Source organism: Polaribacter sp., assembly GCF_024639685.1.
Taxonomy (GTDB): Bacteria; Bacteroidota; Bacteroidia; order Flavobacteriales; family Flavobacteriaceae; genus Polaribacter.
Window position 1 is genome coordinate 1 of record NZ_JAHEHX010000001.1, and the last position, 57,671, is coordinate 57,671.

A 57,671-nucleotide genomic window follows, 5' to 3' on the forward strand; every position below is an offset into this window, starting at 1 on the left:
TGGTTTAGTTTTTTCAAGAGTTAGAGAAGAAGATAAAGTTGTAATTGGAATTAATTTATCAAAAGGCAAAAAAGAAATGAATGTTTCATCTATCTTTAAAAATGGAGAGGATTTAAAAGATTTTTATTCTGGTCAATTTGTAAAAGTAAATCAAGGGAAAGTAATTTTTAATTCTAAATTTGATATTGTGTTGATAGAAAAAATATAATAATCAAAATATATTATATTTCTTTGAAGAATTTACCTATTTCTTAATGATTAAATGTATCTGTAATTATGATTGTTGTTTAAGTATATAAAAGAAAGAAATTAGATACACAAAAATTGTGTATCTAATTCGTAATTATTTTCCCATTTCTAAAAAAGAAATAATTTCGCTCATCATGTTCTCCCAAGCAAACCACGATAACCAATTAAAATAATTCAAAATATTGAAAATCAATACACTATTAGTCAAATCGACAACAAAAGAAGACTAATTGGTTCGATATTCCCTGAAAATTTCAATTTGAAAATAAAAAAGTTCGAACCGCGGATGTTAATCCCATTTTGAGTAAAATAGCCCAGTTTAACAAGGTAAATCAAGGGTATAAAAAAAGGGACAAATCTAAAAAAAATGATTTGTCCCGGTTAGTTGGCCTACAAGGACTCGAACCTTGAATGTCGGTACCAAAAACCGGTGTGTTACCAATTACACCATAGGCCAATACTTTAATGAGGGTGCAAATTTAAAGTAAAGTTTTAAATTCACAAACATTTTTTTGAAAATTTTGCTTTTAACAAACTTTTGTGAGGAGTTAACCGTTTAGAAAACGACTCAAAACCTTCTTTTTTTCATATTTATTAGTACATTCGCTAATAGAATATTAGGTTAAAATGAACGAAAAAAATTATACAAAATGGAACATCATTTTAGGATGGGTTTCCTTTGCAATTGCCTTAATAACTTATAGTTTAACTTTAGAGCCAACTGTAAGTGCTTGGGATGTTGGAGAATATATAGCTACCTCTGTAAAATTAGAAGTAGGGCACCCTCCAGGTGCTCCTCTTTTTCAAATGTTAGGTGCATTCTTTGCAATGTTTACTACTGACGTTACTCAGATTGCAAAAATGGTAAACTTTATGTCTGCTTTAGCTAGTGCGTTTACTATTCTTTTTATGTTTTGGACCATTAGTAATTTGGCTTTAAAATTGTCTGGAAAAACAGGTAGCATTTCTAAAGGCAAAAGAATTGCCGTTTTAGGAAGTAGTTTAGTTGGTTCTCTTACTTACACATTTTCTGATAGTTTTTGGTTTAGTGCTGTAGAAGGAGAAGTATACGCAATGTCATCATTTTTAATGGCGCTTTTATTTTGGTTAGGTTTAAAATGGGAAAGTGAAATTCATACACCAAGAGGAAACAAATGGCTTGTACTAATTAGCTTTGTAGTTGGTTTATCTTTTGGTGTTCATATACTTTCTTTGTTGGTAATACCCGCAATTGTAGTGTTATATTTCTTTAAAACCTATAAAAACATCAACTTAAAAACTTCTGCAATAGCTACAATATTTTCAGTTTTAGTATTAGTTTTAGTCTTTAAGTTTATATTCCCTTTTACATTAAAATTCTTTAGTGCAGCAGAATTATTTTTTGTTAATTCTATTGGTTTACCCTTTAATTCTGGTAGTATTATTGCTGCAATTATTCTAGTAGCACTTTTCTTTTTTGGTTTAAAATTTACTAGAAAAAAAAATAAACTTACTGCAAATACACTCATCTTATCGTTATTATTTATTGTCATTGGTTTTTCTTCTTGGATGATGCTTCCTATTAGAGCAAATGCAAACACTACAATTAACGAAAATAATCCTTCTAGCGCTCGTGAGTTATTAGCTTACTATGAGCGAGAACAGTATGGAGATGCTAATGTTTTTTATGACACTTATTATTCTAATAAATACAGTGATGAAAGAGACAGAGATAACCCAACTAGAGATGATAAGCCTAAATATGAAAAAAAGGTTGTAAAAGGAAAAGACAAGTATGTTATTGTAAATGTTTACAAAGATGTTTTGCCTAATTACTCTGACAAACATAAAGGTTTTATTCCTAGAATGGTTAACCCTTCTTCTGAAGAAATGTACAAAGCTATTGCTGGTATTCCAAAAAATAGCAAAAGAAGACCAACATTTGCAGAGAATATAAAATTTATGATTAGCTATCAATTCGGCTATATGTATGGGCGCTATTTTATGTGGAACTTTGTAGGTCGTCAAAATGATACTCAAGGTAGATTAGACATTTTTAATGGTAATTGGTTAAGTGGAATTGATTTTATTGATGAAGCAAGGCTTGGTTCTCAAGAAATGTTACCTTGGCAAGCACTACTAAATAAAGGACGAAACACTTATTATTTTCTTCCACTTTTATTAGGCTTAGTAGGTTTGTTCTTTCAGATTAAATGGGATAAGAAAAACTTCTTTGCTTTATTTTTATTTTTTGCTTTTACAGGTTTTGCTATTATTTTCTATACAAACCCTAGACCTTTTGAACCAAGAGAGAGAGATTATGCAGTTGTAGGTAGTTTTTACATTTTTGCAATTTGGATAGGTTTTGGTGTACTAGCATTGTATGAATATTTAAAAAACTTTGCAACTCGTAAAAAAGTGGCTATTGCAGTTACTATTGCCTCTTTATTGGCAGCACCTGTATTAATGGCTTATCAAAATTGGGATGATCATGATAGATCTAACAGATACACCACCCATTTAAATGCACAAGCCTATTTAGAAAGTACAGATCCTAATGCCATCATGTTCACTATTGGTGATAATGACACCTTCCCTCTTTGGTACATGCAAGAAGTAGAAGGCGTTAGAACCGATGTTAAACTAGTAAACACTAGTCTTTTTCAAACAGATTGGTATATCGACCAAATGAAAAAGAAAAGTTACGATGCAGATCCAATTCCATCAGAATTAACACATGATGAGTATAAGTATGGAACACTAGATGTTGCCTATTACTTTCAAGAATTATTTCCTCAATTAAAAGATTCAGTTCTAGAACTAAAAGATTTTATGAAATGGATTAGAAGTGATAGTAAACGGACTTTTTATGATTTAGATGAAGATGGTAATCCAGAAAAAATATTACCAACCAATAAAATTCGTATTCCTGTTAATAAAGAAAACGTATTAAAATATGGTATTGTAGCTCAAAAAGACGCTGATAAAATTGTGCCTTATATAGATATAACTATAGATAGAGCTATTGCTAAAAACACCATCTTAATGCTGGATATTCTTAATAACTTTAATTGGGAAAGACCAATTTATTTTACTGGTGGTTCTAATACTAACAGTGAATATGTTTGGCTTAAAGATTACTTACAATTAGATGGAGTTGCATTTAAACTAGTACCTATTAAAACACCAACAAAAGTGTTCAATGAAAATGGACAAATGGTTCGTGAACTTACTTTATTTGATATTGGTAGAATAGATACCGAAAAAATGTATAACAATATCCAAAAATGGGATTGGAGAAACATTAACGATGGTAAAATCTATTTAGACGAACAAACAAAAAGAAATGTTATTTCTTTAAGAAACAGTCTAATGCGTTTATCTGCAGCATTTGCTGAAGAAGGAGACACCATTAGAGCTATTGAAGTTTTAGATTTATCATTAGATAAAATGCCTATAGAAGATTTTGATCATTATAGTTTATCTATGGAGTATCCAGAAATGTATTATAAACTAGGTGAAGTAAAAAAAGCTAGAAAAAATGCAGAAGATCTAATTAGTTTATTTAAAGAGAAGTTAATTTGGTTTAGTACATTTTCTTCAGAAGACTTTGACATTATTTTTGAAGAATTCGATGTTACCTTTAGATACCTTTATAGAGGAATTATCGATCAAGTGTCACAATATGATACAGATCAAGAATTTATAAAAGAGTTGCAAGATGAATTTAATAAGACACTAAATCTCTTTCAGCATATAATGCCAGAGAATGCAGAGTAAAAAAACCGCAAACTTTAAGTTTGCGGTTTTTTTGTTTACTATTTAACTTGTTAAAGATATTTCTGAACTAGACCAATTAAGGTATTTGCATCTTGCATACCAGTTTGACGCCATTTCATTTCTCCGCTTTTATAAATCATAAAAGTAGGATTCCCTTTAACTCTCAAGGCGTCTGCTAAGGTTTCATTTTGTTTAATATCAATCTTAATTACTTTGGCTCTATCACCTAAGGCTGCAGCTACATCTCTAAGAGTGTCTACTGTACTTTGAACATCGTCCCAATCTTGATAAAAGTCAATTAAAACTGGCTTTTCAACGCTAATTAATTCTCCAAATTTTGTCATAAAATAATTTTTAAGAGGGAAAAAATTGTAAAATTTTGCTTTTAAATCTGTTACAAAGATAACAATTCTATTTAAATTGACTGATTGTCAGGCTTTTTTCAATTCTATAACAGTAATTTCTGGCCAAATACCAACTCTTCCCGGAAATGCATGATAACCAAAACCTCTATTCACATTTATAAATCTACCAAACTCCTCATATAAACCTGCCCATTGTTTGTAGACGTATTGTGAGGGGCTCCATTTTAAAAATCCAGGAATTTCAATACCCATTTGTAAGCCATGGGTGTGCCCACTTAAAGTAAGGTGGTAATTAAAATCGTCTTTCTTAACTTTTTCCTGCCAGTGACTCGGATCGTGACTCATTAATATTTTAAAATCTTCTTTCTGAATTCCTGAAGACGCTTTTCCTAAATCTCCAGCTTGATTAAATCCTTTTCCCCAGTTTTCAACTCCTAAAAGCGCAATTCTCTCTCCATTTTTTTCAATACACCTGTGTTCGTCCAACAATAAATCGAATCCAATTTTTTTATGTATGTTTTTTACTTTCTCAAAATTATCAATTTTATCTTGAGGGGTTTTCCAATCCATATAATCTCCATAGTCATGATTCCCTAAAATTGCATACTTACCTTCTTTTGCAACTAGTTTATCAAAAACATCAATCCAATCATCCATTTCATCAGCTTTATTGTTTACAATATCGCCTGTAAATAATAACAAATCTGATTGTTGTTCATTAATTAAATCTACCCCATATTGAATTTTTTCTCGGTTTGTAAAACTCCCTGAATGAATATCTGAAATCTGAGTAATGGTATAGCCATCAAAAGCAGCTGGTAAATCATCAAAAGATAATTGATATTTTATTACTTTATAATTGTATTTTCCTTGAATAATACCATAGATAAAAGACACAAAAGGTATTGTTGCAATACCTAAAGCCAATTGAGAAATAAACTTTCTTCTGCTTGGAATCGATTTTGTTTCTCCACTGGAAACAGCAGAGATTAACTTTACAATCCACCTATAAACATCTTCACCAAAAAGAAAAACAATAACTACTAGCTTTGGTATAGCCAAAGTTAACATTAGACCCATTGCCATTTGAAAACGTGGTGTTTGTCCATTTCCTCTATCATAAGTTAACATTGTTATCAAAAAATTGACATAAACTGCAGCACTAACTGCTATAAATGAAAAGCGAACCCACTTATTTTTAGAGATTGTTTTAAAAGCTTGAAAAGTATAAATCTCTACTGCAACTATTACAATTACTAAAATTATTAAAGGTATTAACCAACGAGGCATAGAAGTTATTTTTAAAACAAAGATAACTGTTAAAAAACGATTGATTTTTAACAACTTGTTAAAGTTTTTCTTAGTTTTATAACATAAATATTCAAGTAAATGGATGCAATTGTTGCTTTTTTCGAAAACCTAACCAGTGTACAAAAATTAATATGGATTGTAGGTTGCCTATCTGTATTTTGGATTTTAGAAGGTGTTTATCCTCTAAAAAAACATAAATATAATAAATGGAAACATGCCAAAACAAACTTTGTATTGTTAGGTTCTACTATTTTAATAAATGTAATTTTTGGCTTGATTACTGTTGGTATTTTTCTATGGTTAAACACCAATAATTTTGGCTTATTAAATTTGGTTGATTTTCCTGTTTGGGTAGAAATTATTCTAGCCATTATGATTTTAGATTTTATGTCTCAATATGTAGTGCATTTTATGTTGCACAAAATACCTGTAATGTGGCGTTTTCACACTGTACATCACAGTGATAGGCATGTAGATGTTACCTCTGGCACAAGACACCATCCAATAGATTTTATTTTTAGAGAAACTTTTGCCCTATTAGGAATTATAATAGCTGGCTTACCTTTGGCTTATTATTTAATTTATAGAATACTAACTGTACTTTTCACCTATTTTTCACATGCAGACATTCAACTTCCTCTTTGGCTAGATAAAGCTATTAGTTATGTGTTTATTTCACCAAATACACATAAATTTCATCATCATCATGTAATGCCTTGGACAGACACTAACTTTGGAAATATCTTTTCTTTTTGGGATCGTATTTTTGGAACATTCATTTACGAAGACACCAATGATATTATTTATGGAGTAGATATTTTAGATTCAGAAAAATCAGATGATGTACTTTATCAACTAAAAGCTCCATTTCAAAAAGGACTAAAATCGGCAGAATATAAAGCTTAATTTATTTTTGTTTTTTGTAGTTTTATCTTTTAAGATATAAAAATAAAATGGCAGACCAAAAAAGACTATTTCTAGTTGATGCTTACGCATTAATATTTAGAGGATATTACGCATTTATTAAAAACCCTAGAATAAATTCTAAAGGCTTAGACACCTCTGCTATTATGGGTTTTATGAACTCACTTTTAGATGTCATCAAACGTGAAAGACCAGATCATTTAGCGGTTTGTTTTGATAAAGGTGGTAGTGCAGATAGAGTAGAAATGTTTCAGGAATACAAAGCCAATAGAGATGCTACTCCAGAACCTATAACTCAAGCCATACCTTATATCTTTAGTATCTTAGAAGCCATGCACATACCAATTATGGTTAAAGAAGGTTTTGAAGCAGATGATGTTATTGGTACACTTTCTAAACAGGCAGAAAAAGAGGGTTACAAAACCTTTATGGTTACACCAGATAAAGATTTCGCACAGTTAGTATCAGAAAATATTTTTATGTATAAACCACGTTTTGGAGGTGGTTATGATATTTGGGGAGTGCCTGAAGTTTTAGAGAAATTCCAAGTTACAGAACCTTTACAAGTCATAGATTTTTTAGGAATGATGGGTGATTCTGCAGATAACATTCCTGGTTTACCTGGAGTTGGAGAAAAAACTGCAAAGAAATTTTTAGCTCAATTTGGTTCTATGGAAGGCTTATTAGCCAACACTGATCAGCTAAAAGGTAAAATGAAAGAAAAGATTGAAGCAAATGGCGAGCTTGGTTTACTTTCTAAAAAGTTAGCTACAATTATGTTAGATGTGCCTGTTACTTTTAATGCTAAAGATTTTACTTTAGATCAGCCAGACTTAGAAAAAGTAGAAGAAATTTTTAATGAATTAGAATTTAGACAACTATTAACAAATTTCTTAAAAACATTTGTTATAGAAACTACAACTAATGCTTCTGACAATTCACCAAAAAATACAGATACTCCTAAAAAAGCAGCAACAAATTCAGAAGGTCAATTCGATTTATTTGCAGCTCCTGGTTCTGGAAGTATAACTCAAGAAGAAAGTTTATCTGGCTTTAAAACGATTACAAATACAAATCATTTTTATCAACATATAGATAGTCCTCTATCTCGTAAATTATTAATTAAAAAGCTAATGCAACAAACTTCTGTTTGTTTTGATACTGAAACAACAGGTTTAAAAGCATTAGAGGTAGAGTTAATAGGAATTGCATTTTCATATGAAAACGGTAAAGGATATTATGTTTCATTTCCAGAAAATCAGGAAGAAACTAAAACTATCTTAGAAGAATTCAGTCCATTTTTTGAAGCTGAAACAATAGAGAAAGTTGGTCATAATTTAAAATACGACATCAAGGTTTTATCAAACTACAACATGCCTGTTAAAGGTAAATTATTTGATACCATGATTGCTCACTATCTAATTAACCCAGATATGAGGCACAATATGGATGTTTTGGCTGAGACGTATTTAAACTATCTACCTGTTTCAATAACAGAATTGATTGGTAAAAAAGGTAAAAATCAGCTTTCTATGAGAGTTGTACCTATTAAAGATCAAACAGAATATGCTGTTGAAGATGCAGACATCACTTATCAACTAAAACAACATTTTACAAAAGAGTTAGAAAGTGGTAATGTTACTGAACTTTTTAATAATGTAGAATTGCCTTTAGTTTCTGTTTTAACTGCTATGGAAATTGAAGGAATTAATATTGATACAGACTTTTTAAAACAACTTTCTACAGCTTTAACTGATGATCTCAACAGATTAGAAAAAGACATTTACGAACAAGCAGGAGAAGAATTTAATATTGCATCTCCTAAACAATTAGGTATTGTTTTGTTCGAAAACATGAAGTTGGTAGATAAGCCTAAAAAGACAAAAACGGGTCAGTATAAAACTGGTGAAGACATCTTATCTTTCCTAGCAAAAGACCATAAAATAATTAGAGACATTCAAGAATACAGGCAATACAAAAAACTGAAAAGCACATATGTAGATGCCTTACCTAATGAAATCAACCCAAAAACAGGGAGAATTCATACACAATACATGCAAGCTGTGGCTGCAACTGGTCGATTGAGTTCTAACAACCCAAATTTACAAAACATACCTATTAGAACAGAAAGAGGACGTGAAGTTCGTAAAGCTTTTGTGCCTAAAGACGACAATTATGTATTACTAGCTGCAGATTATAGCCAAATAGAATTACGAATTATTGCTGCTTTAAGTGAGGAAGAAACCATGATTAATGCTTTTAAAAATGGCGAAGACATTCATGCTTCTACAGCTGCTAAAGTTTTTGGTGTTGATATTAAGGATGTTACTCGTGAACAAAGAAGTAATGCAAAAACTGTAAACTTTGGTATTGTTTATGGGGTTTCTGCATTTGGCTTAAGTAACCAAACAGACTTAAGCAGAGGTGAAGCAAAAGAATTAATTGACACCTATTACGAAACCTATCCTAAACTAAAAGCATACATGTCTGCCCAAGTAGATTTTGCAAGAGAACATGGTTATGTAGAAACTGTTTTAAATAGACGTAGGTATTTAAAAGATATTAATTCTAGAAATGCTATGGTTAGAAGTGGTGCTGAAAGAAATGCTGTAAATGCACCAATACAAGGTTCTGCTGCAGACATTATAAAACTAGCAATGATAAACATTCATAAACGATTTTTAAAAGAAGGTTTTAAATCTAAAATACTGTTACAAGTGCATGATGAATTGGTTTTTGATGCACACAAAGATGAACTCGAAACTATTAAACCTATTATAAAAGCCGAAATGGAAAATGCTTTTAAAATGACTGTTCCTCTAGATGTAGAAATGGGAATTGGGCAAAATTGGCTTCAAGCTCACTAACAAAAAAACTTAATAATACCCAAAAAAACAACTATTTTTTTTCATGAAACCAAAATATTTTCAGGAATTTAAAACTCCAATTTCTTCAATTAAACTTCCTAGAAAATTTACGTTTCCATTTTATTATGAACCTCATACGTTAGCAAAAATTGCAGCAAGTGAATTACAAGTATACTTATTAACTCAAAAAGATTTTAACCATAATTTTGGACTGAAGAAGGATAATTTAGAAAACGCCATTGGTAAAATGTTTGGTGTTTTAATAGTACAAAATGCAAAAAATAAAATTGGGTATTTAGCAGCATTTTCAGGAAAATTACAAGATAAAAGTTTACCAGAAAAATTTGTCCCCCCTGTTTTTAATATGAGAACTGAAGGTAGTTTTTACATAAAAGGGGAATTAGAAATTGATGCGATTAATGCACGATTAACCAATATTCATAAAAACACGGATTACAAAGAGTACTTAAAAAAACTAGAAAATTTAGAAAATGCTATTGCTGTAGATTTAGCTTACCAACGTAAAAAAATAAATGAAGCACGATCTTTAAGAAAACAAAAAAAGAAAGAAGCTAAAACATCTTTGAATAATGTTGATTATCAAAATCTAGAAAATACTCTAAAACAAGAAAGTTACAATCAGCAGTTTTTTTATAAAGAATTAGTAGGTTATTATGATGATAAACTACTCCATTTAAAAGAAAAAGTAAATTATTATACCAAACAAATAGCGGCTTTAAAGATTGAGCGAAAAAAAAAATCAAATTTCTTACAGCAAACGTTATTTAGTAAATATGCATTTTTAAATAAGGATAAAAACTTAAAAAGCTTATTAGATATTTTTAATGATCCAGATATACAACCTCCTGCAGGTTCTGGCGAATGTGCTGCTCCTAAATTACTACAATATGCATTTGCGAATAATTTAAAACCTATTTGCATGGCCGAATTTTGGTGGGGAATTTCACCAAATTCTGCTGTTAGGAAACATAAAAATTACTACCCTGCCTGTCAAAGTAGGTGTAAACCTATTTTAGAGCACATGCTTACGGGTATAAGTATTGATTCTAACTTATTGTTAGAAAATTTATCAGTAGAAAAACAATTAGAAATTATTTTTGAAGACGATGATTTAATAATTGTAAACAAGCCATCAGAATTTTTATCTGTGCCAGGTAAAACGATTACAGATTCTGTTTACACAAGAATTAAAAAACAATACCCTAATGCAACTGGTCCTTTAATTGTGCACAGGCTAGATATGTCTACATCTGGTATTTTAGTGCTTACCAAAACCAAAGCAGCCAATAAAAAAGTACAAAGTCAGTTTATTAATAGAACAGTTAAAAAAAGATATGTTGCTCTTTTAGATGGAAATCTATCTAAAGAAAGTGGCAAAATTAAATTGCCTTTAAGAGTAGATTTAGATGACAGGCCAAAACAATTGGTAGATTTTACTCATGGTAAAAATGCAGAAACAAAATGGACTGTAATTAAAAAAGAAGACAATAAAACTCGTATCCATTTTTACCCAATAACAGGAAGAACTCACCAACTTAGATTACATGCAGCTCACAAAAAAGGTTTAAATACACCAATTATTGGTGACGATTTGTATGGCAAAAAATCGAATAGATTGCATTTACATGCAGAATACATATCATTTTTGCACCCAACAACGAATGAAAAAATGACATTTAAAGTTGATGCTAATTTTTAGAGCAATAAAAGTATTTTATATGTAATTTTGTGACACATGAGTATTATTTCTAAAGATATACAAAAAGCAATTTCTATATTAGAAAATGAAGAATTAGTTGCAATCCCTACAGAAACTGTGTATGGATTAGGGGGTAATATTTTTAGCGAAAAAGCGATTCAATCTATTTTTGAAACAAAACAAAGGCCTCTTTTTAATCCTTTAATTGTGCATATTTCTAGTTTAGATCAATTAGACAAAATTGTTGATGAAATTCCTGAAAAAGCAAAACTGCTTGCAGAGAAATTTTGGCCTGGCTCTATGACATTAGTCTTAAAAAAAAATAAAAATATCCCAAATTTAATTACAGCTGGTAAAGATACAGTAGCTGTTAGAATTCCAAATCATAGCACTACTTTAGAATTATTAAGTAGATTATCATTTCCTTTAGCTGCTCCAAGTGCAAATCCATTTAATAATATCAGTCCAACTAAACCAGAACACGTAGAACGTTACTTTAAAGATAAACTTAAAATGGTTTTAGATGGTGGACCTTGTAAAAATGGAATTGAGTCCACTATAATTGGGTTTGAAGCTGGTGAACCTATTATTTATAGATTAGGAGCATTGGCTATAGAAGAAATAGAAGGTACTGTAGGTGCTGTCTCTGTAATGAATGAAAAAGAGAAAAATCCAGATGCTCCTGGAATGCTGAAAAAGCATTATGCCCCAAAAACGAAAACCATTTTAACTACAGCTATAGATAGTGAAATTAAAAGCCATACTTCATCTAGAATAGGTTTGTTATCATTTTCTAAATCTCACAAAACAAAATTGGTTGCTGAAGAGATTATGCTATCTACTTCTTTAAACCTTCAAGAAGCTGCTTCAAATTTATATGATGCTATGCATCAATTAGATCATTTAAATTTAGATGTAATTATTGTAGAAAAACTACCAGATTATGGTTTAGGAAAATCCATGAATGATCGTTTAAAACGCGCAGCATATTAAAAGTTAAAATTTGCTCTTTAAAATTTTTAAGAACTCAGATCTTTCAATTTCTTTTGCCCCTAAAGTTGCTAAATGTGGATTATAAACCTGACAGTCAATAAGATGATATTTATTAGATTGAGCCAAATGAATAAAAGCAAACTTTGATGCATTAGACACTTTTGAAAACATACTTTCTCCACAAAAGATACCATTAACCTCTAAACCGTACAAACCACCAACAAGTTCTTTCTTCTGATTTTTAACTGAAAAACGCCAAACTTCGATAGATTTTGCTGCTCCTTTTTCATGGAGGTTAATATATGCTCGCTCCATATCATTTGTTATCCAAGTGCCTAAACCATCATTTCTGTCAATGGTTTTACAATTGTAGATTACCTCTTCAAAACTCTTGTTTTCAGTAATTGTAAATGCATTCTTTTTTAATAGATTTTGCATAGATTTAGATATTTTTAAATCATTTGGGTATAAAACCATTCTTTCTAAGGGGCAATACCAAACTATTGGTTCTCCCTCTGAATACCAGGGGAAAATTCCATTCTCATAAGCGTAAAGTAATCTTTCTACAGACAAATCTCCACCCAAAGCAAGAATTCCACTTTCTGTTGAATAGGAGTAATCTGGAAATTCTATTTTATCGGTTAGCCAAATCATTATAAATTATCTAAAGGTTACAAATTTAGTGATTACCAAGAAATACTTTAATTTCTATTTAACAGAATATTTAGAGATTAATGCATTATTTTTGCAAGCTATTTTGAGATGAGGAAAAAAGGGCATGATTAAAAGAAGAAAAAGACCAAAATCAAATCGAAAAAAATTCGAATTAGTTCATAAATACTATGAGAGAACTGGTTTCTATTCTTTTGTGGGTAAAAATCTAAAAAATGCGATACTTCCAATTTTAGGAGTAATCTTACTAGTTTTTATTTTTAATAAATATGTTTACAATATAAATGATGGCTTACGTCATTTCACAGAAACATTTTCTAAAAATAGCGTTTTAATTGTATTCTTTATTTCAGAATCTATTCTAGGGTTAATTCCGCCAGAAATATTTATTGCTTGGGCAAAAAAAACGTCAGACCCTGTATTAAACTTATTCATTCTTGCTTTGCTATCTTATGCTGGTGGTCTAGTTTCTTATTCTTTAGGAAAATTTATTTCTAAATTAGAAAAGGTAAGACTATATCTTGAAGTTAAAATGGCGAAAAGCTTAAAAAATACTCAAAAATGGGGTGGTGTTTTAATTTTAGTAGGTGCACTATTACCTTTACCATTTGCAATAGCTTGCTTAACAGCAGGTATGATTAAATACCCTTTTAAAAACGTAGTGTTTTTTGGTTTATTTAGATTAGCTAGATATGCTATTTATGGATGGGCAATTTTTAAAGTGGTACATTAAAAGCATACTTTTGTTGCATGGGATTAACAAATAACGATATTTTTAAAAAACTAAGAGTAGCACATAAGTTAAGAGATACAGATATAATAGATATTTGTGCTCTAGTAGATTTTAAAGTTACTAAAGGAGAATTAGGTGCAATTTTTAGAAAAGAAGATCATCCTAAATATGTAGAATGTGGAGATCAATTTTTACGCAATTTTTTAAACGGATTAATTATTCATTTAAGAGGTCCAATGCCAAAGAAAAAAGAAAACTAAACTTTCACTAAAATATACTGCATAAAAAAAGAGAGAATTCATTAAATGAATTCTCTCTTTTTTTGCTTTATAGTTTATGAAACCTAGAATGGCAAATCATCTGGTTCATCATTAGAAACGTTGCTTGCTGGCTCAAATTGATCTACTGGAGGTAAATTATCTGATTGTGGTGCAGACGATAAGTTTTCGATTCTCCAACCTTGAATAGAGTTAAAGTACTTTGCTTCTCCTTGAGGGTTAATCCACTCTCTACCTCTTAAGTTAATAGAAACTTTTACATCTTGACCAACATTATAATTGTTTAGCAAATCTGTTTTGTCCTGTACAAATTCTACCATAATCATTTGAGGATATTGCTCATCAGTTGTAACAACTAATTCTCTTTTTCTAAATCCATTAGACCCAAATGTTTGTACGTCTCCAATTAATTTTATTTTTCCAATAACTTCCATAATACTTATTTTAATAAAAGTACTTTCCAAGCACTTTTTACATCATTTTTACTTAAAAACTCTTTAGCAAATGTATGTTTTTTTACAGTTTCTAACCCAATAAATTCTGGATGTTCTTTGCTAAAGTTATCAACAGTTACTGCATCTGGTAATTGTTCTACATTACCTAACATTCCTAAATTATTACCAGTTAATATGGTACTATTTCGTATTTCTGATGGTATAGCATCTACTCCAATACCTAGAATTGCAATTGGTTTCGGAATTTCGAAAAAGCCATCTCTAGCTCTAGAATAATAGCTGCCTCCTGCTCTAGCAACTAAATCTATTTTGTGTTGATCTATTGAGCCATCTTCTGCTAAAATATCTTCAGAAACATGTAATTTTACAACTTCACATATTATTAAATTACCTGCACCACCTTCTGTACCTGTATAAATAATATCTTTTACTTTACATTCAAATTGAACTGGAGATTCTGCAACTCTAAAAGGTTTTACAATGTCTGATTTTAACATAGTAAAGCCAGCTTTATCAAACTCATTAACTCCTTTTGCATACTCTGTACTACTTAAAGACATCTGTTGTACAATATCATAATTCACGACATTAATTACAACTTCTTTAGTTTCTTGTGCATTTTCTAAAGTGTGTTTTATAGTATTATCTCTAACTCTTCTTGCAGGTGAAAATATTATAGTTGGTGGATTAGAACTAAACACATTAAAAAAACTATAAGGAGATAAGTTAGGATTACCTTTTGCATCTAAAGTACTTGCAAAAGCAATAGGTCTTGGTGCAATTGCACCCAATAAATAACCATGTAATTTACAAGTAGTAATTTCTTTTGGATCAATAGAAAGCATATTATAAATTTTAGTGATGTAAAGATACTATCTAAACTTGAAAGGAGTTATATTGTAGAAACCTTATCTTTGTTTTTAATGAAATTATTCTCTAATACCCTTTTATTTAAACGAATTACAGTATTTGTATCGTTGGTAATTGTAACCTTAATTCTTTGGAATACCTATCGCTTTTTTCAAAAATTTAAGTTGGCTGAAAGAGCTAAAATGGAAATTCATGGTGAAGCTATTAAAGAGCTTAACACAGAAAGTTTAGCAGATTTAGATCAGAATATTTCTAACTTACCTTTAAGTATCATTAGCAAAACGAAAGATATACCTTTTATTTTGGTTGGTGATGATGGTGAAATTAAAGGATCTAATAACCTTAATCCTAAAAAAGAAAACGACCCTGAATATCTAAAGAAACAACTAGAAATAATGAAGAGCCAAAATCAACCTATTAAAGTTGATTATTTAGGCAAAACAGATTATATCTATTATAGAGATTCAGATTTATTAAACAAACTTACCTACTACCCTTTAGCGCTTTTATTAATTTTAGTTTTATTTCTTGCAATCATCTACCTGTTTTACAAAACTAATAAAGCTTCTGAAACCAATAAATTATGGACAGGAATGGCTAAAGAAACTGCACATCAAATAGGAACACCTTTATCGTCATTATTGGGTTGGATTTCGATTTTAAAAATGGAAAATGTTAATGAAGATTATATTAAAGAAATTGAAAAAGATGTACATCGTTTAAGTACAATTGCAAACCGATTTTCTAAAATTGGTTCTAAACCAGAGTTGAAAAAAGATAACATTATAACTATAACAAAACAAGCTTTTGATTATTTAGAATCTAGAAGCTCCAAGCAAATCTCGTTCACATTTTCTAGTAATGATGATGAAATTTATGCCGACTTAAATACAGAATTGTTTGGTTGGGTAATAGAGAATCTATTAAAGAATGCCATTGATGCAATGCTTGGTAAAGGTCAATTGAACTTAAAAATTGAATGCAAACAGAAGCGAATAAAAATTACGATTACTGATACAGGTAAAGGCATACCTAAAAAACTATTCAAACAGGTTTTTAAGCCTGGTTTTACGACCAAAAAACGTGGCTGGGGCTTGGGTTTATCTTTATCTAAAAGAATCATTGAGGATTATCATAATGGAAAAATCTTAGTTAAAAAATCTGAAATTGATAAAGGAACTACTTTTCAAATAATACTAAATAAAATTTAGCGAAATTTTTTAAATTAATAAATAATTTAAGCTAACTTTTTAAAGATTATTACTTTACTCAAAATTTCGAGAAATACTTTGTGCTAAAGCAACGAACTCCTCTTTCGTTAATTTTTCCTTTTTTGTAAATTGCATATCAGACATTACATTAGTTGGAACCAAATGCACATGTACATGGGGCACTTCTAAACCAATAACACTCATACCAACTCGTTTACAATCCACTGCTTTTTCTAAAGCTTTTGCAACTCTATAAGAGAAATTCATTAGCGAAGAATACTCCTCCTTAGATAAATCAAAAATCTTATTTTCTTCTTTTTTAGGAACAACCAGTGTATGACCTTTTGCATTGGGATTGATATCTAAAAAAGCGATAAAATTATCATCTTCAGCAACTTTATAACTTGGTATTTCTCCATTAATTATTTTCGTAAAAATGCTCATCAAATAAGATTTTAAATTAAGTTATGATTGAGAGTAAATATAAAAAAGAATTCGGGTTTTGACTGTGTCAAAACCCGAATTTATAATGTTTCTAAAATGCAGAATTACCTTGTAATTTCTACAATTTCAAATTTCATAACACCACTTGGCACTTGTATTTCTGCAACATCACCAACTTGTTTACCTAAAAGTCCTTTACCAATAGGTGAATTTACAGAAAGTTTTCCATTTCTTACATCAGTTTCAGAGTCTGCAACCAATCTATAAGAAAACTCCATCCCATTTGCAATATTTTTAATTTTCACATTAGAATGGATTAAAATCTTAGAAGTATCTAACTGACTTTCATCTAAAATACGTGCATTTGCAACTACATTTTTAAGCTTCGCAATTTTAGTTTCTAAGTGAGATTGCTCCTCTTTTGCTGCATGGTATTCTGCATTTTCACTCAAATCACCCTTATCTCTTGCATCTGCAATTTCTTGGGTAACTCTTGGTCTTTCTACTTGCTCTAATTGATGTAATTCTTCCTTTAACTTTTTTAATCCTTCAGGAGAATAATATGAAATATCACTCATTGTAATTTATATTTAATATATCGTTTTCTATATCAGACATCTTCAAGTTAAAACGATAGTTGATTATTAAAAAAACCTCTTTAGGTAAATTTAAAAATCTCATTGCCTTTTCAGGAATGAGATTAGACCACAAATGTACAAAATATTTGTAAATTGTCATCGTTTTTAAAGAAACAGCAAATAAATATGTTTAGAAAAATAGCTTGTTTACTTCTTTTTTGCACAATTATAAGTTGCTCAGATACAACCAATTTAGCTAATTGCATCCGTTCTTTTAACGTTAGTGTTGTCACAGATTTAAACAATCCAAGTTTAATTAATGTGCAAACTCCAGGTGGTTTTGCAGAACTTGCAGGTGGTAATAAAGGCATACTTCTTTTTAATAAAAATGGTACTGACTTTGTTGCTTTTGATCGTTTTTGTCCAAGTAACGATTGTACCTCTCCAATGACATTCAAAAATAGATTACTAAAATGCACTTGTGACGAAGGAACTTACAGTGTAGATTTTGGAGGTGCTCCTCAAAAAGATGGTTTTGATTGCCCAGCAATTGAGTATAGAGTTACAAAAAATGGTTCTACAATTCGAATCAGTAATTTTTAATAGTTTCTTATATTTTAGATGCGTATTTTTGCGTGAACACAACATAAAGTATCGTGAAAAATTATTTTTCTTCAGATTTTAAATTAGGAATTTTAGGTGGAGGGCAATTAGGTAGAATGCTACTTACTGAAACACAAAAATTCGATATTCATACTTCTATTTTAGATGGTAATAAAAATGCACCATGTGCAGAAATTTGCAACACTTTTGTAGTTGGAGATTTATTAGATTTTGATGCAGTTTATAACTTTGGTAAAACAGTAGACTTACTAACTATAGAAATAGAAAAGGTAAATTTAGATGCATTAGATAAATTAGAGGAAGAAGGTGTTGCTATTTATCCTAAGCCTAAAGATTTAAGAATTATTCAAAGTAAAGCACGTCAGAAAAACTTCTATATAGATCATCAAATACCAACTGCAGAATTTTCTCATTATGCCTATTTGCAAGAGTTAATTCATTCTTACGAAAATGATATCATCGATTTTCCTTTTGTATGGAAAGCTGCACGTTTTGGTTATGATGGAAATGGAGTTAAAATTGTAAGAAATATTGAGGATTTAGAAAACTTACCAAAAGTAGAATGTATTACAGAAAAGTTAATTCCGTTTAAAAACGAATTAGCAGTAATTGTGGCAAGAAATGTAGCAGGTGAAGTAACAACATATCCTGTAGTTGAGATGGAATTTCATCCAGAAGCAAACCAAGTTGAATATGTTATTTGCCCTGCAAGAATAGATTTTAAAGTTGCAGAAAAAGCAAGAGAGGTAGCATTAGATGTAGTTAGTAAGTTAGATTTTGTTGGTTTATTAGCTGTAGAAATGTTTCAAACTGTAGATGATCAAATCTTAGTGAATGAGGTTGCTCCAAGACCACATAATTCTGGCCATTATTCAATTGAAGCCAGTTATACAAGTCAATTTGAGCAACATTTACGTTCTATTTTAAATCTCCCTTTAGGAAATACTGCAAGTAAAGTAGCAGGAATTATGTTAAATCTAGTTGGTGCAGAAGGTTTTTCTGGTGATGTAGTTTATGAGAATTTAAATGATATTTTAAAAATTGATGGAGTAACACCTCACATTTATGGTAAAAAAGAAACGCGTCCTTTCAGAAAAATGGGGCATGTAACTATCGTAAATGCTGATGTTGATAAAGCAAGAGAAATCGCACAAAAAGTTAAAGAAACAATAAGAGTAATTAGCAAATAATAATGGTAGGAATTATAATGGGAAGCGATTCAGATCTTCCAATAATGCAAGAAGCAATAGACATTTTAGAAAGTTTTGATATTCAAATAGAAGTAGATATTGTATCTGCTCACAGAACACCAGAAAAGCTTTTTGATTATTCTAAAAATGCACACTCTAGAGGTATTAAAGTTATAATTGCTGGTGCAGGAGGTGCTGCTCATTTACCAGGAATGGTTGCAAGTATGAGTCCTTTACCTGTAATTGGAGTTCCTGTAAAAAGTAGAAATTCTATAGATGGTTGGGATTCTGTTTTATCAATCTTACAAATGCCTGGAGGTGTACCTGTTGCTACAGTTGCTTTAGATGGTGCAAAAAATGCGGGTATTTTAGCTGCTCAAATTATTGGAGCTTCAGACAAATGTGTTTTAGATAAAATTATTGCATACAAAGAAGGTTTAAAACTTAAAGTTGAAAAGGCTTCTGAAAGCATAAAAAAATAAAAAATACAAAATGTAAGAAGCCCTTCAAGTATTCGTATTTGAAGGGCTTATAAATTATAAAAATATGAACCCACTTTTACAAGATTTTAATACAGCTCCGTTTACAAAAATTTCTTCTGAAGATTACAAACCAGCTATTAAAAAAGGGATAGAAATAGCAAAAGCAGAAATTGATGCAATTGTAAATAATACAGCTGTACCCACTTTTGAAAACACAACAGTAGCTTTAGATTTTACAGGAGAAAAACTGAATAGAATAACTTCTATTTTCTTCAATTTAAATTCGGCAGAAACCAATGATGCTATTCAAAAAATTGCTCAAGAAGTTTCACCTTGGTTAAGTGAATTTAGAAATGACATCACTTTAAATGAGGGATTATTTGACAGAGTAAAAGCTGTTTTTGATGATAAAGAAAATTTAGATTTAAAACCTGAGCAACAAATGTTGTTAGAAAAGCAATACAAAGGTTTTGCCAGAAATGGTGCTAATTTAGATGATGAAAAGAAATCTAAACTAAGAGAAATAGATGCCAAGCTATCTAAATTGTCTTTACAATTTGGTGAAAATGTTTTAGCAGAAACCAATGCTTTCGAAATGCTTTTAACCGAAGAAGAAGAGGTTTCTGGCTTACCAGATTCTGTGAAAGAAGCTGCTAACCAATTAGCAAAAGAACAAGATAAAGATGGGTATATTTTTACTTTACAACACCCAAGTTATATTCCGTTTTTAACATATGCAGACAATAGAGAGTTGCGTAAAAAAATGGCAATTGCAGCTGGTAAAAAAGCATTTCAAGACAATGAATTCAATAACGAAAAAATTGTTTTAGAGATTGTAAACTTACGTCAGCAAAGAGCAAACTTATTAGGTTACAAAACACATGCTCATTTTGTGTTAGAAGAAAGAATGGCAGAAACTCCAGAAAAAGTAATTGAGTTTTCGAACAACTTATTAGCAAAAGCAAAACCTGCTGCTCAAAAAGAGTTTAAAAATTTAGAGAATTATGCTAAAAAGTTAGATGGCATAGATCACCTTCAAAAATGGGATGGAGCTTATTATTCAGAAAAATTAAAGAAAGAATTATTTGATTTAGATCAAGAGATTTTAAAACCTTATTTTAAATTAGAAAATGTAATTGATGGTGTTTTCGAAATTGCACATCGTTTGTATGATTTAAATTTTGAAGAAGTTTCTACCATCGAAAAATATCATCCAGATGTAAAAACATATAACGTTACTGATACTAAAGGCAACTTTATTTCTGTTTTTTATGCTGATTATCATCCAAGAAAAGGAAAAAGAAATGGTGCTTGGATGACAAGTTACAAATCGCAACAAATTAAAAACGGAGTTAACGAAAGACCTCACGTTTCTATTGTGTGTAACTTTACAAAACCAACAGCAACAAAACCATCTTTATTGACGTTTAACGAGGTTACCACTTTATTTCACGAATTTGGTCATGCACTACATGGAATGTTAGCAAACACAACCTACAACAGTTTATCAGGCACTTCTGTTTCTTGGGATTTTGTAGAATTGCCAAGTCAGGTTTTAGAAAATTGGTGTTATGAAAAAGAGGCTTTAGAGTTGTTTGCAAAGCATTATGAAACAGGTGAAGTTATCCCAATGAAATATATTGAAAAAATTAAAGAATCTGCTAGTTTTCATGAAGGCATGCAAACTTTACGTCAGTTAAGTTTCGGACTTTTAGATATGAAATGGCACTCTGGAAATCCGTCAGAAATTACCTCTGTAAAAGATTTTGAAATTGATGCTTTTTCTGAAACTAGATTGTATCCTGATGTTGCAGAAAACTGTATGAGCACAGCTTTTTCTCATATATTTCAAGGAGGATATTCTGCTGGATACTACTCTTACAAATGGGCAGAAGTTTTAGACGCTGATGCTTTTGAATATTTCTTAGAAGAAGGAATTTTTAATAAAGGAATAGCTAAAAAATTTAAAGAAAATGTGCTTTCTAAAGGTGGTACTGTAAAACCAATGGAATTATACAAACGCTTTAGAGGGCAAGAACCAAAACCAGACGCTTTACTAAAAAGAGCTGGTTTACTGTAAAGGATTACATATTAACATTTCGTTTTATCAAATCGGTTTTTTCTTTTTTACATACTTTTATTCCCTAGTTTTATAACTGCACAAATAACTATAAAAGGTAGCGTATTTGATTCTAATCTTCCTTTAGAAAATGTAGCTGTTTATCTAAACAATACAATGTTAGGAACTACCACAAATAATGCTGGCGAATTTACATTAACTGTTACTGAAGGCGAATATGAACTTATAGTATCTTATTTAGGATTTAAAAAAATCAACTATAATTTAAATACTTCAAACTATCAAAAACCTCATCGTTTTAATTTTGTTGAAGATGAGAATGTATTGAATGAGATTGTCATCAAAAAAACAGTTTATGATGAAACTTGGAAACACAATTTAGCTTCTTTTAAACAAGAGTTTATTGGACTCACAAATTTGGCTCAAGAATGTGAAATACTGAATCCAGAAGTTTTGCATTTTGAGTTTGATTATCAACAAAATAAATTTACTGCTTTTGCCAGAAAACTATTAAAAATGAAAAATAAAGGATTAGGTTATTTAATTACTTATGAGCTAGAAGATTTTACAAAAATTAATAATTATGTTTCCTATTTAGGATACTCTAGATATGAGAATTTAAAAGGTGGAAAACGTAAGAAAAAGCGTTGGAAAGCAAATAGAGAAATTGCTTACAAGGGTTCTGTTGTTCATTTCTTAAAATCTTTGATAAATGATACCTTTAAAGAGGAAGGTTATATTGTTAATCAATTTAAAAGAGTATTAAACACCAAAAGACCTTCTGATGAAGCCATAGAAAAAGCAAGAGCAATTATTCGTTTCAATAGGATTAATAATAAGAATATTAAAAGAAATTTAGAGAATCCAAAAAATGCAATTGACTCTGCTTATGTTACAGTAAGAAAAAATAGATTACCAAAATATGAAGATTATTTATACAAGTCTCAGTTAAAAAAAGAGGACATTATTAGCATTAAGAACAATCAATATTACTTAATTTTTGAGAATAATTTAAGCATAGTATATTCTAAAGAGAAAGAAGAACTTCGCTTTTTAAGAAGAACACTTTTTAGCAAACGAACCGAACCTTTAGCACAAACATCGAGTTTTATTTCAGTAAAAAGAATGTTATTATAGATAAAAGAGGAATCTTAAAAGAACCTTTATCTGCTTATTATGAAGGATATTGGTCTTATGAAAAATTTGCAAACTCTTTACCTTTAGATTATATACCTGATTATGGAAAAGAATAATTAAGCTTATTTATTTTTAGCTTCAATCCATTTACTCATAAATTTTGTAGCCTGTAGTGTTTGATGTTGCAACAAACTTCCTAAAAAATTTTGAGTTCGATGTTCGTCTAAACTCTGTTTAATTTCTTTCATTTTACTAATAAAAGGAGACTCTAATTTCTCTTTATCATAAATTTGATTGATGATTGTAATACCCTTCCTTTGAGATGATATCCATAAGCTTTTATTAGAATACAACTCAATTGCTGCTTTCGAGAATTGATCAAAATCATCATTTATAAAACCATTCCAAAATAGATTCTTATGCATACCTTCTGAACCTATAGCTGTTGTAACACTTGGAGTTCCACAAAGCATGGCTTCAGTTAATTTGCCTTTTATACCTGCTCCAAAACGTAAAGGAGCTAAAACTACTTTTCCGCTTTCAACAACTTCTTTTGAGTTTTCTGCAAAACCTTTAATAATAAAACCTTCTTTTTTATTGTGTAATTGCTGTATTTGCTGATTTACATAAGCTCCATAAATATGTATTTCAGCTTCAGGAATTGCTTTTCTAATCGTTGGCCAAATCTCTTTTTTTAGCGTGACAACTGCGTCTACATTTGGCTTATGAAAAAAGTTGCCTATAAAAACAAAATGCTTTCTTTCTTCAAAAGTTTTCCATTTTTTTGATTGACCTTCATCAATCTTATCAAATAAAAATGGCAAATAATACAATAACTTTTCATCAACTTTAAAAACAGATTTTAGTAAATTCATTTCATAAATTGATATGATTAAAGACAAATCACATCTTAAAATAGAAGCAATTTCTCTTTTGGTATCATCAGATTTTAATAAAGCTTCGTTTGTAAAACCTTCTCCTTTTTTTATTTGTTGATAACGAACTTTTCTTAAGAAATGTAAATCTTCGGTATCTAAAATCCGTAAAGCGTTTGGGCAATTTTCAGCAACTCTCCAACCAAATTGTTCTTCTGTCATAAAACGATCGAACATGACAATTGAAGGTAGTAAATCTTTAACAAAAAGATCAAAAGAAGTATTATTTAATTCAATTAATACCTCTTCTATTTGCAGAGTAGATAAATTTAAAGCATTCTCATTTTTTTGAGAAGCAGATGCAAAAACTACGTTATAATTTTTCTTTAAAAACAATTCAATAAGTTGCATCATTCTACTGCCAGCTGCAGAAGAATTTGGCTCTACCCAAACAGCACCAATAATTAAAATTGTTTTTTTAACCAATTATTTACTAACCATTTGTTGCTTATAATCTGCCTGAACTTTTTTACCCCAAGTTACTACAGCATCAATCTGTTCTTGAGTCAAGTTGGCTTCTGCATGTGTCCAAGTATAAGAGTTTAAAGGCATTTCTCTTTCTTCCACCTCTTCATACAACTCATCCATTTTGTGTTCTTTTCTCTTTAATGAATAAGAACTCCATTTTGAAAAATCTAAATGTTTTTTACCATCTTCTATATGCTCTTCTAACCAATAATTAACTGGTGTAATATTATTATACCAAGGATAAGTGGTTTTTGAAGAGTGGCAATCAAAACAAGTAGTTTTTAAAATTTGTAAAACATCTTCTGGTGGATTTGTCTCTGCAATAAAAGCATCTAGAGAAGCTAAATTTCCATCATTCTTTTTTGGGTCAAAAAATTGCGCAATTATCAATATTAATAGTAAAACTAGACCTACTTTTTTTAGTATTTTCATTAGATGGAACTTTATAATTTAAGAACTGTAAATCTACATAAATTGAATGTATTCTCTAAAAATATTAGTATTTTTGTAACATAAATTACCATTATAAGATATCATGAAATACGACATTATAGTTATTGGTTCTGGACCTGGAGGATACATTTCTGCAATTAGAGCATCTCAATTAGGTAAAAAGGTAGCTATCATAGAAAAATATAGCACATTAGGAGGTACTTGTTTAAACGTAGGTTGTATTCCTTCTAAAGCATTATTAGATTCTTCACATCATTTTTATGATGCAGTTCATCATTTTGAAGAACACGGAATTTCGGTTGAAAAACCAAGTTTCGATTTCTCAAAAATGATAGATCGTAAAGCCAAAGTTGTAGAAACAACTACAGGTGGAATTACATATTTAATGGACAAAAACAATATTGATGTTTATGAAGGTTTAGGATCTTTTGAAGATGCTACTCGCATTAAGATTTCTAAGAATGATGGTTCATCAGAAGTTATAGAAGGTGCAAATATTATTATAGCAACTGGCTCAAAACCAGCTACATTACCTTTTATCAATATAGATAAAGATAGAATTATTACCTCTACAGAAGCTTTAAAACTTAAAAAAGTACCAAAACATTTATTAGTCATTGGTGGTGGGGTTATAGGTTTAGAATTAGGTTCTGTGTATGCTCGTTTAGGTGCAGAAGTTACTGTAATTGAATATATGGACAAAATCGTTCCAGGAATGGATACAGATATCTCAAAAGAATTACAAAAAGTTTTCAAAAAACAAGGCGTTAAATTTGCAACAAGTCATAAAGTAAGTTCTGTTGAAAGAAATGGAGATACTATTACTGTAAAAGCAACTGACAAAAAAGATAGAGAAATTGAATTTTCTGGTGACTATTGTTTGGTTTCTGTTGGAAGAAAAGCATATACAGAAGGTTTAGGCTTAGAAAAAGTTGGTGTAGAGGTTAACGAGCGTGGGCAAGTCAATATCAACAATCATTTACAAACCAACATAAAAAATATTTATGCAATTGGAGATGTTGTAAAAGGTGCAATGTTAGCTCATAAAGCTGAAGAAGAAGGTGTTGTCGTTGCAGAATATATAGCTGGCGAAAAGCCACATATCAATTATAATTTGATTCCTGGCATAGTGTATACATGGCCAGAAGCTGCAGCAGTTGGTAAAACTGAGCAGGAATTAAAAGAAGCAAAAATTGAATATAAATCTGGTAAATTCTCTATGAGAGCATTAGGAAGATCTAGAGCTAGTGGAGATTTAGATGGTTTTGTAAAAGTTTTAGCAGATAAAAAAACAGATGAAATTTTAGGTGTTCATATGGTTGGTGCAAGAGTTGCAGATTTAATTATGGAAGCTGCTGTTGCTATGGAATATAGAGCTTCTGCAGAAGATTTAGCACGTATTTGTCATGGTCATCCAACATACTCAGAAGCGGTAAAAGAAGCAGCAAAAGCAGCCTGGGATGGTAAAGCTTTAAATGCATAAAAATTAAATAATAGTAAAAAACCTCACTCTTTGGTGGGGTTTTTTTGTTTCCAAAACTTTCAAGTATTTTTGTAGCGAATATGTTAAGAACCACAAAGTCTTTTACAGTTGATGATGTTGCTGATTTTAAAGAGAACCTATTACTATGGGCACAACAATTTGATACAGCAATTTGGTTAGATTCTAATAAATACCAACAACAATATTCTAGTTTTGATTGTGCTTTAGCTACAGAAGAATTCACATCTATTAAAACAGATTATTCTAATGCTTTTAATAAACTTAAAGAATACCAAAACACAACAAAAGACTTCATTTTTGGTTACATTTCTTATGATGTTAAAAATGATGTAGAACAACTTTCTTCAAAAAATATTGATGGATTACATTTTGCAGATTTGTATTTCTTTCAGCCACAAAAATTGTTTTTCGTAAAAGGAAATGTAATTGAATTCCATTATCTAAAAATGGTTGATGATGAAATAGAAAGTGATTTTGAAGCAATCCAAAAATCTGAAAATCTTAGAATTAAAAAATCTGAAAGTGGTATTAAAATAAAAGTCAGAATTCATAAAGAAGATTATTGTAGTAAAATTCATAAAGTACTAGATCATATTAAAAGAGGCGATATTTACGAAGCAAATTTTTGTCAAGAGTTTTATGCAGAAAATGCGACTATAAATCCGTTAAAGGTTTATAAAGATTTAAATGCCATTTCAGAACCTCCTTTTGCAGTATTTATAAAAATGGAACATCAGTATTTGCTATCAGCATCTCCTGAGAGATACATTAGAAAAGAGGGTAGTAAAATTATATCACAACCCATAAAGGGCACTGCAAAACGTTTACAAAGTGTAATTGATGATCAGAAAATTGCCTCAGATTTATCAAAGGATATTAAAGAACGTTCAGAAAATGTGATGATTGTAGATTTGGTACGAAATGATTTATCTAAATCTGCTAAAAAAGGTTCTGTAAAAGTTGAAGAGCTGTGTAAAATATATAGCTTTAAGCAAGTACATCAAATGATATCTACTGTGGTTTCTGAACTAAAAGAAGGTATTCATGCAGTAGATGTGATAAAGGATACTTTTCCTATGGGAAGTATGACAGGAGCTCCTAAAGTATCTGCCATGAAAATCATCGAAAATTTAGAAGAAACAAAACGTGGTCTGTATTCTGGAGCTGTTGGTTATTTTACACCAGAAGGTAATTTTGATTTTAATGTGGTGATAAGAAGCATACTTTATAATGAAGAAAAGAAATACATTTCTTATTCTGTAGGTAGCGCAATAACTGCAAAATCTATTGCTGAAAAGGAATATGAAGAGTGTTTACTAAAAGCAAAAGCAATGCGTTATGTATTGTTAAATTCTAATGAAGTATGATACAAAATAAAGAAGAAAAATTTGAAGCTATTTTTGCATCAATAAAAGAAAAACCTAATGAAATTAATATGTTTAGTGGTTTTCTTAAACTGTATCCTGAAGATTGGAAACAGCTAAAAATTAATTTTAGTAAATTTAATAGAAGTAAACAATTTGGAAAAACAATTCCTTTACCAAAACCTGAACAATCTTTAAAAAAAGAAATTCGTGTTTGGTTAAAAAAATCAAAATAATGATCAACACAGCATTCAACTTTACTATTCACGATACTGTTTTTTATGGTCAATATTGGCAAGGAGAAACAACAAAAGCAGTGGTTGTTTTAGCTCATGGAATGGGTGAACACTCTAATAGGTATACACATGTTGCACAAAAATTAACAGATAATGGTTTTGCAGTTGTTGCTTTTGATCATTTTGGTCATGGAAAGACAGGTGGTAAAAGAGGTCATAACCCTAGTTTTGACGCTGTTTTAGAAAGTGTAGAAAAAGTAATTGAAAAGGCAAAAAGTATTTTTCCAAACAAACCTATTTTCTTGTATGGGCATTCTATGGGTGGTAATACTATAGTAAATTATGTGCTTAGAAAAACCCATGATTTAAAAGGAGCAGTTGCAACTAGCCCATTTTTAAAATTAGCTTTTAATCCACCACCTGTAAAACTATTTATAGGTAAATTACTACAGAATATCGTACCCCCTTTAACTATGGGAAATGAGCTTGATGTAAATGCTATTTCTAGAGATGAAGAAGAAGTAAAAAGCTATATTCAAGATCCTTTAGTACATTCTAGAATAAGTCCAAATTATTCTATAAAATTTATTGAAACTGGAGAGTGGGCCATAGAAAATGCACATAAACTTGCTATACCAATGTTCCTAGTTCATGGTAAAGAAGACAGCATCATAGATTATAGAGGTACAGAAGCATTTGCCAATAATAGCAAACTTGCAAAGCTAAAATTATATGAAGATGGTTATCATGAATTGCATAATGATTTGTGCCAAGAAGAAATGCTACAAGATGTTGTAGACTGGTTAAATTCTCAACTTTAATTTCATTACTTTTAAAATTTAAATGCTTCAAAAATTCAAAGAACATATCAACATAAATTTTCCTTTTTTAAAGGGTAAAAATCTATTAATTGCTATTTCTGGAGGATTGGATTCTGTAGTATTAACACACCTTTTTAACCAACTAAATAGTGCTACTATTGCATTAGCACATTGCAATTTTAGACTAAGGGAAAAAGAAAGTGATTTAGATAAGGATTTTGTCATTAATTTATCACAAAAAAATTATAATCAGATTTTTACAGTTAATTTTGACACGAAAAAAATTGCAGAAAAACGTAAAACTTCTACTCAAATTATAGCTAGAGAATTAAGATACAATTGGTTTAAAGAGTTAGTGAAAAAACACGATTTTGATTTTGTGTTAACAGCACATCATGCAGATGATAATTTAGAAACCTTTTTAATAAATCTAACAAGGGGTTCAGGTTTAAACGGCTTTACAGGAATACCTGCTATAAATGGCAACATTGTTCGTACATTATTACCTTTTAGTAGAGCTGAAATTTTAAATTATGCTAAAAAAAATAATATTGATTGGAGAGAAGATGCTAGTAATGCATCCACGAAATACGTACGTAATAAAATAAGGCATAATGTTTTACCTGTTCTTAAAGAAATTAACCCTGGTCTATTAGAAACATTTTCACAGTCTATAGAAAATTTAAAAGAAGCACAAACTATAATTGCTGACAGAATTGAGGACGTATCTCAAAAAACAATTTCTAGTGAAAATGATAAACTGCAAATAAATATTGAACAGATTAAGAAATTATCCAATCCTAAAGCATATTTATTCCAACTATTAAAAGATTACAACTTTACAGAATGGAATGATGTTTATCATTTATTAGAAGCACAATCAGGGAAGCAATTATATTCTAAAACACATCACTTATTAAAAGATAGAACACATTTAATCTTATCTAAATTAGAAAATAATGATGTGTTTAAAGAAGTACTTATCTATGAAAATTTATCAGAAATTAAACATCCAATTCAGTTAACTTTTAGCCAAGTTTCAGAGCTAAATGAAGAGAATAAACAAACTATTTACGTTGATAAAGATTTGTTAAATTACCCTCTTTCTTTAAGGAAAAAGCAAAATGGAGACTATCTTTATCCTATAGGAATGACAGGAAAAAAGAAGCTTAGTAAATATTTTAAAGATGAAAAATTTTCACTTTTAGATAAAGAAAATACTTGGTTACTTTGCAATGCTAATAATGCTATTATTTGGGTGATTGGTTACAGGCAAGATCGCAGATTTTCTGCGACACAATCAACCAAAAAACATTTAAAAATCACAACATTATAATGAAGAAATTCATCACTGTTTTTATCTTTTTGATTGCTTTTTTTACAAAGGCACAAACAGAAAGTGACCGCATAAAAATTGAGACTTCTATCAACAAAATTTCAGATACTGAATATGATATTGTTTTTAATGCTAAACTTTACAAAGGTTGGTATTTATATTCTCAGTATAATCCTGAAAACGCGTCTTTACCTTTAGAAATTTCTATTCCAGAAAATGCAACTGGTTATCAATTAGTTGGAAACCCTAAAGAAGAAGATACCTTTAAAAAGTATTCTGATGTTTGGGAAGTAGAAGAGGTTGTTTTTAAAGGGAAAGCAAAAATTACACAAAGAATTCAGCTTACAAATAAAGATATTACACAAATTAAAATTAACTTCTTTGGGCAAGTTTGTGAAACAGCTTGTATAAATATTGATGAGGATTTTACACTTTCGTTAACTGGTAGTGCTATTAAAGAAACTATTGTTTTAGACGAAAAAAGTAAGCTACTTACTCAAAAATTAAAGTTAGATTTAAAGAATAAATCTCTTTTAAAAAACGATTCAGATGTTGATTCTAAAACATCAAATGGACTTTTTAGTATTTTCTTTTTAGGTTTTGTTGGTGGTTTATTAGCACTTTTAACTCCTTGTGTTTTTCCTATGATTCCATTAACGGTTTCATTTTTTACCAAACAAACAAACAATAAAAGAAAAGGTATTTTTAGAGCAATTCTTTATGGATTTTTTATCGTATTGATCTACATCTTATTAAGCCTACCTTTTCACTTTTTAGATAATTTAGATCCCGAGATTTTAAATACCATTTCTACAAATGTTTGGTTAAATAGTTTCTTTTTTGTGGTTTTAGTCTTTTTTGCCTTTTCTTTCTTTGGCTTTTATGAAATAACCTTACCAAGTTCTTGGGGTAATAAAATGGACTCAGCATCTTCTGTTGGTGGTATTTTAGGAATCTTTTTTATGGCATTAACCTTAGCAATTGTATCTTTTTCTTGTACAGGCCCAATTTTAGGTTCGTTATTAGCAGGTTCTTTAACTGCAGATGGTGGAGCTACTCAATTAACTGCAGGTATGACTGGCTTTGGTTTGGCTCTTGCTTTACCTTTTGCTTTGTTTGCACTATTTCCTAATTGGTTAAATGCATTGCCAAAATCTGGTGGTTGGATGAATACAACCAAAGTTGTACTAGGTTTTCTAGAATTGGCTTTGGCGTTTAAATTTTTATCAAATGCTGATTTGGTTGCACATTGGGATCTTCTAAAACGTGAAATTTTTATTGGTATTTGGATTGTTATTTTTATAGGGTTAGCCTTGTACATTTTTGCTAAAATTAAATTTCCACATGACGCTCCAGTAAAAAAATTATCATTTTCAAAAATATCTTTTGGTACTTTAGTAATTGCTTTTACTATCTATTTAACTCCTGGAATATTAAAAAATCCTACTTGGAATTTAAGTCTGCTTAGTGGTTTTTCTCCACCTCAATTTTATAGCATTTACGAACAAGAAAACGATTGTCCCTTAGGCTTAGATTGTTATAAAGATTTTGATGAAGGTTTAGCAAAAGCAAAAGCAGTTAACAAACCTATTTTACTAGATTTTACTGGTTGGGCTTGTGTAAACTGCAGAAAGATGGAAGAAAATGTATGGAGTGAAGTAGAAATTTTTAGAATGCTTAAAAATGATTACATCTTAATTTCGCTTTATGTAGATGACAATGAAAAAGAGTTGCCAGAAAATCAACAATTTAATTTCTTAAAAGAAAATGGTAAATTGAAAAAAATTAAAACTGTGGGCGATAAGTGGTCTACATTTCAAGTAATTAATTTTAAAAATGCGTCTCAGCCTTATTATATGTTATTAAGTCCAGATTTAGAAGTATTAAATAAAGCAATACAATACACAGACAAAAAAAAATATTATCTTTGGCTAAGTGAAGGATTAGATAACTATAGAAGAAAATCTATTTATGAGTAATACAATAGCCAATAGTTTTACAATAAAGAATGTCAGTTTGTGTCTTCTCTTTACACTATTATTTAGTGGAAATGGTTTTAGTCAAAGTTCAGTAAATACTCCAAAAAGTATCTACACCTATTTAGTTACGCCCTCAAAAAATAGTTTTTCCTCTTTAAATCGTAAGTTAAATTTAAAAGGTTTTCATTTTGTATATGTAGATTTATTAGCTTTAGATGTTAATCAATTTTTAACGTATACAACATATACAAATACTACAAGCAATAAACCTTCTTCACTAATATATGATGATTATAAAGCTTACAGAGATGAAAATTTGTTAAAAGGGTTCCGATTAAAATACGATCCAACTCGTTGGAACTTGCAATGCCCAAGTCCACTCTCTGTTCAACCCACACTCCCTAAAAATTAAATATTCATCGGTTTTAATCAGCTTTTATTAATATCGCACTTTATGGTGTATATTTATAATTTATTCTTAATTAATTACGTAATTATTCCCAAATACCTAAGTTCTTTATTTTGAGATTTTTGTAATTTTACAACGTAAATTACAACTTATGTCTACCTTACCCAAATTAACCCGATTTAATGATAACGTACTATCTAAATTTCAGATTTACAACAGTATATTTATCACGTTACCTTTTGACACTATTAATAACACAGGAGTTTTATTACCTCTCTTTCATAAAGTTTGTGAAAAAGGATTTAAAAATGGTAAAAATCCTACGGAAATAGTTGAGAAGTTTTTTAAAAAATACCAAGATACACCATCAGAAAAAGAAAAAAAAGATTTGCTTTTTCAATTCATTCAATTCATAGAACGTCAGGTTGTTTTGTTCGATGCTATTGAGGATGCTGCATTCCCTATAGTAAATAATATGGACGGATTCGGTACGCTAAGAAACTCTAAAGAAACAGCAAATTTAAGTGGTAAAAAAGAAGCCTTAAAAAAATACTTAGAGGAATTTAAAGTACGTGTCGTATTAACTGCTCATCCTACACAATTTTACCCTGGCTCTGTTTTAGGAATTATTACAGATTTAGACAAAGCCATTCAAAATGATGACTTACTTCTTATTAAAAAACTTTTAGCTCAACTAGGCAAGACCCCTTTTTATAAAAAAACAAAACCAACACCTTTTGATGAAGCAGTAAGTTTAATCTGGTATTTAGAGAATGTTTTCTACCATTCTGTTAGTAAAATTCACAACTACATTCAACAACATATATATGATGGTAAACCTATAGAAAATGAAATTATTGACTTAGGATTTTGGCCAGGAGGAGATAGAGATGGTAATCCTTTTGTTACTACTCAAATTACGTTAGATGTTGCAGAAAGGTTACGTCAATCTATTTTAAGAAACTACTACAGAGATGTAAGACGATTAAAACGACGTTTTACTTTCCATGGTGTACAGGAAATACTATCAAAAATAGAAAAGCGTTTGTATAAACATGTAGTTAGGAGTTATACAAAAGTAAATTTTTCTAAAGAAATTCTTTTAGAAGAGTTAGAAAATGCGAGAGATATTATTTTAAAAAACCATGATTCTTTATTTATAGACGAATTAAACGATGTAATTAATAAAGTAAGAATTTTTGGATTTCATTTTGCAACTTTAGATATTAGACAAGATAGCAGAGTACACCATAATGCCTTTACTAAAATGGTAAACGATTTATTAGAAAATGGTGATACTACATTCCCTAAAAATTACCAAAATTTATCTCCAGAAGAACAAATAGAAATTTTAGCCCTAGTAAAAGGAAATATAGAACCAAGTATGTTAAAGGATGAAATGTCTGAAAAAACAATATCTTCTATATACGCACTAAAAACAATTCAACAAAGAAATGGAGAAAGTGGTGCAAACAGATATATTATTAGTAACAATCAAACTGCATTAAATGTAATGCAAGCCTTTGCAATGTTAAATCTGTGCGGTTTTGAAAATGAATTACCAGTAGATGTAATTCCACTTTTTGAAACTGTAGAAGATTTAGAAAATGCAAGCAATGTGATGCAAACTTTGTATAGTAATACAGCATATAGACATCACTTATCAAAAAGAAAAAACAAACAAACGATTATGTTAGGATTTTCTGATGGTACCAAAGATGGGGGATACTTAATGGCAAATTGGGGAATTTTTAAAGCAAAAGAAGCACTTACAAAAATCTCTAGAGAATTTGATATCGAGGTTATTTTCTTTGATGGACGTGGTGGACCACCTGCTAGAGGTGGAGGAAAAACACATCAATTCTATGCGTCTTTAGGCCCAACTATAGAAGACAAAGAAATACAATTAACGATACAAGGACAAACAATTAGTTCAAATTTTGGAACCTTAGATTCTTCACAGTTTAACTTAGAACAACTAATAAGTTCAGGTATAAAGAATGAAGTATTTACCAAAGATCAGATTAATGATACGAATAGAGAAATTATAAATGATTTGGCAACTACTAGCTATAAAACATATGTAGACTTTAAAAATCATCCTCAGTTTTTATCTTATTTAGAGAAAATGAGTACTTTAAAATACTATGCAAAAACGAACATTGGTAGTAGACCAAGTAAAAGATCTAATTCAGATACCTTAGATTTCTCTGCTTTAAGAGCTATTCCTTTTGTAGGTAGTTGGAGTCAATTAAAACAAAACGTACCTGGATTTTTTGGTGTTGGTACAGCACTAAAAAAATACGAAGATGCAGGCAGATTTGATGAAATTGTTTCTTTTTACAATGCATCTGATTTCTTTAAAACATTGTTAGAAAACAGTATGATGAGTTTAACTAAATCTTTCTTTGGATTAACTGCATATATGGCTGATGATCCTGTTTATGGAGAGTTCTGGAAATTAATTTACGAGGAATACAATACAACAAAACGCCTATTGCTAAAACTTACAGGTCATAAAGAATTAATGGAGAATTATCCAGAAGGTAAAGCATCTATTGTAATGAGAGAAAGTATAGTTTTACCATTGTTAACTATACAGCAATTTGCTCTAAAGAAAATTCAAGATTTACAGAAAACAGCAGGAAATGAAGCTGAGATTGAACTTTACGAAAAAATGGTAATGCGTTCCTTATTTGGTAATATAAACGCAAGTAGAAATTCAGCTTAATAGAATAATTATATTTATTAGAATGCAATCAAACACTTGATTGCATTTTTTTTATGGTTTAATTTTATTTACATTTAAAGAAAAAATGCTAGTAAAAGTTTTTGGATCAGCTGTTTTTGGTATAGAAGCTACTACATCTTTAAAATAAGTCTTTTTAAAACTTACCTTAAAGCTCTTTATCTCACTTTTGCAGCTTTGAATAAACGAACCAATAGACTTAAGTACTGAATAAAACTATCCTTTTATACTATTCTATTCACTTACCTTATTAGTTTTTTAACTAATGCTAATTTAGTTCTTAAACTAATTTATAATGATAAATATAAACCATATTAGTTTTAAATTATATTCAAAAAAAACTGGCTTCATTTTCATGAAGCCAGTTTAATACATTTAATATAATCTACTAAAATTAGTATCCAGGATTTTGAGTTATAACTCCACCAGTTGCTAAAATTTCAGAAATTGGTATTGGAAATAAATGGTAATTAGAATTCACACTAGTACCCATTTGTGAGTCTACAGAATTTGTTCTTACTAAATCATCCCATCTATGTCCTTCAAAGGCTAGTTCTAATCTTCTTTCATTTAAAACAGCTGTTCTAACTTCAGCTTGACTTGTAGCTGTTGAATTTGCTAAACCTGCTCTATTTCTAATTTTGTTTAACTGTGTTAACGCACCTGAAGCATTACCTGTTTCATTCAATGCTTCTGCATATAAAAGTATAACATCTCCTAATCTTATTTCTATCCAGTCATGCTCTCCACCATTTCCTCCATCTTTTGGAAATTTAATAGCTGTAGTTCCTGCAGACTCTAAAGTAACAGCTCTTCTTAAATCTGTAGCACCAGTTGCATCACTTGCATCAAATGCAGCAACTAAACCTGAATCTACAGGAAAATCTGACTTTGAATCATCTCCAACAAACCAGTTCCAAAAATCAGAACCAAAACCATATTCATCTACAATAGAACTAGAAATTTGTGTTGCGTATATAATTTCTGAATTACCTTCATTTGCAAAACCAAAAATATCACTAAAATTTGCTTGCAAAGTAATACCAGCTGCAGAAGCACCATTTACAACCGCTCCTAAATTAGAAGCAGCACTAGCATAATCTCCCATTGCAGCATACACTTTTCCAAGTAAAGCTTGTGCAGCATATTTAGAGGCTCTTCCATTAGAAATCGTTGTTGATAAAACAGACATCGCATCATTTAAATCTGGAATTACAACATTGTTGTACACATCCATAGCTGGGACTCTAGCTAAAATTGAAGTATCTGTTAAACTTGGAGAAGCTTCTAAATTAACTGTTACTGCTCCAAAAGATTTTACTAATTTATAGTACGATAAAGCTCTTAAAAACTTTGCTTCTGCAACTTCAGTTGCATCAGAAGAATTTTGAATTACATTATTTGAACTTAATATAGATTTATACATTGCTGTATAAAGAGGCCCAAAAAACTGATCTTCCATTGTTGTTAAGTTCGCAGTGAAAGCATCAAACTCTGTATATGGAGCTTCGTCCATTACTGCATTATCTGATCTAAACTCTCCCATTACTGCTAAAGGTGTTACACTTCCTAACTGATAATAGTAAGCCGCATTTAAAACGCCTTCAAAATCGGTTAGAGAATCTGCACTTGCTAAGTTTGGTGGTGATTGATCTAAATCTGAATCACATGCTGTCGCAATAAACAGCGCTGCCAATAATATATATATTTTCTTCATTTTAATAATTTTTAAAATTTAACATTTAAACCTATTGTAAAGCTTCTAACAACTGGACTAGCACCTACTTGCGCTCCATATGTGGTAGGATCAGTACCTTTTACACCTTCTGGGTTGTAAGAAGTATAATTATCTGCCATAATGTATAATAAGTTTGTAGCTGCTCCATATAACCTAACAGAACTTAAACCAGCCTTACTAGCAATTGAATCATCTAAAGAGTAACCAATTGTTAAGTTTCTTAAAGCTACATAAGAAGCATCTTGTATCATTGCGTCAGTTTGGTTTCTGTTTCTTTCATAATATTCTCCATTATGATCTGCTCTACCATCTCCATTAGCATCAAGACGTGCGTAGTCTAATCTACCTCCCCATTGAGAACCGTAATAAAGTGGATCTATATTATACGTTTCTGCACCATGAGATCCCTGTAATTGAAAAGACATATCGAACTTTTTATAGCTAAAGTTATGCGTCATACCCCAATAAAAATCTGGTGTATTTTGACCTATTTTTACTAAATCTCCACCATCTTCTACAGTTCTAGTTCTATCAATAACACCATCTCCATTTTGATCTACAACATAAGACTCACCAGTTTGGTTATTTGGGTGTCTAGTACCATCTGCTAAATATTCCATTTCTACTTCACCGATAGTTTCTAATCCCCACATTTCACCAATACCACCACCTACGTAGTTTCTAAATACAGCTCCTCTACCACTTTGTCCAAAAATTTGTTGTGGTAATTCATCCAAACCACCTAAGTCTGTAATTTCTGTATTTACAGTAGATAAATTTGCACTTGTACTCCAAGAAAAATCAGCTTTTCTAACTAAGCTTCCAGAAAATTCAAATTCAAAACCAGAACTCCTTACATCTCCAACATTTAAAATTGATGTTGGGTTTCCTAATACTTCTGATTGAGCTTGGTTAATTAAAATATCTTCAATATCAGACGTATAGTAATCTAAACCAACTGTAAAACGGTTATTTAAGAATCCTAAATCTACCCCAAAGTTAGTTTCAGTATTTGTTTGCCATGTTAAATCTGGATTTGCAGAATTAGATGGAATTAAATATCCTGTACCAAAGATTGTTGCAGAAGGATCTAATAAACTTAAAGAGTCATAAGAACCTAAGAAAGAAGTTGTTCCTAAAGAACCTGTACTAAATCTTAGTTTTAATCTACTTAAAGTCTCACTGTCTTGTAAGAATGACTCTTTGTGTAAATTCCAACCTACAGATACTGCAGGAAAAGTTTCATATCTATTATTGCTTCCAAACCGAGAGTCACCATCTCTTCTTAAAGAAGCAGTAAATAAAAATCTATCGTCATAAGAGTAATTTACTCTACCAAAAACACTTTCTCTAACTCTAGATTCATCTCTTTCAGTTACAGTAACATCTGCTGGATCAAATAAATTATAGTTTAAAACTGCTTCATCAGGAACGTTTGCACCATCTAATCTTGTACCTACAAATCTTGTACTTTGGTATTCTAATCCTGCTACTGCAGATATATCATGTTTACCAATTGTTTTTGCGAAGTTTAAAGTTGTTTCGCTTAAAACAGTTGTAACTTTTAAATCTGCTTGATCCATAAAAGTTTGAGAATCTCTTGCTCTAGAATCATATCCTAACAACCTATGAGAATATGTTTGTGTATCTCTCATATCTCCACCTAAAACAGTTTTGATATTTAAGTCTTCTAAAATATTATACTGTAAATAAGTATTAACATTTCCAAAAAATGTTTTTTGCCAGCTTTCTACATTGTCTAATTTTGCTGCAGGACCTGCATCACCAGAACCACCAATACCATTGTTAGCTCTTCCATAATGCCAATCTTGTGCTGCCATACCAGGCTCTAAATTATAAATACTGTTTGCTTCATAACCAGACCCTCTATATCCATTATCAAATGCAGACAATCCTAAAGCCTGAGCTTGTTGGTCTAGTTGTTGTACAAAAGCAATAGACTCTTCTGTATGGTAAATTGAATGTACACCATAAGATCTTAACAAATCTCTCATGTCGTGTCCTAGAATATCTCTTTTAGATGTAAATCCATTAAAACTAATACCTGCTTTAAATTTATCTCCAAGATTTGCATCTACATTTAAACGTGCATTTAATCTTTCAAATCCTTGCGTTAAAACAACACCCTCTGCATTCTGATATCCAACAGATGCAAAATACTTTGTATCATCATTACCACCACTCATGCTAAAATCGTGCGCTGTAGTAGAACCTGTTTGGAACAACCAATCTTCTGAACTAATAGCTCCAGGAGAATTTTCGTAAGCACTTAACCTATATTCTAAAAATGCAGGGTCTTGTAAATTTACTGTACTTGTCCAATTCCCAGCTGCAATTTGCGCTCTTGAATGAGCTGCCCATTCAGGACCAGACATTAAAATGTTTTCTCTATACTTATTAGATGTACTAACGTATGTATTATAGTTGAATGTTGTTTCTCCAGAAGCACCTTTCTTAGTTGTAACTAACACAACACCATTTGCTCCTCTAGAACCATATATTGCAGCAGAAGCAGCATCTTTTAAGATTTCTAAACTTTGTATATCATTTGGATTTACAGTTTCTAAACCTCCAGAAATAGGATATCCATCAACTACAATTAATGGGTTTGATGCTCCTGAAATAGAAGAAGCAGCTCTAATTTGAATCTTTGGTGCAGCACCTGGAGAACCATCTTGGTTTTGTATTAAAACCCCTGCTAATTTACCGGCTAACGCATCATCTACACGAACTGCCTGAACAGCGGCAACTTCTGTACCACCAATTTTTGCAACAGCACCTGTTATTTGAGATCGTTTTCTACTACCATAACCTACAACAACAACTTCATCTAAAGAACTTGAATCTTCTGTTAGACTTACATTTAATGTTTTTTGATTAGTAATTGTAACTTTTTTGGTAGCATATCCTAAATAAGAAAAGGACAATACATCTCCTTGTTTTACTGAGATAGTATAATTACCATCAAAATCAGTTTCTGTTCCTACTGTGCTCCCTTGAATAACAATAGAAACTCCTGGTAAAATTTCATTTCCTACAGCTGTAGTTACTTTACCTTTTAGAGTGTAAGCTTCTTGCGCATAATTGCAAAAACTTACCAACATTACAAATAATAATGTTAATTTCAGTTTTAGTTTCATAATAATGTTAATGTTTAAAATATAATTCATCACTCTCATGTGACCCTGATAATACTTTTTTAAGTAAAATTAAATTTAATAAGGGTAGAAAACAACCTACCCTTATTTACAATTAATTCAAATTTAATTTCACATACAATATTGATATTAATTTTAATCTGGTAAACCAAATTGGTTTTCCAGATTGGTTTTCCAAATATATGATTTTTTTTCAATCAAATAAATTTAACGTTAATTTTTTATTAATTTTTTAATAAAATTTAATAAAATAAGTGATATTGGTATATTTATTAAAGATAATTCAACGATTTGTAAATATCATTGATTATATTTTAATTTAAAATTATTGATTATAAGATACTTGTAAATTAAAATAGTTATAAATTAAAATTTTAAACAAAAAAAGCGCCATGATTCTATCATGACGCTTTTTTATTGATTGAATTGGTTTTAAATACCTAATGCTTGCCCTCCACCAACTTGTATAGTTTCTGCAGTAATAAATGCAGCATCTTTACTAGCTAAAAATGCTACTGCGCCAGCAACATCTTCTGGCTGTCCTAACCTACCTAACATGATATTGTTAGCCCAAGATTTAAACACCTCTGGTTTTGTTGATTTAATTTGTTTATGAAAATCAGTATCAATAGTACCTGGAGATACTGCGTTTACTCTAATTTGATATTCAGCCAAATCTTTTGCCAAAGCTCTTGTAATTGCATGAACAGCAGCTTTAGATGTACCATAGATACCTGCACCTGGACCTCCTGCATTCCAACCAGCATTTGATGTGTAATTAATTATAGATGGATTATCACTTTTCTTTAAAAAAGGAATGGCCGCTCTAGATGCAAAAAATGTTGAATCTAAATTCAAAGCCATAACAAACCTATAAAAGTCGGTTGTCATTTCTTCAAAACGAGATCTACCTCCTAAACCACCTGCATTATTTACAAGTACATCGATTTTACCGTACTTTTCTCCAATCTTTGTAATGTTAGAAGTGACAGCATTTTCATCAGTAACATCAAAACCGTAATAATCTGCAGCAATACCTTCTGCTTTCAATTCTTTTAGTCTCTCTGCCCCTGCTTCATCATCTATACCATTTAAAATAACTGTATATCCCTCTTTTCCTAATCTTTTTGCAACTGCAAATCCGATACCTCCTGTTGCTCCAGTTACTATTGCTAATTGTCCTTCTACTTTATTCATTTTTTAAATATTTATAATTTTATAATAATACCCTAATTTATGATTCTTAATCGATGGTTTTTCTTACAGGCTCAATCTTTCTAATAAAGAAAAATATTGATAGAACACCTAATATAACTGATAACGTTATGGCAATAAAAGCAGGAGTGTAAGAACCATCCTTTGTAATTTGTCCAATAAACCAATTCATAATCATTGGAGATATTGCTGCTATTGTACCTGCAAGACCTGCTAAAGTTCCCACAGATGGGCCTCTAAATAAATCACTAGAAATAGTTTGTATATTTCCAATTGCAAATTGGAAACCGAATAAAACTACACCTGCTAGATAAATAAAAGTCATAAAATTACTTTCACCAACAAATTGAATAATACCTACAAATCCTAGAAAAACTAATAAACCTCCTAAACTTATTGCAATTTTTCTTGATGTATCTACAGATTTGGTTTTCATTAAAAGACCTGTAAACCACCCACCAATTATACTCCCTGCGGCTGCCATTAAATAAGAAATCCACATAGTTGCTGCAATCTCCTCTATACTTAATCCAAAAGTTTTATTTAAATAAATAGGCATCCAAGCTGCAAAAAACCACCAAATTGGTTCTATAAAAAACCTACATAATAGAACACCCCAAGATTGCTTATAACTTAATATTTTTACTACTGATAAACTTTTTTTCTTTACATCTGTTTTTGGAGTTTTATCTATTCTACTTGATAGTATTAAAGCTCTTTCTTCTTCAGTTACCCATGGGTGTTTTTCTGGTGTAGATTTGTTTAGAAATAACCATGGAATTACCCACAAAACTCCTACTGAACCCAATATAATATAAGTTGTTTTCCAGCCGAACTGAGTGTATAGATAGACTATTATAAAAGGTGCGATAACATTTCCTATAGAGGCCCCTGCATTAAAAATCCCTTGAGCGGTTGCTCTTTCTTTTACAGGAAACCATTCTCCATTACTTTTTACTGCTCCAGGCCAATTTCCTGCTTCACCTAAACCGAGTAATCCTCTAAAAATAGATAAGGTAATTACACCTCTTGCAAAAGCATGAAATATAGATGCTAAAGACCAAACAATTATAGATACTGTGAAACCTAATCTAGTTCCTATAATGTCATATAGCTTGCCTGAAGCAAACTTACCAAGAGCATAACAAGCTAAAAACACATTGAACATAAATGCATAATCTTCTTGATTCATTCCTAAATCTTCTCCCATCTGGGGCCATAAAAGTGCAAATGCAGTTCTATCTATATAATTTATAACTGTGGCAATAAAAATTAAACCTATAATCCACCAACGTAATCCTTTTATCTTCATTTATCTTATTTTAATTACTATAACAATACTGGTAAAGTTCTTTAAAATGATCTTTCATTTTTTGCTTTGCTAACTGTGGATTTTGTTCTTTAATAGCATCAAAAATTGCTTCATGATCATCGATACCTCTTTTTGTTAAGCCTGCATCACAAACATGGTATTTTTGAAAATTTGTAATAATTTCTGGAATAATTATTAACATAAATGTGTTCATGGTACTATTGCCACTTGCCTTTGCGATAGCTAAATGGAATAACAAATCTTCCTGAACTGCATCTAGACCGTTTAGTGCTTTTTCTTTATATGCAATTAATGCTTCCTCTAAATTTTCTAAATCTTCTTCTGTTCTTCTTGTAGCTGCTAACCTGACTGTTTTTAATTCTAGTAAAATTCTTGTTTCTACTAGAGATTTAAAATCTGGATCCTCTAACCTTAAAATATCCTCAATCATTCCATTCATGGCAATTGTACCAATATTTGCTACAAAAGTCCCACTTTGAGGAACTGACTTTAACAAGCCATAAAATGCTAATTTTTCTATTGCCTCTCTAATAGTACTTCTAGAAACCTCAAACTTTTCAGAAAGCATTCTCTCTGAAGGTAATTTATCTCCAGGTTCTAAATTCTTTAGATTTATTAAGTCACGTATTTGTGAAATAATTCTTTTTTGAATTTTTGATTGATCTAATTTTACAAGTGTTTCTAGCTTCATTTTCTAAATAGTTTTCGTTTTTTTAACCAAGGTAAAATTAAAGTATTTAATGCAAAAACAGATGCAAAAAAGGCCTATTAAACTTTAATTTCTATTTAGTTTATCTTTTTTGAACAAAAAAAAATAAATCATAAAAATAAGATTGATTAATTTATTAAAATAACCCATGTTTTTACAAAACTAGGTTTTTAAACATATTTTTTAGTTAGATAAAACAAAATAAATTGGTTTACCAAACTGGTTTACCAAACATAAATGTTTTTTTGCTTCCCAGCAAGTTTTTTCTTAAGAAAAGATCAATTCCATAAGTTTTTTTATTTTTTTCACAAAAAAATACTGTAATGAACTAAAACTAGCTAATAACAGTATTTTTAAAAACACCTAATATGCTTAAAGAGTTATTTTTTATCTCCGAAATAAGAAGGACCATCTCCAGTTAAAAAGTCTTCTCTTACTGGACTAAATGTATCTATTAACTGTCCTTCTTCTAAACAGATTGCACTATGCAATAAGTTCGGCTCAATATAAACACCATCTCCTGCTTCTACAATTTGTTTTACACCATCAATTTCAAACTCAAACTTGCCTGAAACACAGTAAGTTACTTGTGTATGAAAATGTTGATGAGGAGAACCTAAAGCTCCTTTTTCGAACTTTACGCTTACCATCATTATCTGATTGTCATACCCTAAGAATTTTCTTGAAACTCCTCCTCCAAGGACTTCCCATTCTAATTTGTTAGCCTTAATATACTTTTCGCTAAATCTTTTCATTGTATTCTAATTTTTGTATTAATTATTTATAATAGTAAACTCCTGTCCACCTTACATTTTTGTTCTCTAATTTATAAGTATGTTCTGTATTTTTATTATTGTCTTTATTTGCTAAAATTAAAACCTTCTCATTACCATCTTTGAAAACTAATTTTACAGCTGTGTAAGATTCATCACTAGAAATTACCTCAACTTTAGAAAAGTTACTATAAGCACTTGCTGCAACTTCTTTAACAGGATTGTAAGTTCCATGAGATTCTATTACAGATGCAAATGTTGTACTTTGAGTATTGTTCTTTCTAATAATAATTGATGGGTCTTTTCGCAAATTAAATTTAGGATCATTAGCACCAACTCTAGCTAAAATGATCTCATCTTTTTTATCTGTAGCAGACGTTAACGTATAAAACCTTCTATTATCTAACCACGTAAATTGAATACTTTCTGAATCTGCAGTTCCGTTACCTTCTTTCCAAATATGATTATATCCAAACTTATCTCCTAAAGTAGACAACGATTTTGGTACTGTATAATCAAAACTTGTAGCAATAATTTGTCCAAAATAATGGAAAGGTAAATCGTATTGATTTTTCTTATTTGATTGTAAATTGAAAACATCTACAATAAAAGGTTTTTCTATTGCATCATCTTTAACCATAATTAAAGTTCTGTGCATTTCAGTACCTGGATAAGCATTGTTTTCTTTAGCACTTGATATTTGAAAATTAACATTAGATACATCAAAAATGTATTGTTCAGGATGATTTTGGCTACCTGTTTCAAAATCATATTTATAATGTGAAACACCATTTTGAACAACAGTATTATGAGCTATAGTGTGTTTAGCATAGGTTTTATTTTCTTTTAAATAACCTCCACCATTTTTTTGCTCAACATTTACAAAACGCGATAAACCATAGTCTTGTAAAACCTCATCTCCATTTTCATAAAATGAAAATGATAGTTTATCATAATGTCCGTGACTTAAACCTTGGGCAGCATATTTGTATACTAAAGCCATAGTTTCTTCTTCATTGTTATAACGTAAAATTCCTATTCCACCTTCATCACCTTTAGAACCATCTGATAAGATCATAGATTCTTTTACAAATGGTTGTTCTTTATTTGCCTTTAAATCTTGTGCCACTTTTAAACCTGTTGCATCCAATTGAACTGTTCCTTGTTTTTTTGCAACAGACAATAGTCTAGCATCTTGAGAACCATAATAATATGCAATATCTACTGCAGACACTAAAGAAGATGTGTAATAAGACATCCCTTTTTGACCATCATTTAATGGAAAAAATTCTCCATTTGCGTCTGTTAAGTTCAATAAAGCATCAACAGCCTTTATTAAAACACCGTCTTTGTACTCGAATATTTTTAAGTCTGGTTTTTTATTTTCTAAAGCTTCAGCAAAAATTAAAAAAGGATACATTGCATATCTTTGATAATAAGGTCCTTCTGTATAAAATCCGTCAGGTGAGAATGGCGAATCTACATTTGCCAAAAATCCTGCTTTACCTTCTTTATCATAAATAAAACCACCATCATTATCTTTCTCATTCAAATCTACGTCACCTTTATCTAAACCATATAAAGATCTGTTGATAAGTTCTTCATCATCCATAACTAAACCAATCATACCAACAGCAACATTACCCCAGGTAGAATGGTTATGCACTCTATTAAAATACTTTGGGTTTTTTACTGATAAAAAATCGGCATAAGGTCTAAATAAATTTTTATTTAAATATTCTGTTTGCTCTTTTGGTAACCAATCATAAATACAATCGTAAGCTTGACTCGTATATACTAACCAATTAGAATCGTTTAAACATTGCCAAAAGAACTTACCTGTTGCATAACTTCTAGGCTCTGGATGTGTATCAAAAGTTGGAAAAATCTTAGCATATGCTAACAACATATCTCTTACAAAAATTGCATATTTTTCATCTTCTAAAAGCTGAAATAGTACTCCTGCTTTCTGCATGTTTGCATAATTTAATTTATGCTGAGTATGGGTATAACCACCAGCCATATCTTTTGGTATTGGCACATCTATACCTTTATCTATTGCAGCATCTACCTCCTTTATTGCTAAAGCTAATGTTTCATCAAAAATAGGAATAGCTCCTAGTTGAGATTTGATTTCGCTCACTCCTTGTGAAGTTAAAATTAAATTAGGATGCTTTTTGTTTTCTAAATTAGTAATATCTGACGCCTCTTTTGAACACGCACTAAATAATAAGAATATAATAAAGATTTTAGCGATTTTATACATTAATGACTGATTTAAATTTTATTTAGGAGTAAGAAATTAAGTTTCTATAATTTTAAAGTAAAGTTTTAAAAAACTCCTAGGTGTTTTTTTTATAAAGTGTTTAGTGCAAATAAATATGAATTATCAAAATTTATTTAAGTTAAATTAAATATTTGATTAATAAGATATTAAATTATTACATTTTTTACATATTATAAACCCCTCCATTAATATCTAAAGTTGCTCCTGTAATAAAACCATCGAATTCTGAAGCTAAATATAAAACTGCACGTGCAACATCATCTGGATTACCTGCTCTTTCTATTGGAATACCAGCAATTGTATTTGCTGCAGATTCTTTAGTAGTGTGAGTATCATGAAATAAGGTTCCTAAAATTAAACCTGGAGCAACAGCATTTACTCTAATACCTTTTGCACCATACTCTGTTGCTAACGCTCTTGTGAATGTTAAAATAGCTCCTTTACTTGTTGCGTAGGCTAAAGAACCTGGATGCCCTCCTTTTCTACCAGCCAAAGATGCTAAATTTACAATACTACTGTTTGCGTTTTTAGATAAATAAGGTTCTGCAGCTCTTGTAACTAACATCATAGAAGTTAAATTAATGTCCATGACCTTATGCCAAAAATCAGTTGGCATATCTTCTAATAAATTTCTTGCCACTAAAGAACCTGCATTATTTATTAAGATATCTAGACCTCCTAAAGCATTTATAGTTTCCTCAATTAAATGGTTTGCATCCTCATCTTTTGTTAAATCGCCCTTTACAGCAACTGCTTTTACTTTTTTAGTTTTTGCTAATTCCACTAATTCATTTGCTGTGTCTGCACTAGAAAAATAATGAATTGCAACATTAGCTCCTTGAGCTATAAAATGTTTAGTTATGGCTTCTCCTATACCTTGTGCACCTGCTGTAATTAATACATTTTTTCCTGCTAATTTCGTATTCATGTCTCTTAATAAATTATTTTACTTTATCATTTTTTGAAAAATAGCCTTCGTTAGAAACTACATTTTCACTGATTTTTAAACTTCCAGATTTAAACCAAACTTCTACATAATTTCCTGTTTCATATTGTTTTGCAACATCTCCATTAAAAGTTTCTGCACCTGAACACCAATTTTTATTTACCTCTGGTAATTTTCCATTAGTTTGATTATAAGCACCTAGTTTAAAAAAACATCCTTCACCTTCATAAGCATTTTTACGCTCTACTCCATCTTGACCTATAGAAAAAAACAACTTCTTGGTTTGTTGAGGAATTTCTGCTTTAGTAGTGTATTCGGATTCAATTAAATTCTTTGTAAAGGTTTTTGTTTCATGATTATCGCTCTTAAAGGTTAAGTGCATCATACCTTCTTTTACTTCAACTTCGTAGGTAAATTCCTCCCCTAAAGCAATTCCGTCTTTTGGTTCAGTTGGAACTTTATTTGCTGATGGACCAACTACTGAAAAATCATGACCCCAAACTGCAGTAGAAAAATCCCATCTACCAGAATTATCATCACCTTTTGTATTAATTTCATAATGCCAAAAAACAGAGCCTTTTGTATGACCAGGATAAATTTTATAAAAAATTTTTAAAGGTTCATTCTCATGCTTATCTGCACTATGAATTTGACCAACAACAACAGAATGTGTTGCAGCAACTGTTTCATCTCCAGTAGCAGAAACATTCATCACCTTTAAAGTAGCAGTCATTTTTTCATCTGCTTTTTTAGGATACCACTTTTTTAACTGTGCTAATTCTGTTCTTGTGTTATTTGATGTTCCATGAGTATTACCTCCATTTGGCGCTTTAAAAACAACCCAATTATCATCACTTTCAGTTTGCGTATAGAAATACTCTTTATTTTCGAAATTGGTTGGAATACCAACATTAGAACCATCACCCAAAATAAGTTTCCAATGCTGAAAAAATGGAATAACATCACTTGCGTAAACTGTTTCTGTTTCTTTTACATCTTGTGTTTTCTCTGGGGATTTTTTACAACTGATAGTAGTTAGAAAAATAGCTAAAAAGCCAACAAATACTTTAGAAGAGTGTTTTTTATATAAATTCATAATTTTTGTTTTATCATTAAAAATAATCGAGTAATGCTAATATTCCATTGTAAGAAATTACTAAGGAGAAAAATAGAGCTGCATACATACCAACGTAAACACCTTTGTTAGTTTTGTAGGTTTTCATCACCTTTTTACTACTTAGTAAAATAATGATACCTAAGATGACTAAAGGCAATACAAATACATTAAATACTTGAGATAATATTTGAACCTCAATAGGGTTTGCTCCAAAAGCTGGCCCAATTAAAGCAACTAAACATGCTATAGCAGTTACAATTCTAAATTGTTTAGAACTAGTATCTAAAATACCAGATTGATAATCTGCAATTAACAAAGGTGCAATTAGCAAACATGGAAATATAGATGATAAACCAGCACTTAACGCTCCAAAAAAGAAGATGGTTACAGCCCATTTACCAGCAACAGGTTCTAGCGTATTTGCCATATCTAAAACATGTGTTACTTCTTTACCTTCGTAAAATAAAGCACCAGCTGCAACAGCCATAATTGTTCCACTAATTACAAAAATTAAAATAGCTGCTGTTATTGAATCTTTCTTTTGTTGGTTTAGATTCTTAATCGTCCAACCTTTACCTTTTACAAATAATGGTCTAGATAAAAATGTGGCTGCTGCCATTGTTGTACCTACAAAAGCAGCTACTAACATTTTACCTCCTGGAACATCTGGAATTGTAGGTATAAAACCTTTAATAACATCTGCAGATAAAGGCTGTACCATAAATAAAGATAGGATAAAGGACAAGCCCATTAAACTTACAAAAATGACTAAAATCTTTTCAAAAAAAGTGTACTTACCTACCAACGTCAACAGGTAAAAAACTACAATAACTATAATAGCAGTTGCTAATACAGTTTCGTATTTATAAGCAATTAAATCAGGAAAATTAAGTGATAGAATTTCGAAAATAATATTGGCAGATATTCCTAAAATACCCATAAGCGAATTCCATTGCCCAAAAGTAATTCCTATAATAATTGCAATGGCTAAAGGTTTACCGAATTTTAAATGTTTTTTAAACCCAAAAAGTGCAGTTTCACAAGTTATTAAAGCAAAATTACCATAAGCAAACATTAAAACTCCGGAGAACAAACAACTTAAAAAAAGCACCCATAACAATTGCATATTAAATTTACTACCTGCAACAATCATAGAAGTTACACTACCTGTACCAATTGTATAACCAATTGCAAAAATACCTGGGCCAAAACCCAATACAACTGCAATTATTCGTTTTAAAAGTGATTTTTTGTTGATGGTTGTTGACATCGATTTTTAGTTAAAAGTTATTAAATCCAATTTGTGTGATAAAACTTACCTGAAGCATCATCTGTTCTTTGATATGTATGTGCGCCAAAATAATCTCTTTGTGCTTGTATAATATTTGCTGATGAATTTTGTGAAGTAATTCCGTTAAAAAATTGCAGTGCTTCACTTAAGGCAGGAGTTGTAACATCACTCAAAACACAATCTGCAACTACTCTTTTTATTGATGGTTTACAATCAATAATCATTTCTGTAATTTTTGAATGTGATAAAACAGCATTCGTTTCTTTAAAAATGCCTACTAATTCTTCCATTAAAGAAGATCTAATGATGCAACCATTTGTCCATATTCTTGCTATTTCACTTAAATTAAGACTCCAATTTAATTTCTCAGAAGCTTCATGTATCAATTTAAAACCTTGATAGTGATTGATGATTCTTGCAAACTGATATGCCTTTAGCAAATCTTCATCTGCCAAATTTAAACGCGAAACCGATTTTTTGGTAAATTGTTGATGCAATTGCACTCTTTCTTCCTTATAGAATGAAATATATCTTGAAAATAATGCTGAAGCTATTAGCGTATTTGGCACTCCTAATTCTGCTGATGCAATCGCAGCCCAATTACCTGTACCTTTATTACCAGCTTTGTCTAATATTTGATTCACCAACCAAACACCACCTTCTTTTTTCCTAAAAATATCAGCAGTAATTTCTAATAAATAACTATTTGCATCGCCTTTAAAACTATCTAAAGTAGTAGCAATTTCATCTGGATTTTTACCTTTATGTTTTAGAATGGTAGCTACTTCTGCCAATAATTGCATTTCTACATATTCAATTCCATTATGCACCATTTTTATAAATTGGCCACTTCCTTCTGGACCAATGTATGTGCAACAAGGTAAATTGTTTTTGTCTTTAGCAGCAATGGTTTCTAAAAATTGATAAACATCATCATATGCTTCTTTTGTTCCACTAGACATAATTGATGGCCCTTTTAAAGCACCTTCTTCACCACCCGAAACTCCTGTTCCAATAAACTGAATTCCTTTTGTTTGTAAATAATCAAATCGTTCTTTAGTTTTCTTGTAGTTTGAGTTTCCTCCATCAATAATAATATCATTTTCTGATAAATAGGGCAACATACTATCTATTACAACATCTATTGTTTTGCCAGCATTTACCATTAACATTATCTTTTTTGGTGATGCTAAAGAAGCTACAAATTCCTCCACATTATCAAAAGCCTTTGCATTCTTTAGCTCTTGGTATTCTGCTTTAAAATTTTTAGCAACATCTACCTCAAGTTCATCTACATGTCTGTTAAACAAAGAAATTTTAAATCCTTTTTGGGCTAAGTTTCTACTTAGACTTTTACCCATAACTCCTAAACCAAAAAGTCCGAAATCAGATTTACTCATGAGGTTGATTTTTAATAATTTCTATAATTTTATTTGGTGATAAATCCACTGAAATTTCTATTGCGTTTTTTGGTTTCTCTAAAATATCGAACTGCGATTGTAATAAAGCTATTGGCATAAAATGACCTGCTCTTCTTTGTACTCTTTTCTGAATTAAATCAAAAGAACCTTGAAGATGAATCCAAAGTGTTTTATCACTCAAACTATTATTTAAAATATCTCGATATTTTTGCTTTAAAGCAGAACAGACAATTACACAACTATTATTTTTTAGTTCGGCTATTGCTAGCTTATTCAAGCTTTCTAACCAACCTTGTCTATCAACACCTGTTAAAGGTTTTCCTTCAGACATTTTCTGAATATTTTGCTGTGGATGAAAATCATCACCATCAAAAAAAGGAATGTCTAAATCTTGAGCTAGTAATTTACCAATGGTGCTTTTACCTGAACCAGAAACACCCATTATATAGTATACTTTGTTCACCTTTTCTACTCTAAAGGATTGGTGCTTATACCAACAGTTGCTTCTTTAAACCAAACCTCTGCATAACTACCATTTTCATATTGCTTATTGATATTTCCACCATAAACTTCTGAATTGGTACTTTTAGCATTAGCTTGATTGTAAGCCCCTTGTTTAAAGTAATTTATTTCTCCTGCATACGCTATTTCACGTTCTACACCACCTCCTTTTTCTCTATTCGCATAAACTCTTTTTACTTGATCTGGAACTAGTGCTCTTGTTGTAAATTCAGACTTTACTAAACTCTTTACAAACTTTACAGTTTCATGATTTTCACTTGTAAAAGTTAAATACATAATGCCTTCGTAAACATTAACTTCATAGCAAAACTCTTCTCCAAGTTCAATTCCATTTTCAGGTTCTTCAGGATAATCTGTAGGTGTTTTACCAACAACAGAAAAATCATGACCCCAAACCGCAGTTGAGTAATCAAATCTACCAATGTTATCTCCTTCTGTATTTATTTCATAGTTCCAAAAAACAGAACCTTTGGTATGCCCTGGAAATTTCTTGTAATAGATTTTTAACGGCTCATTTTCATGACCTTCATCACTATGAATTTGACCTATAACTACTGAAAAAGAAGAGGCTGAATTTGCATCTCCTGTAGTAGAAACGTGCATCACTTTTAAAGTACCTGTTAGCTTACCTCCTTCTTCTGAAATCCAATGACGTTTTTCGCCTAATTCTGTTCTTGTATTGCTAGATGTTCTAGAAGTTATGCCCGAATTTGGTGTTTTATAAACCACCCAATCTGCAACAGCATCTGATTCTACATAAAAGAAATTATCTTTTTGAAATTTAACTAAACTATCTGAACGAGTTCCATCTCCTAGAAGAATTTTCCATTTGTCCATAAACGGAATTACATCATTTGGATATTTAATTGCAGTTTCTTTTCCTGAAACTTGATTTTCTGATTTTGCCTGATTTTTTTTACAAGCAGTAACCATTAAAATTATAAGTGAAACTATAAGTAATCTTTTCATCCTTTTTAGAATTTACTATTAATACATTAAGGTTTGTTTCAAGTTCTTTTCTGTTTTAATACTACCAGAATTCGAAATTGTATTGTTTGAATGCGAGTTGTTTTTTGCACCCCATAACAAAGCAATTAGTTTTACCTTATTATTTTTAAATACATTGTCTTTTATAGAAACATTAATAATACCTCTTGTGTTTAATAAAATTCTGTTTTTTTCCGATGCTCCACAATTTGTAAAAGTTGAGTTTTGTACTAGTAAATTACCCCCAATTGTAGATTCATCATAACCACCTCTATAATAATCGATTACATTTTGTCTTACGTTATTAAAACTACAACCATCTATGGTTAAATATTCTGTATTGTAATCTCCTCTATCATTGGTTTCTTCAGATAATTCTAAACCATTCTCACAATTTAAAATTGTTATATTTGTAAATGTAATTTCTTCTGAAAATGCTTGTTTGTAAACCTTTAAGGCATAGTTGAAATTACTGATTTCAGAATCTACAACCTCTAATCCAAAATGGTTAGACATGTTTTGTTTTAAAGTGGCAAAAGCGTGTTGTGAGTTTACACCTTTTAGCTTAATGTTTTTTACCAATAATTTTCCATAAGGTTGTAATAAAAAAGCAGCTGAGTTTGCAGCTCCATTATAATTTAATGTAACTTCTTCTGAAGATTGAATAGTTATCGTTTTATCGACAACAAGAGAATTTGTTAATTGATAATTTCCTGCTTTTACGTCGATAATATCTCCACTTTCTGCAGCATTTAACTTCTCCACAAGTTCAGAAGCATTAGCTACAGTGTGTATAGTTGCTTTTTTGGCTTCAATTTCGTTAGAAAACCAATCTGCTCCATATTTTGTTTTATCTAATAAATTTAGGTTGATGTTTTCAGCATTTAGAATCGCCCCAATTTGATTGTTATTCTTTCTAGATTTCCCTAATAAATCTTCTGTAATTACATCAAAATCGAAACCATTGTAAGGTTCAACATCACTAAACCCATTTACTGGAGCAGCTAAATTGCTACCAATATCTGTTACTGATAAATCTTTAACCAATAAGCCTTTATCATTTTCAATGGCTACTCCATTATTGTCTATTACATTACTTTTAAATGTAACACCATCTGCTTTGTCATGCTCAATAATAGGGTTTACATCTCCTTCTGAATTGTAAATTACATTATTTACAACCTCTGTTCTTAAAGGTCTTGCAGATCTAATTTCAGATTTTGGTAACACAGCTGCTTGTGTAATATTAGTACCAACTCCAAATTGAAAAGGCGAATCTGAATCTACAAATGTGTTGTAAGCAACAACTACGTCTGTTACTTGGTTGTATCTGTTTAATGGAGATTTTGGAATTCCGTTCATTATTGCAATCGGACTTCTAAAGTTCTTTCCTTTAATTTTGTAGAAAAGGTTGTTGGTTACCCAATGACCTGTGTTTATAATTCGAATTCCTCCATAATTTTCATTTTCTCCATCACCAATAAAATAATTACCATCTACAGAAACATAATTTCCATGTCTTGTAACTACAGAACCTTCACTCTTATAAAAAACATTATTTTTAATAATGTTAAAGTTGGTTTTGCTTGATATAATTTCAACCTCTCCATTACATTCTTCAAATAAATTATTTGCAATGGTTGTATTACTGGGTGACATTGATGTAAAACTACTTCCTAACTGAATGGTTTCTCCTCTTGCTCCACCTTTTCTAGGTCTTGGTCCAAAATGATTATTTACAATTTTATGATAATTTCTTATACTTTGATTTCCTTTTAAATCTACTCTTACTGTTGGTCCTCCATTGGTTTTACCTGCTAAATAACAATTGCTTAATTCATTGTGTTTACCATAAAATTGAACCCAAAGATTGTCTTTATCTCTTTCTAAATTATTAAAATCTAGAATTACACAATTTGTTATTGAACTATGATTAGCAACATCTTTTGGACTCGTTCTAAAAGCGATTACATTCTTTTTTGGTGAATGTCCATTTCTAAAAAACAAACCACTTACTTTTAAATAATTTCCACTTAACTCTAGGCTAGACTTTCCTTCTATAAAAACCTCTCCTGCAGTTTCTGCACTTAAAGTTATAGGGGTATCTTCTGTACCTTCTCCAACAAACTTTATGTTTACATCTTTATATGTTCCATTTTTAATAACAATTTTATCACCTTTTACAGCTTTACTAAGTGCATCTGTTAATTCTGAAGTAGAACTAACTATGATACTTGATTTTTTCTCATCACAAGAAGTAATCACTAAAAATAAAATGAAGATTTTTAAGAACTGTTTCATAAATAAAATAAATTGGTTGACCAGTTTGGTTTACCAAATATAATATTTATTTTATACTATGCAAGTAATGAGTAAGATAAATAAACACAACTATTACTGTTTAGTTTGGTTTGGATTTTCCTATTGTTAATAATTCACTCCACTGCGTAGTAAATCTAGGGCTACTATGATCTTTAATTAATGCCCATTCTTTTTCGCGGTTTCCTACCGAAGCTAGCTTTACTTTATTTTTGCCAAACTTACTATTCAGATTATCCATGGCCTTTGTTAATGCTTTACTTTCAATTTTCTGCTCTTGATAGAATAAATTCGTTTGAATTTGATTTTCAGGCACTAACCCAAATAAGTGTACACCTACTTTTTTATATCGAAACCCTGGTTTAAAAATTTTTTTTAATCCTTTTATAGCTTCTTGGGTTAGCTTAATAGTACTATTTGTAGGTGTTTGTAAAGTAATAATTGTTTTTTTGTAATACTGATTATCTGTATTACTAAAACTATTGGTTTGCAAAAATACTTCTATATAAGCAGCTGCAGATTTTTGCTGACGTAATAGATCTGCTACTTCAGCAACATAATAACTGGTTGCTTCTTCTATTAAACTATAGTCTGTTAATTTATACCCAAAAGACTTAGCAGTACCTATTCCTTTTTTAGTAGCAATTTCTACCTCTAAATCATGACATGGGAAATTATTAAGCTCTCTCCATAAGCGTTCTCCAACTACGGTTAACTCTTTACGAACCCAAGCTAAATTAGTTTCTGCAAAGTCTAAAGCGGTTATAGCTCCTGTATTTTCTATACGAACTGTATGTTTTTTTCCAATACCCCAAATGTCTTTAACCCTATTTATTTTTAAAAGATACCTCCGCTTTTCAGTTGTATCTACTACATAAACACCATTATTTTTTGTAACTTTCTTTGCAAATTTATTGGCCATTTTAGAGAGCGACTTTGTTTTGGCTACCCCAACACCGACAGGTATTCCAGTATTTTTATATACAGTCTCTTTTATTTTGTGAGCAACCTCTTCTAACTCAGAAAGTTCAAAATGAGAAAGGTCTACAAAACTTTCATCTATGCTATACTCTTCTACGATAGGAGAAAACTGTCTTAATGTGTCCATAACACGCTGAGACATGTCTGCATATAAAGTATAATTAGAAGAAAAACAAGTTACACTATTAGCTTTTAAAACATCTTTAATTTTAAAAACAGGGTGAAACATTGGTATATGCGTTAATGCTTTAGCTTCTTTATTAGCAGCAATAATACAGCCATCATTATTGCTTAAAACAACAACAGGTTTACCTTGCAAATCAGGTCTAAACACTTGTTCACAAGAGGCGTAAAAACTATTGCAATCTACCAAAGCAATCATAATGTAGATTTAATAATATAAGTGATTACTCCCCAAAGTTGAAATTCTTCTTGAACATCAGCTACAATTCTTGTAATCTGAAAAGCACCCTCTTGAGTGACTACTGCCAACTGATTATCTTTTGGCATTAAAGATTTGTCAATGATCAGAACATCATCCTTAAAAATATCAAACTCCCTAAAACTATCATCAATTACGCGTACATAAAAAGTAGCAGAAGGATTATTGATCAATTCTGAATTTAAGTCAATTCTAGGTTCTGTATAATGCGTGGCAGGACTAGAGAAACCCGTCTGTTTTGGACGTGCAACTCTATAACTTTTTTTTGATTTTTCTACTAAATTAGCCTTACCTGATTTCACCCTTTAAAATTACTGTAAAAAGAAATACAGAATTGTTAATTTTAGAAAATTAATTAACAAAATGCGATTATTTAAGGCTACAATTTTTTCAGAAAAATAATTAAAAAAACAAAGGAATCACAAACTGATAATACAAAATTAACAAACAGATCGCAATTACATTTAAGACAACTCCTGCCCTAGCCATTTGACTTACTTTTACATAACCACTTGCAAAAACTATAGCATTTGGTGGTGTAGCCATGGGTAACATAAACGCACAACTACTTGCCATAGTTACAGGGATAAGTAAATTTAAAATTGGAATGTCTAAACCTATTGCAATACCAGCAACAACAGGAGCTAAAACAGCTGTTAACGCCACATTACTCATTAACTCTGTCATAAATAACATAAATATAATAAGGAAAGAAACCGTTAATAAAATATGATAATCTCCTGCTTGTATAAAATCAGTTATGATAGCAACTAAACCGCTATAAGCCATTCCTTTAGCTAAAGCTAAACCACCTCCAAAAAGCAGTAAAATTCCCCATGCTAATTTTTGAGTGTCATTCCAATCTAAAACGAAATCTCCTTTTTTAAAGTGTAACGGAATTGAAAATAAAGCTACTGCTCCAATTAAACTAATTATAGTATCTGATAATTTTAAGCCTGGAAAAAGAGTGTTAATTAATGTTCTAAATACCCATAGAAAAACAGTAATAGCAAAAATAGTAAGTACTCTTTTTTCTTTTTTAGTTATTGTTCCTAACTTATTAATCTCTTCTATAATTAAGTTTTCTGATGCTGAAAATTTAATCTCTTTACAAGGAAACATCCACTTTACCAAAACAACATAAACAGCAGTTATCATTAGCAGAGAAAAAGGTAAACCAAAACTCATCCATGTTAAAAAAGAGATTTGGATATT

Annotated in this window: 47 protein-coding genes, 1 tRNA gene and 1 pseudogene (1 of these 49 running past the window's edge); 22 read left to right on the forward strand and 27 right to left on the reverse strand. The window is 30.4% G+C overall.

Annotation, left to right across the window (positions count from 1 at the left end; genetic code table 11):
- Nucleotides 1-208, forward strand: a pseudogene (locus Q0L44_RS00005) (alpha-amylase); the annotation flags it as partial.
- 426 nt (nucleotides 209-634) lie between these two features.
- On the opposite strand, the gene Q0L44_RS00010 reads toward Q0L44_RS00005, so the two are convergent.
- Nucleotides 635-706, reverse strand: a tRNA-Gln gene (locus tag Q0L44_RS00010).
- Nucleotides 707-876: 170 nt separating this feature from the next.
- Here Q0L44_RS00010 and Q0L44_RS00015 point away from each other — a divergent pair.
- A complete protein-coding gene (locus Q0L44_RS00015) occupies nucleotides 877-4,008 on the forward strand; it encodes a DUF2723 domain-containing protein (RefSeq protein WP_296633575.1) in 3,132 nt (1,043 codons plus the stop codon).
- 50 nt (nucleotides 4,009-4,058) lie between these two features.
- On the opposite strand, the gene Q0L44_RS00020 is transcribed toward Q0L44_RS00015, so the two are convergent.
- Together Q0L44_RS00020 and Q0L44_RS00025 are read right to left on the reverse strand one after the other, a co-directional pair.
- The gene (locus Q0L44_RS00020; protein WP_296633578.1) at nucleotides 4,059-4,352 is read right to left on the reverse strand and encodes a thioredoxin family protein; all 294 of its coding nucleotides are present in this window, start codon (nucleotides 4,350-4,352) and stop codon (nucleotides 4,059-4,061) included.
- A gap of 87 nt (nucleotides 4,353-4,439) precedes the next feature.
- Complete coding sequence (locus tag Q0L44_RS00025; protein WP_296633582.1) at nucleotides 4,440-5,663, reverse strand: metallophosphoesterase; 1,224 nt, start codon at nucleotides 5,661-5,663, stop codon at nucleotides 4,440-4,442.
- Nucleotides 5,664-5,762: 99 nt separating this feature from the next.
- Between Q0L44_RS00025 and Q0L44_RS00030 the strand changes: the two genes are divergently transcribed.
- From Q0L44_RS00030 to Q0L44_RS00045, 4 genes are read left to right on the forward strand one after another with little or no spacing between them, the layout of a single operon-like run.
- Complete coding sequence (locus Q0L44_RS00030) at nucleotides 5,763-6,590, forward strand: sterol desaturase family protein (protein ID WP_296633585.1); 828 nt, start codon at nucleotides 5,763-5,765, stop codon at nucleotides 6,588-6,590.
- Nucleotides 6,591-6,637: 47 nt separating this feature from the next.
- Nucleotides 6,638-9,475: a DNA polymerase I gene (gene polA / locus Q0L44_RS00035; protein ID WP_296633588.1), complete on the forward strand. Its 2,838-nt coding sequence runs from the start codon at nucleotides 6,638-6,640 to the stop codon at nucleotides 9,473-9,475.
- Between the two features lie 43 nt (nucleotides 9,476-9,518).
- Nucleotides 9,519-11,195 (forward strand): RluA family pseudouridine synthase, encoded by a 1,677-nt coding sequence (locus tag Q0L44_RS00040; RefSeq protein WP_296633590.1) that lies wholly within the window; start codon nucleotides 9,519-9,521, stop codon nucleotides 11,193-11,195.
- A gap of 36 nt (nucleotides 11,196-11,231) precedes the next feature.
- The gene (locus Q0L44_RS00045; protein WP_296633593.1) at nucleotides 11,232-12,188 is read left to right on the forward strand and encodes an L-threonylcarbamoyladenylate synthase; all 957 of its coding nucleotides are present in this window, start codon (nucleotides 11,232-11,234) and stop codon (nucleotides 12,186-12,188) included.
- Between the two features lie 3 nt (nucleotides 12,189-12,191).
- Here the strand turns inward: Q0L44_RS00045 and aat are convergent, their stop codons facing one another.
- Nucleotides 12,192-12,842 (reverse strand): leucyl/phenylalanyl-tRNA--protein transferase, encoded by a 651-nt coding sequence (gene aat / locus Q0L44_RS00050; RefSeq protein WP_296633595.1) that lies wholly within the window; start codon nucleotides 12,840-12,842, stop codon nucleotides 12,192-12,194.
- 124 nt (nucleotides 12,843-12,966) lie between these two features.
- On the opposite strand from aat, the gene Q0L44_RS00055 reads away from it, so the two are divergent.
- Nucleotides 12,967-13,593, forward strand: coding sequence for a VTT domain-containing protein (locus Q0L44_RS00055; RefSeq protein ID WP_296633599.1), 627 nt, complete (start codon nucleotides 12,967-12,969; stop codon nucleotides 13,591-13,593).
- 17 nt (nucleotides 13,594-13,610) lie between these two features.
- Nucleotides 13,611-13,853, forward strand: a complete 243-nt coding sequence (locus Q0L44_RS00060; protein ID WP_053973576.1) for a DUF1456 family protein — start codon at nucleotides 13,611-13,613, stop codon at nucleotides 13,851-13,853.
- Between the two features lie 83 nt (nucleotides 13,854-13,936).
- On the opposite strand, the gene Q0L44_RS00065 is transcribed toward Q0L44_RS00060, so the two are convergent.
- Both Q0L44_RS00065 and Q0L44_RS00070 read right to left on the reverse strand, forming a co-directional pair.
- The gene (locus Q0L44_RS00065) at nucleotides 13,937-14,305 is read right to left on the reverse strand and encodes a DUF3127 domain-containing protein (RefSeq protein ID WP_296633610.1); all 369 of its coding nucleotides are present in this window, start codon (nucleotides 14,303-14,305) and stop codon (nucleotides 13,937-13,939) included.
- A gap of 5 nt (nucleotides 14,306-14,310) precedes the next feature.
- Nucleotides 14,311-15,171, reverse strand: coding sequence for a flavin reductase family protein (locus Q0L44_RS00070; protein ID WP_296633613.1), 861 nt, complete (start codon nucleotides 15,169-15,171; stop codon nucleotides 14,311-14,313).
- Nucleotides 15,172-15,249: 78 nt separating this feature from the next.
- Here Q0L44_RS00070 and Q0L44_RS00075 point away from each other — a divergent pair, with 78 nt between their 5' ends.
- On the forward strand, nucleotides 15,250-16,407 hold the full coding sequence (locus tag Q0L44_RS00075; RefSeq protein ID WP_296633615.1) for a HAMP domain-containing sensor histidine kinase: 1,158 nt from the start codon (nucleotides 15,250-15,252) through the stop codon (nucleotides 16,405-16,407).
- A gap of 54 nt (nucleotides 16,408-16,461) precedes the next feature.
- On the opposite strand, the gene Q0L44_RS00080 is transcribed toward Q0L44_RS00075, so the two are convergent.
- Nucleotides 16,462-16,851, reverse strand: coding sequence for an HIT family protein (locus Q0L44_RS00080; RefSeq protein ID WP_296633617.1), 390 nt, complete (start codon nucleotides 16,849-16,851; stop codon nucleotides 16,462-16,464).
- A gap of 104 nt (nucleotides 16,852-16,955) precedes the next feature.
- Nucleotides 16,956-17,429 carry a transcription elongation factor GreA gene (gene greA, locus Q0L44_RS00085; protein ID WP_296633620.1) on the reverse strand — a complete coding sequence of 158 codons (474 nt, stop codon included), beginning with the start codon at nucleotides 17,427-17,429 and terminating at the stop codon, nucleotides 16,956-16,958.
- A gap of 186 nt (nucleotides 17,430-17,615) precedes the next feature.
- On the opposite strand from greA, the gene Q0L44_RS00090 reads away from it, so the two are divergent.
- The 5 genes from Q0L44_RS00090 to Q0L44_RS00110 all read left to right on the forward strand — a co-directional run bounded on the left by Q0L44_RS00090 (nucleotide 17,616) and on the right by Q0L44_RS00110 (nucleotide 22,942).
- On the forward strand, nucleotides 17,616-18,032 hold the full coding sequence (locus Q0L44_RS00090; protein WP_296633622.1) for a phosphoribosylaminoimidazole carboxylase: 417 nt from the start codon (nucleotides 17,616-17,618) through the stop codon (nucleotides 18,030-18,032).
- A 53-nt stretch (nucleotides 18,033-18,085) separates the two neighbouring features.
- Nucleotides 18,086-19,243: a 5-(carboxyamino)imidazole ribonucleotide synthase gene (locus tag Q0L44_RS00095; protein ID WP_296633625.1), complete on the forward strand. Its 1,158-nt coding sequence runs from the start codon at nucleotides 18,086-18,088 to the stop codon at nucleotides 19,241-19,243.
- 2 nt (nucleotides 19,244-19,245) lie between these two features.
- Entirely contained in the window at nucleotides 19,246-19,725 is a 480-nt protein-coding gene (gene purE, locus Q0L44_RS00100; protein WP_296633627.1) for a 5-(carboxyamino)imidazole ribonucleotide mutase, read from the forward strand.
- A gap of 64 nt (nucleotides 19,726-19,789) precedes the next feature.
- Nucleotides 19,790-21,805, forward strand: a complete 2,016-nt coding sequence (locus tag Q0L44_RS00105; protein ID WP_296633629.1) for a M3 family metallopeptidase — start codon at nucleotides 19,790-19,792, stop codon at nucleotides 21,803-21,805.
- Between the two features lie 90 nt (nucleotides 21,806-21,895).
- The gene (locus Q0L44_RS00110) at nucleotides 21,896-22,942 is read left to right on the forward strand and encodes a carboxypeptidase-like regulatory domain-containing protein (protein ID WP_296634175.1); all 1,047 of its coding nucleotides are present in this window, start codon (nucleotides 21,896-21,898) and stop codon (nucleotides 22,940-22,942) included.
- A 122-nt stretch (nucleotides 22,943-23,064) separates the two neighbouring features.
- Here the strand turns inward: Q0L44_RS00110 and Q0L44_RS00115 are convergent, their stop codons facing one another.
- The gene (locus Q0L44_RS00115; protein ID WP_296633631.1) at nucleotides 23,065-24,303 is read right to left on the reverse strand and encodes a glycosyltransferase; all 1,239 of its coding nucleotides are present in this window, start codon (nucleotides 24,301-24,303) and stop codon (nucleotides 23,065-23,067) included.
- A complete protein-coding gene (locus Q0L44_RS00120; RefSeq protein WP_296633635.1) occupies nucleotides 24,304-24,777 on the reverse strand; it encodes a heme-binding domain-containing protein in 474 nt (157 codons plus the stop codon).
- A gap of 103 nt (nucleotides 24,778-24,880) precedes the next feature.
- Here Q0L44_RS00120 and lpdA point away from each other — a divergent pair, with 103 nt between their 5' ends.
- From lpdA to Q0L44_RS00160, 8 genes are all read left to right on the forward strand, one after another.
- A complete protein-coding gene (lpdA, locus tag Q0L44_RS00125; RefSeq protein WP_296633637.1) occupies nucleotides 24,881-26,281 on the forward strand; it encodes a dihydrolipoyl dehydrogenase in 1,401 nt (466 codons plus the stop codon).
- 80 nt (nucleotides 26,282-26,361) lie between these two features.
- Nucleotides 26,362-27,669 (forward strand): aminodeoxychorismate synthase component I, encoded by a 1,308-nt coding sequence (pabB, locus tag Q0L44_RS00130; protein ID WP_296633640.1) that lies wholly within the window; start codon nucleotides 26,362-26,364, stop codon nucleotides 27,667-27,669.
- Nucleotides 27,666-27,902, forward strand: coding sequence for a hypothetical protein (locus Q0L44_RS00135; RefSeq protein WP_296633641.1), 237 nt, complete (start codon nucleotides 27,666-27,668; stop codon nucleotides 27,900-27,902). Before pabB ends, Q0L44_RS00135 begins: the two co-directional genes overlap by 4 nt.
- Nucleotides 27,902-28,723: an alpha/beta hydrolase gene (locus Q0L44_RS00140; RefSeq protein WP_296633644.1), complete on the forward strand. Its 822-nt coding sequence runs from the start codon at nucleotides 27,902-27,904 to the stop codon at nucleotides 28,721-28,723. The genes Q0L44_RS00135 and Q0L44_RS00140 overlap by 1 nt, the downstream gene beginning before the upstream one ends.
- A gap of 22 nt (nucleotides 28,724-28,745) precedes the next feature.
- On the forward strand, nucleotides 28,746-30,059 hold the full coding sequence (gene tilS, locus Q0L44_RS00145) for a tRNA lysidine(34) synthetase TilS (protein ID WP_296633647.1): 1,314 nt from the start codon (nucleotides 28,746-28,748) through the stop codon (nucleotides 30,057-30,059).
- The gene (locus Q0L44_RS00150) at nucleotides 30,059-32,038 is read left to right on the forward strand and encodes a cytochrome c biogenesis protein CcdA (protein WP_296633649.1); all 1,980 of its coding nucleotides are present in this window, start codon (nucleotides 30,059-30,061) and stop codon (nucleotides 32,036-32,038) included. The genes tilS and Q0L44_RS00150 overlap by 1 nt, the downstream gene beginning before the upstream one ends.
- Nucleotides 32,031-32,450 carry a hypothetical protein gene (locus tag Q0L44_RS00155; RefSeq protein WP_296633651.1) on the forward strand — a complete coding sequence of 140 codons (420 nt, stop codon included), beginning with the start codon at nucleotides 32,031-32,033 and terminating at the stop codon, nucleotides 32,448-32,450. Before Q0L44_RS00150 ends, Q0L44_RS00155 begins: the two co-directional genes overlap by 8 nt.
- 148 nt (nucleotides 32,451-32,598) lie before the next feature.
- Nucleotides 32,599-35,178 (forward strand): phosphoenolpyruvate carboxylase, encoded by a 2,580-nt coding sequence (locus Q0L44_RS00160; protein ID WP_296633654.1) that lies wholly within the window; start codon nucleotides 32,599-32,601, stop codon nucleotides 35,176-35,178.
- 412 nt (nucleotides 35,179-35,590) lie between these two features.
- On the opposite strand, the gene Q0L44_RS00165 is transcribed toward Q0L44_RS00160, so the two are convergent.
- The 17 genes from Q0L44_RS00165 to Q0L44_RS00245 form a co-directional block, all read right to left on the reverse strand.
- On the reverse strand, nucleotides 35,591-36,913 hold the full coding sequence (locus tag Q0L44_RS00165; RefSeq protein ID WP_296633656.1) for a RagB/SusD family nutrient uptake outer membrane protein: 1,323 nt from the start codon (nucleotides 36,911-36,913) through the stop codon (nucleotides 35,591-35,593).
- An 11-nt stretch (nucleotides 36,914-36,924) separates the two neighbouring features.
- Nucleotides 36,925-40,095 carry a TonB-dependent receptor gene (locus tag Q0L44_RS00170; RefSeq protein WP_296633659.1) on the reverse strand — a complete coding sequence of 1,057 codons (3,171 nt, stop codon included), beginning with the start codon at nucleotides 40,093-40,095 and terminating at the stop codon, nucleotides 36,925-36,927.
- A gap of 450 nt (nucleotides 40,096-40,545) precedes the next feature.
- The gene (locus Q0L44_RS00175; RefSeq protein WP_296633665.1) at nucleotides 40,546-41,310 is read right to left on the reverse strand and encodes an SDR family NAD(P)-dependent oxidoreductase; all 765 of its coding nucleotides are present in this window, start codon (nucleotides 41,308-41,310) and stop codon (nucleotides 40,546-40,548) included.
- A gap of 46 nt (nucleotides 41,311-41,356) precedes the next feature.
- Nucleotides 41,357-42,640 (reverse strand): MFS transporter, encoded by a 1,284-nt coding sequence (locus Q0L44_RS00180; protein WP_296633668.1) that lies wholly within the window; start codon nucleotides 42,638-42,640, stop codon nucleotides 41,357-41,359.
- Nucleotides 42,641-42,650: 10 nt separating this feature from the next.
- The gene (locus Q0L44_RS00185) at nucleotides 42,651-43,352 is read right to left on the reverse strand and encodes a FadR/GntR family transcriptional regulator (RefSeq protein ID WP_296633670.1); all 702 of its coding nucleotides are present in this window, start codon (nucleotides 43,350-43,352) and stop codon (nucleotides 42,651-42,653) included.
- A 398-nt stretch (nucleotides 43,353-43,750) separates the two neighbouring features.
- Nucleotides 43,751-44,125: a cupin domain-containing protein gene (locus tag Q0L44_RS00190; protein ID WP_296633673.1), complete on the reverse strand. Its 375-nt coding sequence runs from the start codon at nucleotides 44,123-44,125 to the stop codon at nucleotides 43,751-43,753.
- Nucleotides 44,126-44,147: 22 nt separating this feature from the next.
- Nucleotides 44,148-46,409, reverse strand: a complete 2,262-nt coding sequence (locus tag Q0L44_RS00195) for an alginate lyase family protein (protein WP_296633675.1) — start codon at nucleotides 46,407-46,409, stop codon at nucleotides 44,148-44,150.
- Between the two features lie 184 nt (nucleotides 46,410-46,593).
- The gene (gene fabG / locus Q0L44_RS00200) at nucleotides 46,594-47,358 is read right to left on the reverse strand and encodes a 3-oxoacyl-ACP reductase FabG (RefSeq protein ID WP_296633678.1); all 765 of its coding nucleotides are present in this window, start codon (nucleotides 47,356-47,358) and stop codon (nucleotides 46,594-46,596) included.
- A gap of 13 nt (nucleotides 47,359-47,371) precedes the next feature.
- Entirely contained in the window at nucleotides 47,372-48,472 is a 1,101-nt protein-coding gene (locus Q0L44_RS00205) for a polysaccharide lyase family 7 protein (RefSeq protein ID WP_296633681.1), read from the reverse strand.
- Nucleotides 48,473-48,488: 16 nt separating this feature from the next.
- The gene (locus Q0L44_RS00210; protein ID WP_296633683.1) at nucleotides 48,489-49,763 is read right to left on the reverse strand and encodes an Nramp family divalent metal transporter; all 1,275 of its coding nucleotides are present in this window, start codon (nucleotides 49,761-49,763) and stop codon (nucleotides 48,489-48,491) included.
- 20 nt (nucleotides 49,764-49,783) lie between these two features.
- Entirely contained in the window at nucleotides 49,784-51,184 is a 1,401-nt protein-coding gene (gene gndA, locus Q0L44_RS00215) for an NADP-dependent phosphogluconate dehydrogenase (RefSeq protein ID WP_296633686.1), read from the reverse strand.
- Complete coding sequence (locus Q0L44_RS00220; protein WP_366084890.1) at nucleotides 51,177-51,668, reverse strand: gluconokinase; 492 nt, start codon at nucleotides 51,666-51,668, stop codon at nucleotides 51,177-51,179. The genes gndA and Q0L44_RS00220 overlap by 8 nt, the downstream gene beginning before the upstream one ends.
- A gap of 5 nt (nucleotides 51,669-51,673) precedes the next feature.
- Complete coding sequence (locus tag Q0L44_RS00225; protein ID WP_296633689.1) at nucleotides 51,674-52,696, reverse strand: polysaccharide lyase family 7 protein; 1,023 nt, start codon at nucleotides 52,694-52,696, stop codon at nucleotides 51,674-51,676.
- Between the two features lie 18 nt (nucleotides 52,697-52,714).
- Nucleotides 52,715-55,015, reverse strand: a complete 2,301-nt coding sequence (locus tag Q0L44_RS00230) for a chondroitinase-B domain-containing protein (protein ID WP_296633691.1) — start codon at nucleotides 55,013-55,015, stop codon at nucleotides 52,715-52,717.
- Between the two features lie 100 nt (nucleotides 55,016-55,115).
- Nucleotides 55,116-56,396 (reverse strand): Y-family DNA polymerase, encoded by a 1,281-nt coding sequence (locus tag Q0L44_RS00235; RefSeq protein WP_296633694.1) that lies wholly within the window; start codon nucleotides 56,394-56,396, stop codon nucleotides 55,116-55,118.
- Nucleotides 56,393-56,758 (reverse strand): S24 family peptidase, encoded by a 366-nt coding sequence (locus Q0L44_RS00240; protein WP_296633696.1) that lies wholly within the window; start codon nucleotides 56,756-56,758, stop codon nucleotides 56,393-56,395. The genes Q0L44_RS00235 and Q0L44_RS00240 overlap by 4 nt, the downstream gene beginning before the upstream one ends.
- A gap of 100 nt (nucleotides 56,759-56,858) precedes the next feature.
- Nucleotides 56,859-57,671: the 3' portion of a DASS family sodium-coupled anion symporter gene (locus Q0L44_RS00245; RefSeq protein WP_296633698.1), read on the reverse strand. 618 nt of this gene lie beyond the right edge of the window; 813 of the gene's 1,431 nt are visible here — the last part of the coding sequence; its start codon lies off the right edge, out of view; it ends in the stop codon at nucleotides 56,859-56,861.

What these genes read in the sequence shown, in the direction of transcription:
- Q0L44_RS00065 (WP_296633610.1), bottom strand. Translation starts at nt 14,305, where the DNA reads ATGGAAGTTATTGGAAAAATAAAATTAATTGGAGACGTACAAACATTT.
- purE (WP_296633627.1), top strand. Translation starts at nt 19,246, where the DNA reads ATGGTAGGAATTATAATGGGAAGCGATTCAGATCTTCCAATAATGCAA.
- Q0L44_RS00045 (WP_296633593.1), top strand. Translation starts at nt 11,232, where the DNA reads ATGAGTATTATTTCTAAAGATATACAAAAAGCAATTTCTATATTAGAA.
- Q0L44_RS00090 (WP_296633622.1), top strand. Translation starts at nt 17,616, where the DNA reads ATGTTTAGAAAAATAGCTTGTTTACTTCTTTTTTGCACAATTATAAGT.
- pabB (WP_296633640.1), top strand. Translation starts at nt 26,362, where the DNA reads ATGTTAAGAACCACAAAGTCTTTTACAGTTGATGATGTTGCTGATTTT.
- fabG (WP_296633678.1), bottom strand. Translation starts at nt 47,358, where the DNA reads ATGAATACGAAATTAGCAGGAAAAAATGTATTAATTACAGCAGGTGCA.
- Q0L44_RS00040 (WP_296633590.1), top strand. Translation starts at nt 9,519, where the DNA reads ATGAAACCAAAATATTTTCAGGAATTTAAAACTCCAATTTCTTCAATT.
- Q0L44_RS00075 (WP_296633615.1), top strand. Translation starts at nt 15,250, where the DNA reads ATGAAATTATTCTCTAATACCCTTTTATTTAAACGAATTACAGTATTT.
- Q0L44_RS00160 (WP_296633654.1), top strand. Translation starts at nt 32,599, where the DNA reads ATGTCTACCTTACCCAAATTAACCCGATTTAATGATAACGTACTATCT.
- Q0L44_RS00210 (WP_296633683.1), bottom strand. Translation starts at nt 49,763, where the DNA reads ATGTCAACAACCATCAACAAAAAATCACTTTTAAAACGAATAATTGCA.
- Q0L44_RS00080 (WP_296633617.1), bottom strand. Translation starts at nt 16,851, where the DNA reads ATGAGCATTTTTACGAAAATAATTAATGGAGAAATACCAAGTTATAAA.
- aat (WP_296633595.1), bottom strand. Translation starts at nt 12,842, where the DNA reads ATGATTTGGCTAACCGATAAAATAGAATTTCCAGATTACTCCTATTCA.
- Q0L44_RS00170 (WP_296633659.1), bottom strand. Translation starts at nt 40,095, where the DNA reads ATGAAACTAAAACTGAAATTAACATTATTATTTGTAATGTTGGTAAGT.
- Q0L44_RS00030 (WP_296633585.1), top strand. Translation starts at nt 5,763, where the DNA reads ATGGATGCAATTGTTGCTTTTTTCGAAAACCTAACCAGTGTACAAAAA.
- Q0L44_RS00060 (WP_053973576.1), top strand. Translation starts at nt 13,611, where the DNA reads ATGGGATTAACAAATAACGATATTTTTAAAAAACTAAGAGTAGCACAT.
- Q0L44_RS00235 (WP_296633694.1), bottom strand. Translation starts at nt 56,396, where the DNA reads ATGATTGCTTTGGTAGATTGCAATAGTTTTTACGCCTCTTGTGAACAA.
- Q0L44_RS00180 (WP_296633668.1), bottom strand. Translation starts at nt 42,640, where the DNA reads ATGAAGATAAAAGGATTACGTTGGTGGATTATAGGTTTAATTTTTATT.
- Q0L44_RS00155 (WP_296633651.1), top strand. Translation starts at nt 32,031, where the DNA reads ATGAGTAATACAATAGCCAATAGTTTTACAATAAAGAATGTCAGTTTG.
- Q0L44_RS00175 (WP_296633665.1), bottom strand. Translation starts at nt 41,310, where the DNA reads ATGAATAAAGTAGAAGGACAATTAGCAATAGTAACTGGAGCAACAGGA.
- Q0L44_RS00105 (WP_296633629.1), top strand. Translation starts at nt 19,790, where the DNA reads ATGAACCCACTTTTACAAGATTTTAATACAGCTCCGTTTACAAAAATT.
- Q0L44_RS00025 (WP_296633582.1), bottom strand. Translation starts at nt 5,663, where the DNA reads ATGCCTCGTTGGTTAATACCTTTAATAATTTTAGTAATTGTAATAGTT.
- Q0L44_RS00230 (WP_296633691.1), bottom strand. Translation starts at nt 55,015, where the DNA reads ATGAAACAGTTCTTAAAAATCTTCATTTTATTTTTAGTGATTACTTCT.
- lpdA (WP_296633637.1), top strand. Translation starts at nt 24,881, where the DNA reads ATGAAATACGACATTATAGTTATTGGTTCTGGACCTGGAGGATACATT.
- greA (WP_296633620.1), bottom strand. Translation starts at nt 17,429, where the DNA reads ATGAGTGATATTTCATATTATTCTCCTGAAGGATTAAAAAAGTTAAAG.
- Q0L44_RS00070 (WP_296633613.1), bottom strand. Translation starts at nt 15,171, where the DNA reads ATGCTTTCTATTGATCCAAAAGAAATTACTACTTGTAAATTACATGGT.
- Q0L44_RS00205 (WP_296633681.1), bottom strand. Translation starts at nt 48,472, where the DNA reads ATGAATTTATATAAAAAACACTCTTCTAAAGTATTTGTTGGCTTTTTA.
- gndA (WP_296633686.1), bottom strand. Translation starts at nt 51,184, where the DNA reads ATGAGTAAATCTGATTTCGGACTTTTTGGTTTAGGAGTTATGGGTAAA.
- tilS (WP_296633647.1), top strand. Translation starts at nt 28,746, where the DNA reads ATGCTTCAAAAATTCAAAGAACATATCAACATAAATTTTCCTTTTTTA.
- polA (WP_296633588.1), top strand. Translation starts at nt 6,638, where the DNA reads ATGGCAGACCAAAAAAGACTATTTCTAGTTGATGCTTACGCATTAATA.
- Q0L44_RS00055 (WP_296633599.1), top strand. Translation starts at nt 12,967, where the DNA reads ATGATTAAAAGAAGAAAAAGACCAAAATCAAATCGAAAAAAATTCGAA.
- Q0L44_RS00120 (WP_296633635.1), bottom strand. Translation starts at nt 24,777, where the DNA reads ATGAAAATACTAAAAAAAGTAGGTCTAGTTTTACTATTAATATTGATA.
- Q0L44_RS00195 (WP_296633675.1), bottom strand. Translation starts at nt 46,409, where the DNA reads ATGTATAAAATCGCTAAAATCTTTATTATATTCTTATTATTTAGTGCG.
- Q0L44_RS00165 (WP_296633656.1), bottom strand. Translation starts at nt 36,913, where the DNA reads ATGAAGAAAATATATATATTATTGGCAGCGCTGTTTATTGCGACAGCA.
- Q0L44_RS00225 (WP_296633689.1), bottom strand. Translation starts at nt 52,696, where the DNA reads ATGAAAAGATTACTTATAGTTTCACTTATAATTTTAATGGTTACTGCT.
- Q0L44_RS00140 (WP_296633644.1), top strand. Translation starts at nt 27,902, where the DNA reads ATGATCAACACAGCATTCAACTTTACTATTCACGATACTGTTTTTTAT.
- Q0L44_RS00185 (WP_296633670.1), bottom strand. Translation starts at nt 43,352, where the DNA reads ATGAAGCTAGAAACACTTGTAAAATTAGATCAATCAAAAATTCAAAAA.
- Q0L44_RS00150 (WP_296633649.1), top strand. Translation starts at nt 30,059, where the DNA reads ATGAAGAAATTCATCACTGTTTTTATCTTTTTGATTGCTTTTTTTACA.
- Q0L44_RS00190 (WP_296633673.1), bottom strand. Translation starts at nt 44,125, where the DNA reads ATGAAAAGATTTAGCGAAAAGTATATTAAGGCTAACAAATTAGAATGG.
- Q0L44_RS00135 (WP_296633641.1), top strand. Translation starts at nt 27,666, where the DNA reads ATGATACAAAATAAAGAAGAAAAATTTGAAGCTATTTTTGCATCAATA.
- Q0L44_RS00020 (WP_296633578.1), bottom strand. Translation starts at nt 4,352, where the DNA reads ATGACAAAATTTGGAGAATTAATTAGCGTTGAAAAGCCAGTTTTAATT.
- Q0L44_RS00015 (WP_296633575.1), top strand. Translation starts at nt 877, where the DNA reads ATGAACGAAAAAAATTATACAAAATGGAACATCATTTTAGGATGGGTT.